Raw genomic sequence first — 55,961 nt, 5'->3', positions numbered from 1 at the left:
CGTGTCCAACCTGCCGGTCGTCGGCGTCGCCGGCGGGTACGCCTCCGAGCGGGAGGGCCTGCGCCGGGCGGCCGCCCGCGCCGCCGACCTGCTGGAGGGCGTGCAGCCGGCCCGGTGACGGCTCAGCGGACGGCGGGCACCCGGCCGGCCAGGTTGGCGAACACCTCGCGGGTCGCCGTCGAGCGGTTCATGGTGATGAAGTGGATGCCCGGCACCCCCTCGTCGAGCAGCCGGCGGCACAGGTCGGTGGCCACCTCGACACCCAGGGCGCGGACCGCCGCCTTGTCCTCGGGCGCGTCGCCGTCGAGCGCCTCGAACCGCTGGGCCAGCTCCGGCGGGAACGCCTGGCCCGACAGCTGCACGATCCGGGTGATCTGCCGGACGTTGGTGACCGGCATGACGCCGGCGACGACCGGCACCTCGCAGCCACGCGCGACGACCCGGTCGCGCATCCGCAGGTAGTCCTCCGCACGGAAGAACATCTGCGTGATGGCGAAGTCCGCCCCGGCCCGGCACTTGGCCACGAACATCTCGACGTCGGTGTCGAAGTCCGGCGAGCGGGGGTGCCGCTCGGGGAAGGCGGCGACGCCGACGGAGAAGTCGCCGACCGAGCGGATCAGCTCGACGAGCTCGGAGGCGTACCGCAGCCCTTCGGGGTGGGCGACCCAGTCCGCCTGCGGATCGGCGCCCGGCGGGTCGCCGCGCAGCGCCATGATGTTGCGGACCCCCGCCGCGGCCAGCCGGCTGATCACGTGCCGCAGCTCCGCGACGCTGTGGTCGACCGCGGTCAGGTGCGCCAGCGGCGTCATGGTGGTGTCCGCCGCGATCCGCTCGGTCATCGCCACGGTGCCCTCGCGGGTGGAGCCGCCGGCCCCGTAGGTCACCGAGACGAACGAGGGGTGCAGCCGCTCCAGCTCGCGCAGCGCCGTCCAGAGCTGCTCCTCCCCCGCCGGGGTCTTGGGCGGGAAGAACTCGAACGACCACGTCGGGTGCTCGGTGGCCAGGAGCTCGCGGACGGTGGGTGTCACGGCACCCGAGGGTACGGGCGGCACCCCTGCGGCCCGGGGGCCGTCTCCCCGGACGGCGCACCGGTGCATCCGGGACCGGCCCCCGCGCGGAAGAGGGCGTGTCGCGGACGACGGAAGCACGGATCGACGGAGGAACGATGCAGCCGACCCCCTCGGCCCGGCCGCTGGTGGGGCGGCACCCCACCGGGTTGGGCGATACTGACCGCATGACCGCCGGGGCGCAGCAGCGCGAGTCCGCCCGCCTCGCCCCCCCGCTGTCGGTCGCGGAGCTCGACCGGGTGCGGACCGCGGTCGCCGACGCGCTCACCGGCTTCCTCGACCAGCAACGCGCCACGCTCGCCGCGATGGACGCCAGCCTCGTCCCCGTGGTGGAGGAGGTGTGCGCCGTCGCCGAGGGGGGGAAGAAGCTGCGCCCCTCCTTCGCCTACTGGGGCTGGCGCGGGGCGCGCGGCCAGGGCCCGGGCGCCGGGGAGGACGAGGACGCCGTGCTCCGCGCCGTCGCCGCCCTCGAGTTCGTGCACGCCAGCGCGCTGGTGCACGACGACGTGATGGATGCCGCCGGCACCCGGCGCGGCCGCCCGAGCACGCACGTCGGGTTCGCCGGCCGGCACGCCGACTCCGGGTTCTCCGGGGACGAGGAGCTGTTCGGCGTCGGCGCGGCGATCCTCGTCGGCGACCTGGCGCTGGTGTGGTCCGACGAGCTGCTGCGCTGCTCGGGCATCTCCGAGGCGGCGCTCGGCCGGGCCCGCGCCGTCTGGGACACGATGCGCACGGAGGTCACCGCCGGCCAGTACCTGGACCTCCTGCGGGCCGCCGGCGGGCTGCCGGGCCCGGACGGCGCGCTCACCGTCGCCCGCTACAAGAGCGCGGGGTACACCGTCCAGCGCCCCCTCCAGCTCGGCGTGGCGATCGCCGGGGCCGGGCCACGGGTGGTCGAGGCGTGCACCGCCATCGGGCTCCCCCTGGGCGAGGCGTTCCAGCTGCGCGACGACCTCCTCGGCGTCTTCGGCGACCCGGAGGTCACCGGCAAGTCGGCCGACGACGACCTGCGGGAAGGCAAGCAGACCCTGCTGGTGGCGCTGGCCGCGGAGGCCGCCGACGACGCCGGGCGCGCACTGCTCGACGAGCTCCTGGGCAACCCCGAGGCCGGGCACGAGGAGTTCGAGGCGCTGCGCGACCTGCTGGTCGGCACCGGCGCCCGCGACCGGGTCGAGGAGCGGATCGCACTGAGCACCGCCCGCGCCCGCGAGGCGATCGCCGAGGCGCCGCTGGCCGACGACGCCCGCCGGGCGCTGGACGCGCTCGCGGTCGCCGCGACGTCGCGCACCGCCTGATGGTCCGCACCGTCCCGGGCCGCACCGACCGCGTCGTCGTCGTCGGGGCCGGGCTCGCGGGGCTGGCCACCGCGCTGCGGCTGCGCGGCGCCGGCCGCGAGGTCACCGTCGTCGAGCGCGCCGGCGGCCCCGGCGGGCGGGCCGGGCGCATCGAGCGCGACGGGTACGCGCTGGACACCGGCCCGTCGGTCTTCACCGCGCCGGAGGTCGTCGAGGAGACCCTGGCGGCCGTCGGCGACCGGCTCGAGGACCGGCTGGAGCTGCGCCGGCTGGAGACGAGCTACCGGGCGCAGTACGCCGACGGCACGCACCTGGACGTGCACGCCGACCCGGAGGCCTTCGCCGCCGAGGTCGCCGCGCTCTGCGGGCCGGGCGAGGCCGACGCGCTGCGCCGCTACCTCGCCGACCTCGCCGAGCTCTACCGCCTGCAGCTGGCCACCTTCATCGACCGCAACCTGGACTCGCCGCTGGACCTGCTGGGGCCCGAGCTGCTCGCCCTCGTCCGGCGCGGCGGCTTCGGCCGGCTGTCGAACCACGTGGGCCGGTACTTCACCGACGACCGGCTGCGCCGGCTCTTCAGCTTCCAGGCCCTCTACGCCGGGGTCTCCCCCTTCCGCGCCATCGCCGCCTACGCGGTCATCGCCCAGCTCGACATCGGCGCCGGCGTCTGGCACCCGGTCGGTGGCATCGGAGCGGTGCCGCGGGCGCTCGCCGCCGCCGCGGCCGACGCGGGCGTCACCTTCCGGTACGGCACCGCCGTCGACGAGCTGGAGCTCCACGGCGAGCGCGTCACCGGCGTGCTGCTCGACGGCGGCGACCGGCTGCCCGCCGACGCCGTCGTCGTCACCACCGACGCCCCGCACGCCCTCGTGCCAGGGCTGCGCGGACCCCGCCGCCCGGTCTACTCGCCGTCCTGCGTGGCCCTCCACCTCGGGGTGCGGGCCGAGCTGCCGGAGCAGGCGCACCACACGATCAGCTTCGGCCACTCGTGGCGCCAGGTCTTCGACGAGCTGACCCGGGACGGCCGCCCCATGAGCGACCCCAGCCTGCTGATCAGCATGCCCTCGCGCACCGACCGGTCGCTGGCCCCGGACGGCGGGCAGGTGCTCAGCGTCGTCGCCCCCACCCCCAACCTGGACCCGCGCAGCGGCGGCAACCCGCGCCTGGACTGGGATGCCCTCGGGCCGCGCTACCGGGAGGAGCTGCTGGCCGCGCTGGAGGCCCGCGGCGTGACCGGCCTCTCCGGCGCGATCGAGGTGGAGCACATGGACACCCCGGCCACCTGGGCGGCGCAGGGCATGGCCGCCGGCACCCCGTTCGCGCTGGCGCACACCTTCGGGCAGACCGGCCCGTTCCGCCCGTCCACGCTGCCGCGCCGCGGCCCCGAGAACGTGGTGCTGGCCGGGTCGTCGGTGCAGCCGGGCGTCGGCGTGCCCATGGTGCTGATCAGCGGCCGGCTGGCCGCCGAGCGGATCACCGGGCCGGTGGCGCGGTGATGCTGCAGCCCCCCGGCACCCAGGCCGCCCGGCAGGCGCAGCTGACCGCGGCCTACCGCCACTGCGCCGCCATCGCCGCCGAGCACGGCAAGAGCTACCACCTGGCCACCCGGCTGCTCACGCCCGAGCGGCGGCCGGCGGTGCACGCCCTCTACGCCGCCGCCCGGGTCGCCGACGACTTCGTCGACCACCCCGGCGCCGACCCGGCCGGCGACCTGATGACCTGGTCCAAGGCGCTGCTCGCCGAGCTCGAGTCCGGGTGGTCGGACGACCCCGTGCGGCTGGCGCTGGTGCACACCTACCGCCGCTACGCGATCCCCGTCGAGCACCTCGTCGACTTCCTGGCCGCCATGACCAGCGACCTCGACGTCACCGGCTATCCCACGATGGATGCCCTGGACCGCTACATGTGGGGTTCGGCGTCGGTGATCGGGCTGCAGGTGCTGCCGGTGCTCGGGACCGCGTCCGGGGTGACCCGCGAGGAGGCGGCGCCGCACGCCATCGCCCTCGGCGAGGCGTTCCAGCTGACCAACTTCCTGCGCGACGTCGGCGAGGACGTCGACCGCGGCCGGGTCTACCTGCCCGCCGACCTGATGGCCGCCCACGGGGTCACCCGCGAGCAGCTGGCCGAGAAGCGCTTCGACGACGGCTTCCGGGAGCTGATGCGGGAGATGGTCGCGATCGTGCGCCGCCGCTACGACGACGCCGCGCCCGGCACCCCGATGCTCGCGCCGGAGTCCCGGGACTGCGTCCGAGCGGCCACCGACCTCTACGGCGGCATCCTCACCGAGATCGAGCGCGCGGGCTACCGGGTGCTCGACCGGCGGGTGTCGGTGTCCAGGCCGCGCCGCCTGGCGGTGTTCGCCCGCCGGTTGACCGCCGCCCAGCTGGCCAGGGTGAGGGTGACCATGGCGAACCCGAAGAGCAGGTCCTCCACCGGCGCGTAGGCGACGCGCGGCCCCCAGATGGTGGCCGGGTCGTAGGTGACCACGTCCAGCCCGGTGAGCACGCCGTTCATCAGCAGCTGGAAGCCCACGATGATCGCGTAGGCCACCCAGAACACCGGCCGGGTCACCATGCGGGTGCGGTAGACGGCGAGGTCCACCACCAGGACCGCGACCACCGCGGTGACCGCCAGGGCGCTGTAGCTCACCGGCGCGCCTCCGCTTCCTCGGCGGGGTAGCCGGCGTCCCAGCGGGTCACCTTCCGCACCGCCTCCAGCGCCAGCACCGAGCACAGCGGGACGACGAGGAAGAACAGGATCTCCTCCAGCGGGATCCCGCCCGGCAGCCGGACGCCGACGGTGCGCTCGGCCGAGTAGCCCCAGTGCCCCTGCGCGATGGCGTACAGCACCCAGCTCACGAACACGACGAACTCCGGGACGACGGCGAGCAGCAGCCGGCGCCAGCGCGCGTACACCCGGACACCCAGGACCAGCTCCAGCGGCGCGGTCACCACCAGGCAGCCGGCCAGCAGGCCGAGGTACGTCAGCTGCTCCACGGGTCGGGCTTCCGTTCCCGCACCGGCTCCGGATGCACCCGGCTCAGAACGCCAGGGCCTGGGCCCGGCGGGTGACCTCGGTGTGCCGGTCGTCGCGGAGCGCCTGCACCGGGGTGCCGGGCAGCGACTCGTCCTCGCGGAAGAGCCAGTCGAAGGCCTCCTCGTCGCTGAAGCCGCCGTCGCGCAGGACCGTCAGCAGCCCGGGCAGGTGCTTGAGCACCGCGCCGTCCTGCAGGAACGCGGCGGGGATCCTGCCGTTCCCGCTCCCGGGGACGGCCATCAGCTTCCGGTCGCGCAGCAGCTGCCGGACCCGGTTGGGCGAGGTGCCCAGCAGCTGGGCGACCTCCGCGGGCGTGAGCGTGTCCATAGAGTGTCAGCCTATGGCGAGCGGTGGACCAGCGAGCAGCCCGGTACCGGGGACCAGCGGGTGGGACGGGGCGGCCGAGGCCGCGGAGGAGCCGGGCGCCGAACCGCCCTTCGTCGACTTCGAGGAGCTGGAGTCCCGGTCCCGGCAGCTGCTGTCCGCGCCGGTGTACGACTACTACGCCGGCGGCGCCGAGACCGAGACGACGGTGCGGGAGGCCACGGCCGCCTGGCGGGCCTGGCGGCTGCGGCCGCGGGTGCTGCGCGGCACCACCACCGCCGCGCTCGGCACCGAGCTGCTCGGCAGCCCGGTGCGCACCCCGATCGGCATCGCCCCGTGGGCCTACCAGGCCATGGCGCACCCCGACGGCGAGCTCGCCACCGCCCGGGCCGCCGCCGCGACCGGCGCGCTGATGACCGTGTCCACCAGCGCCAACCACAGCCTGGAGGAGGTCGCCGCCGTCGCGCCCGCGAGCCCGAAGTGGTTCCAGCTCTACCGGCTGCACTCCGAGCGGCACACCGACGACCTCGCCCGCCGCGCCGGGGACGCCGGCTACCGGGCGCTGGTGCTCACCGTCGACGTGCCGCTGCTGGGCAGGCGCCGCCGCGACCTGCGGCACGACTTCGTGCACCGCGCCGGCGTCCGGATGGCCAACCGGCCGCCGGAGGGCGAGGAGCCGACGCTGGACGGCCTGGCCACCGGCACCTGGACCTTCGACGAGATCGCCCGGTTCGGCGAGCTGTCCGGGCTGCCGGTGGTGGTCAAGGGGGTGCTCCGGGGCGACGACGCCATCCGCTGCGTGCAGGCCGGCGCCGCCGCCGTGTGGGTCACCACCCACGGGGGCCGGCAGGTGGACCCGGCGATCAGCAGCGCGCAGGCGCTCCCGGAGATCGTCGAGGCGGTGGGCGACGACGTGGAGGTGTACGCCGACGGCGGTGTCCGCTCCGGCTCCGACGTGCTGACCGCGCTCGCCCTCGGGGCCTCGGCGGTCTTCCTCGGCCGGCCGATCGTCTGGGGGCTGGCCACCGGCGGCCAGGCGGGCGTGGCCCGGGTGCTCTCCGGGCTGGCCGACGAGCTCGAGCACACGATGGTGCTCTGCGGTCTCGACGACGTCCGGTCGGTGCCCGCCGACACCGTGGTGGCGGCGCGCTAACCTCTCCGAGGGCCGTGACTGGCGCGTCGAGGTGGGCCACCACCGGGGAGCGGTCCGCACCACCGTCGCCGTGCGCCTGGGCACCTCACCGTCGTTCAGCGCAGGAGGCACCCGTGACCGCAGCCCGCACCACCCACACCTTCGACGGCGTCGCCGCCTCGGCCGCCTACCGCAGCGCCCTGGAGGTCATCGGGGCCGTCGAGCCCCGCGTCGCCGACGCGATCAGCCAGGAGCTCACCGACCAGCGCGGCTCGCTGAAGCTGATCGCGAGCGAGAACTACGCCAGTCCCGCCGTGCTGCTGACCATGGGCAACTGGTTCAGCGACAAGTACGCCGAGGGCACGGCCGGGCACCGCTTCTACGCCGGGTGCCAGAACGTCGACACCGTCGAGGCGCTCGCCGCGGAGCACGCCCGGGAGCTGTTCGGGGCCCCGTACGCCTACGTCCAGCCGCACTCGGGCATCGACGCGAACCTGGTCGCCTTCTGGGCGGTGCTCGCCCAGCGGGTGGAGCTGCCCGCGCTCCAGCAGGCCGGCGCCCGCCACGTCAACGACCTCACCGACGCCGACTGGGCGACGCTGCGCCGCGCCCTGGGCGACCAGCGGATGCTCGGCATGTCGCTGGACGCCGGCGGCCACCTCACGCACGGCTTCCGCCCGAACATCAGCGGCAAGATGTTCGAGCAGTCCTCCTACGGCACCGACCCCGCCACCGGGCTGCTCGACTACGCCGCCGTCCGCGCCCGGGCCCGCGAGTTCCGGCCGCTGATCATCGTGGCGGGCTACTCGGCCTACCCGCGGCGGGTGGACTTCGCGGCGATGCGCGAGATCGCCGACGAGGTCGGCGCCACGCTGGTGGTCGACATGGCCCACTTCGCCGGGCTGGTGGCCGGCAAGGTGCTCACCGGCGACTTCGACCCGGTGCCGCACGCGCACATCGTCACCAGCACCAGCCACAAGTCCCTGCGCGGCCCGCGCGGCGGGTTCGTGCTGGCCCAGCCGGAGTTCGCCGACGCAGTCGACCGCGGGTGCCCGATGGTGCTCGGCGGCCCGCTCCCCCACGTCATGGCCGCCAAGGCGGTGGCGTTCGCCGAGGCCCGCCGTCCCGAGTTCGCCGGCTACGCCCGGGCGGTGGCCGACAACGCGCAGGTCCTGGCCGAGGGGCTGACGAAGCGCGGCGCCCGGCTGGTCACCGGCGGCACCGACAACCACCTGGTGCTCGTCGACGTCACCGGGTTCGGGCTCACCGGCCGCCAGGCGGAGTCCGCGCTGCTCGACGCCGGCATCGTCACCAACCGCAACGCGGTCCCGGCCGACCCCAACGGCGCCTGGTACACCTCCGGCATCCGGCTGGGCACCCCGGCGCTCACCAGCCGCGGCTTCGGCCCCGGGGAGTTCGACCGGACGGCGGAGCTGATCGTCGACGTGCTCTCCGCCACCACCCCGACCGCCACGCGCGACGGGCGCGCGTCGCAGGCGAAGTACGTGGTCGCCGACGGCGTCGCCGACCGCACCCGCGCGGCGGCCGCCGAACTGCTGGCGGCGCACCCGCTGTACCCGGGCCTCGACCTGGCCTGACGCCCGGATGACCCCGTCCCTCCTCGCCGCCCCCGCGTGCGGTGAGCGGGACGGGCTCCTCGACGTGGGGGACTGCATGCGTCACAGGCGCCCCGGTGACCCCCGTCGCCGCGTCGCGGAGCGACCAGCGCCCCCGTCACTCATACACTCGGCCGTGTGGACACCGCCGTGACCGACCCCGTGGTCGGCCTCGTTCTCGAGGGGCGCTACCGCCTCGAGGAGCGGGTGGCGCGGGGCGGCATGTCCACGGTCTACGCGGCCACCGACCTCCGCCTGCACAAGACCGTCGCCGTCAAGGTGATGGCCGAGCACCTGGCGCACGACCCCACCTTCGTCGACCGGTTCACCCGCGAGGCGCGGGCGGCCGCGATGCTCAGCCACCCCAACGTCGTGGGCGTGAGCGACCAGGGCAGCGACCAGGGCCTGGTCTTCCTCGTCATGGAGCTGGTGCGCGGCCGCACGCTGCGCGACCTGCTCAGCGCCCGCGGCCGGCTCACCGTCGGCGAGGCGTTCGCCGTCCTGGAGCCGGTGCTCGCCGGCCTCACCGCCGCGCACCGCGCCGGCATCGTGCACCGCGACATCAAGCCGGAGAACGTGCTGATCGGCGTCGACGGCGTGGTCAAGGTCGCCGACTTCGGCCTGGCCCGCGCCGTCGTCGGCACCGGGCAGACCAGCCAGACCGGCGGGGTGCTCATCGGCACCGTCGCCTACCTCTCCCCCGAGCAGCTCGAGCGCGGCCGCGCCGACGCCCGCAGCGACATCTACGCCGCCGGGATCGTGCTCTACGAGATGCTCACCGGGCACCCGCCGTTCGGTGGCGACACCCCGCTGGCGGTCGCCTACCAGCACGTGCACCACGACGTGCCCGCGCCGTCGGCCGAGGTGCCCGGCCTGCCGTGGCAGGTCGACGAGCTGGTCGCCCGCACCACGCGGCGCGACCCCGCCGGCCGGCCCCTGGACGCCGGGGCGTTCCTCGCCGAGCTGACCGACGTGCGCACCGACCTCGGCATCGAGCCGGTGCCCGTGCCGACCGGGCAGAGCACCGGTGGCCCCGGCACGCTGCGGCCCACCAACCGGCCGACCCGGCCCCGCCCCGGCCACCCGAGCAACCCCGGTACCGCGGTGCTCGGCGACCGCACCGACCGCGCCGGGCGCACCAGCATGCTGCCGGGGATGGGGGCCGGGCCCACCACCGACGTGCACGGACGCCGGCCCGCCCCCGGCCGGCCACGCCCCGGCGTCCCCGACCACGTCCGCCGCCGCCGCGCCCGGCTGCTCATCGCGATCGTCCTGCTGATGGCCGTGACGGTGGGCGCCGTCGGCTGGTGGCTGGGCTCGGGTAGGTGGACCGACGTCCCCGAGCTGACCGGCAAGCAGGAGGCCGCGGCCATCGACCTGCTGCAGGACGCCGGTCTGGATCCCGACCCGGTCGTCCGGGAGTGGAGCGAGGAGGTGCCCGAGGGCGTCGTCATCTCCACGGACCCGGCCTCGGGCGAGGTCATCCGCGGCACCGACGTGCGCGTCGTCGTCTCCAAGGGGCTGGAGCGCTACACCGTGCCGCCGGAGCTCGTCGGCCTGCCGGTCGACGACGTCGAGGCGCGCCTGCAGGCCGACCTGCCGATCCAGATCACCCGGGGCCAGGACTACGACGACGCCGTGCCCCCGGGCCACGTCGTCCGCTTCGACCCGCCCGCCGGGACCGCGCTCAAGCGCGACCAGGTCGTGACCGTGGTGATCAGCCAGGGCCGGGCGCCGGTCTCCGTCCCGGACGTGACCGGGCAGACCCCGGAGCAGGCGACGTCGAACCTGGAGGCGCTGGGCTTCGTCGTCGAGCGCATCGAGGACGGCCGCAGCGACCAGGTCGACCAGGGCGAGGTCATGGCCGTCGAGCCCGGCCCCGCGGCCGGGCCGGTCCCCTACGGCAGCACCGTGCGCATCCAGGTCTCCGCCGGCGTCCCGCTGGTCACCGTGCCCGACGTCGTCGGCCGCAGCGGCGACGAGGCCGCGTCGATCCTCGAGCAGGCGGGCCTCGAGGTGGAGGCCACCCGCTTCTTCGGCAACCGGGTGCTGCGGCAGAGCCCCGCGGCCGGGGAGACCGTCGAGCGCGGCACCTCCGTCACCATCCTGCTCAGCTTCGGATAGGCCCGTGCCCGACCCCTCCCCCGTGCCGCCGATCGGCGCGCACATCCAGATCAAGGGCGGCCTGGCCAAGGGCGGCCTGCCCTACACCGACGCCGTCGGCGCCCGTGCGGTGCAGGTGTTCGTCGGCAACCCGCGCGGCTGGCGGCTCACCGACGGGGACCCGCAGCAGGACGCGCTGTTCACCGCCGGGTGCGCCGAGCGCGGGGTGCCGTCGTTCATCCACACCCCGTTCCTGGTCAACGTCGGCTCCCCCACCGAGGCGACCGTGGCGCAGTCGATCGCCTCGATCGCGCACAACCTGCGGCGCGGCGCGCAGCTGGGCTGCCAGGGCGTGGTCGTGCACGCCGGCTCCGCGGTGGGCGAGGACCGCTACGAGCCCGCGCTGCGCCAGCTGCACGAGCAGCTGCTGCCGGTGCTGGAGGCCGCCGACCCGGACGGGCCGCGGCTGCTGGTCGAGCCCACCGCCGGCGGCGGCAAGGCGCTGGCGGCCACGGTCGAGGACCTGGGGCCGTACTTCGCCGCGCTGGAGCACCACCCGCTGCTCGGCGTCTGCTTCGACACCTGCCACGCCTGGGCCGCCGGGCACGACCTCGCCGTCCCCGGTGGGATGTCGGCGACCCTCGACGCGCTCGAGGCCACCGTCGGCCCCGGCCGGCTGGGCCTGGTGCACGTGAACGACTCGCTGGACGAGTGCGGCTCCAAGCGCGACCGGCACACCACGATCGGCGAGGGGCTGATCGGCTCCGGCGCGTACGGCACCGGCCCGTTCGCCGAGCTGGTGCGGCACCGCACGACCGCCGGGGTGCCGATGGTCGTCGAGACACCGAGCGTGCGCGACGGCGACCCCTGCGGCGGGCACGCGGCCGACATCAAGCTGCTCAACTCCCTCATCGGCGACTGACCGCCGCCTCCCGCGGCGCCTCCTGACCGCCGCCTCCCGCGGCGGGTCGAGCCGGGGGTGGTCGCGTCGAGCCGCGTGCGCACGCGGCTCACCCCTTCCCCGAGCGGGTCGGCCCGGGCGGGGCGGCGGCGACGTCAGCGGTCGAGGAGCTCCGTGAGGACGTCAGCGGCGCGCTCGACGGCAGCCCGGTCGACGTCGAGGTGCGTGACCAGCCGGATCCGGGAGGCGCTGACCTGGCTGACCAGCACGCCCCGCGCCTTCGCGGCCTCGGCCACCATCGGCGCCTCGACGCCGTCGAGCACCACCATGTTGGTCTCGACCGCCGCCGGGTCCACCCCCAGCCGCTTGGCCAGCAGGCGGGCGTGCTCGTGGTCCTCGCCCAGACGCGGGAGGTGGTGGTCGAGGGCGTACAGGCAGGCGGCCGCCAGCACGCCGACCTGGCGCATGCCGCCACCGAGCCGCTTGCGCCAGAGCCGGGCGGCCGCGATCCGCTCCGCCGACGCCACCAGCACCGAGCCGACGGGCGCGCCGAGCCCCTTGGAGAAGCAGACCGACGCGGTGTCGGCGAGCCGGCCGTAGGTGGACAGCGGCACACCCGAGGCGGCGTGCGCGTTCCAGATCCGGGCGCCGTCGAGGTGCACGGCGACGTCGGCGCCCCGCGACCAGTCCCACAGCGCCTGGAGCTCCTCCAGCGGCTGCACCAGGCCACCGCCGCGGTTGTGCGAGTTCTCCACCGCGACCGCGGCGGTCGCCGTCAGGTGCCAGTTGTCCCTGGGCCGCACTTGCTCGATCAGCTGCGCGGCGTCCAGCCGGCCGCCGGCGGACACCACGGTGCGCGTGGAGATGCCGAAGACCGCCGCCGCGGCGCCCATCTCGTAGGTGACGACGTGCGCATCGGCGTCGCAGAGCACCTCCTGCCCCGGCTCGCAGACCAGGCGCATGCCGATCTGGTTGCCCATGGTCCCGCTCGGCACGAACATCGCCGCCTCGTGGCCGAACAGCTCCGCGGTCCGCTCCTCGAGGGCGGTGACGGTGGGGTCCTCGACGTAGACGTCGTCGCCCACCTCCGCCTCGGCCATGGCCCGGCGCATGCCGGCGGTGGGCCGGGTGACGGTGTCCGACCGCAGGTCGACGAGCTCGGCAGCGTCGGTCATCCCCGCAGCATCTCCGCGACCAGGAACGCCAGCTCCAGCGACTGGCCGGTGTTCAGCCGGGGGTCGCAGGCGGTCTCGTACCGGCTGTTGAGGTCCTCGTCGCTGATCTCCATCGCGCCGCCGAGGCACTCGGTGACGTCCTCACCGGTCAGCTCCACGTGGATGCCGCCCGGCCAGGTGCCCAGCGCCCGGTGCACGTCGAAGAAGCCGAGCACCTCGTCGACGACCCGGTCGAAGTGGCGGGTCTTGTAGCCGGTCGGGGACTCGTGGGTGTTGCCGTGCATCGGGTCGCACTGCCACACGACCTGGTGGCCGCTGGCGGTGACCTTCTCCACGATGCCGGGCAGGACGTCCCGGATCTTCCCGTTGCCCATGCGGCTGATCAGCGTCAGCTTGCCGGGGACGCCGTCCGGGTCGAGGCGCTCGACGAGCTCGGTGGCCTGCTCCGGCGTCGTCGTCGGGCCGATCTTCACGCCGACCGGGTTGGCCAGCTTCGAGGCGAACTCGATGTGCGCGCCGTCCATCTGGCGGGTGCGCTCCCCCACCCACACGAAGTGGGCGGAGAGCGCGTACGGGCGGCCCTCGTGCATGCGCAGCAGCGCCCGCTCGTAGTCGAGGATCAGCGCCTCGTGCGAGTTGTACAGCTCCACCCCGCGGAGGGCGTCGGAGTCGATGCCGCAGGCGCGCATGAACGCCAGCGCGCGGTCGATCTCCCGGGCGATGACCTCGTACCGCACCCCGGCCGGGGAGTTGGCGACGAAGTCGCGGTTCCAGTCGTGGACGGCGTGCAGGTCGGCCAGGCCCCCGCGGGCGTAGGCACGGATCATGTTCATGGCGGCCGCGGAGTTCGCGTACGCCCGCACCAGCCGGTTGGGGTCGGGGATCCGCGACTCCCGCACCGGCTCCAGGGAGTTGACCATGTCGCCGCGGTAGGACGGCAGGCCCAGGGCGTCGGTGTCCGAGGAGCGCGGCTTGGCGTACTGGCCGGCGACGCGGCCGACCTTCACCACGGGCACGCTCGCGCCGTAGGTGAGGACGACGGCCATCTGCAGCAGCGTGCGGGTGGTCGCCTGCAGGTGCGGCTCGGTGTTCAGGTCGAACGTCTCGGCGCAGTCACCGCCCTGCAGCAGGAAGGCCTTGCCCTGGGCGACGTCGGCCAGCTGCGCGCGCAGCGTGTCGACTTCGCTGGGGGCGACGATGGGTGGCACGGTGGACAGGGTCTCCAGCACCGCGTCCAGGGCGACCCGGTCGGGCCACCTCGGCTGCTGGGCGGCGGGCAGCTCCCGCCACCGGTCCAGACCGGGGACCAGCTCGGCAGGTTCGGGGAGGCTCACGGGGGCCAGCGTACGGCGCGCTCCCACCGGCCCAGGGGCGGCGGCCTGCCTCAGCCGAAGAAGACCTCTGCCTCGGCGTAGCGCTCGGCCGGCACGAGCTTGAGCCGGGCGGTGGCGGTGGCCAGCGGGACCCGCACGATGTCGGTGCCGCGCAGGGCGACCATCACGCCGGTCTCCCCGTCGTGCACCGCCTCCACCGCGGCCAGCCCGAACCGGGTGGCCAGCACCCGGTCGAAGGGCGAGGGCGTGCCCCCGCGCTGCAGGTGGCCCAGGACGACGGCCCGCGACTCCCGGCCGGTCCGCTCCTCGATCAGCGCGGCCAGCGCCGGGCCGATGCCGCCGAGCCGGACGTGCCCGAAGGCGTCCGCCTGCCCGGCCGCCACGGGGAGCGCGCCGTCCCTCGCCTGGGCGCCCTCCGAGACGACGACGATCGGCGAGAAGCCGGTGTCGAAGCGGTGCTGCACGTGCGCGACGACGGCGTCGACGTCGAACGGGTGCTCGGGGATGAGGATGACGTTCGCCCCGCCGGCCATGCCCGCGTGCAGCGCGATCCACCCGGCGTGGCGGCCCATGACCTCGACGACCAGCGTGCGGTGGTGGCTGTCCCCGGTGGTGTGCAGCCGGTCGATCGCCTCCATCGCCACGCCCACCGCGGTGTCGAACCCGAAGGTGTAGTCGGTGGCGTCCAGGTCGTTGTCGATGGTCTTGGGCACCCCGACCACGCGCACCCCGCGGTCGGCCAGCCGGGTGGCGACGCCGAGGGTGTCCTCCCCGCCGATGGGCACCAGCGCGTCGATGCCCCACCGGTCGAGGCAGGCCAGCACCCGGTCGGGGCCGTCCTCGCGCGCGTAGGGGTTGGTGCGCGAGGTGCCGAGCACGGTGCCCCCGCGGGGCAGGATGCCGCGCACCGCCGCCAGGTCCAGCGGCACGGCGTCGCCGTCCAGCACCCCCCGCCAGCCGTCGCGGAAGCCGATCACCTCGTCGCCGTCGTGCCCGACGCCCTTGCGCACGACCGCGCGGATGACCGCGTTGAGGCCGGGGCAGTCGCCGCCCCCCGTGAGGATGCCGATGCGCATGGACGCCTCCAGCTCCAGCTCTGTTCCTGGCCGCGCCATGATGCCGCAGGCCGGGGCTCCGGGAGGGGTTCTGCGACGCCGCTCGCACGCCTGCCCGGATCGGTACCGGATCGACCGCGGACTGCCGATGGGGACCGGGACGGCGGACGGAGTGCCGCCCCCGACCCGGAAGGCCGAACATGCGCTGGACGAACCTGCTCTCCTGGGCGGTTCCCTCGAACACGGGCATCCGCACGAAGGTGGTGGCGCTGGCCGTCGCCAGCATCGCCGTGACCGGCGTGGCCATGGGCGGTGTCAGCGCGTGGCAGAGCAGCCGGTTCGCCGATGACGCCGCCCGGGACATGGACGCCCTCGTCGAGGAGAACATCAGCCGCGCCGCCCGGGGCGCCTACGACCTGGTCGCCACCCAGGGCGCGTCGACGGCCGTGAAGGTCGACCACGACCTCAACGCGGCGCGGTACGTGCTGCAGCAGTCCGGGGGCTTCGCCATCGACGCCTCCGGCCGCAACCTCGTGACCTGGGACGCCAGGAACCAGATGGACGGCGAGGTCACGCGGCTCACCCTGCCGCGCGTCCTGGTCGGGGGCGAGTGGCTGGGCCAGAACACCGACATGGCGGTCCGGACGCCGGTCGTCGACGACGTCATGGCGATGGTCGGCGCCACCGTGACGCTGTTCCAGAAGACGCCCGAGGGCGACTTCCTGCGGGTCGCGACGAACGTGCAGGCCGCGTCCGGCTCGCGCGCGATCGGCACCTACATCCCCGCCGTCAACCCCGACGGCACGCCCAACCCGGTCGCCGCCGCCGTCAGCAGCGGGCAGACCTACCGCGGCAACGCGTTCGTCGTCGACTCGTGGCTGGTGTCGGCCTACGAGCCGATCCTGGGCCCCACCGGCGACGTCGTCGGCGTCCTCTACGTCGGGGTGAAGCAGACCAACCTGCCCTCCCTCCGCCAGGGCCTGGAGTCGACCACCATCGGCGAGCACGGTCACATCGAGGTCTTCGGCGGCACCGGGGACCGGGCCGGCAGCGTCCTGGTCAGCCCCGGCGGTGCGCGGGACGGCGAGCAGCTGATCGACGCGGCCGACGCCGAGGGCGCGCCCTACGTGCGGCAGATCGTCGACGCCGCCCTGCCGCTCGAGGAGGGCGAGCAGGCGACGGTGCGCTACGTCGACCCCGAGGAGGGCCCCATGACGGCCCGCGTCTCCTACTACGCGCCGTGGGACTGGGTGATCACCGCCGTCACCCGCGACGCCGACTTCGCCGGTGCCACGGACGCGCTGGCCGAGGGCCGCACCTCGATGGTCTGGGCGATGGTGCTCGCGGCGCTGCTCATCGCCGTCGTGGGCGGGCTGATCGCGCTGTGGGTCGGCCGCCGGCTCACCCGTCCGCTGACCCGCCTGCGCGACCGCATGGCCGAGATCGCCGACGGCGAGGGCGACCTGACCCAGCGGATGGACGACTCCCGCGACGACGAGGTGGGGCAGCTCTCCGGCGCCTTCAACCGCTTCGTCGAAAAGGTCGCCGGCACCGTGCGGGACATCCACCGCTGCGCCCGGGAGGTCGCCTCCTCCGCGGCCGGGGTCTCCGCCGTGGCCGACGGGCTCGCGCAGCGGGCCTCCCGCAGCCGCGACCAGGCGCAGGGGGCGCACGGCGCGGCGTCGGAGATCAGCAGCAGCGTCTCGTCGGCCGCCGCCGGCGCGGAGGAGATGGGCGCCTCGATCACCGAGATCGCCCGCAGCGCCGCCGAGGCCGCGGAGGTCGGGCGCCAGGCCGCCTCGCTCGCCGAGCAGACCGAGACCACGATCGCCGCGCTCGGGGCCAGCTCCGCGGAGATCGGCGACGTCGTCAAGGTCATCTCGGGGGTCGCCGAGCAGACGAACCTGCTGGCGCTCAACGCCACCATCGAGGCGGCCCGCGCCGGCGACGCGGGCAAGGGCTTCGCCGTCGTCGCCAACGAGGTCAAGGAGCTCGCCCAGGAGGCGGCCAAGGCCAGCGAGGAGATCGCCCAGCGGGTCCAGGGCATCCAGTCCGAGACCACCGACGCGGTGCGGTCGATCGCCCGCATCGCCGAGGTGGTCCGGGCGATCAACGACCACCAGACGACGATCGCCAGCGCCGTCGAGGAGCAGACGGCGACCACCCGCGAGCTCAGCCGCAGCGTCGCCAGCGCCGCGGAGGGTGCCGGGGCCGTCACCACGACGCTGACCTCGGTGCGCCAGGACGCCGACGACAGCGCGTCCGACGTCGACCGGGCCCGCACGTCGGCGCAGGAGCTCGACGCGCTGTCCAAGGAGCTCAACCGGCTGCTCTCGGTGTTCACCGTCTGAGGCTGCAGGGATCGACGGCCGGGGCCGTCCGCGGGATCACCCGCGGGCGGCCTCGATCGCGTTCCAGCGGGCCAGGTTGTAGCGGGCGTCGACCAGCGCGTCGTGCGTGCCCTGCGGCTTGGGCGGCAGCGGCGGCTGCCCGGAGTCGTCCCAGCGCTGGCGCAGCTCGCGGGTGAACCGCGGGATCGGCCGCGGGAGCGCCGGCATCGCACCCCACAGCTGGCAGAGCGCCACGTGGTCGTAGGCGGCGAACCACGCCCAGAGCTCGATCTCCTCCCCCGGCGCGGTCAGGAAGGAGAGCAGGTCATCCCGGATCCGCTCCCGGCTCCGCCACGCCCGGTCCGCCGGCGGGGGCAGCTGGTCGAGGACGTTGCGGCGCACCCACGGGATGGCCCGGTCGGGGTCGAACTCCGTGCTCACCGCGTAGAACTCCCGCCCGGTCTCGTCCACGACGCCGATGGAGACGAGGTCGATGGTGGTGCCGTCCTCGATGAACTCGGTGTCGTAGAAGAAGCGCCGCACGGCACCCACCGTAGGCGGCCCGGTCAGGCCGCCGGACCGCTACTGGGCTGCGCCCCGAGCGAGTGGGTGCCGAACTCGCGGCCCCCCAGCGCCGCGATGTCCCGCTCGAGCTGGGGCACCCGCTTCGCCGCGACCGCCGTCGCCACCTTCTCGGCGAGGACGCCGGTGACCAGCTGGCGCAGGGCGGCGACGGTGCCCACCGAGCGCGGGACGAACACCCGCCGGCGGCGCGTCTCCAGGTTCTGCACCAGCGCCTCGGCGCAGGCCTCGACCGACGTGTACGCACCCAGCGGCCCCGGCAGCTGCCGGCGGGTCTCGGCGAAGGTGGGCAGCGCGGCCTCGGTGTCGCGCACCAGGTCGGTGTCGATCCACGTGGGGTGGGCGCTGGCCACCGTGACGCCGCGGTGCGCGACCTCCAGCCGCAGCGCGTCGCCGAAGCGCTCGACGCCGGCCTTGGACGCGCAGTAGGCGCTCATGCCGGGGAGGACGGTGAACGCCGCCGCGGAGCTGACGAGCAGCACGTGCCCCCTGCGCTTCGCGACCTCGGGCAGGGCGGCGTGCGCGGTCAGCATCGTGCCGATCAGGTTCACCTCGATGGTGCGGGCCAGCGCGTGGGCCGAGCTCGTCATCACCGTGGTGAGCGGCGCGATGCCGGCGTTGGCGACGACGACGTCCAGCCCGCCGAACGTGTCCACCGTGCGCCGCACCGCCGCGGCCAGCGCGTCGGCGTCGGTCACGTCGGCCTCCACCCACAGGTGCTCGGGGCCGAGCTCGCCGGCGACCCGCGCCAGCTCGTCGGGCTCCAGTCCGACGAGGGTGACCCGCGCCCCGCGCGCGGCCGCCTTCCGGGCCAGCGCGGCGCCGATGCCCCGGGCGGCGCCGGTGATCAGGACCGATCTCCCGGCCAGCGGGGTGCGGTGTCGGGACGCCATCGGGTTGCTCCTCGGCTCGTCGCGCTCCCATCGAGCACTGCTCAACAGATGTTGTAGCTTGTTGATCGTTGCTCAGCAAGCCGAGGGAAGGAGCCGACCGAGGTGACCAGCACGACGCGGACGCACGCCACCACCTCCGCCGCCCCGCGCGAGGTGCGGGTGGCCGTCATCGGGTCCGGCTTCGCCGGCCTGGCCATGGGGATCACGCTGCGGCAGCGCGGGGAGACCGACTTCGTCCTCCTGGAGCGGGCCGGGGACGTCGGCGGCACCTGGCGCGACAACACCTATCCGGGCGCGGCGTGCGACGTGCAGTCGCACCTGTACTCCTACTCCTTCGCCCCCAACCCGGACTGGCCCCGCGCCTACTCCGAGCAGCCGGAGATCCAGGCCTACCTGCAGGCGACCGCCGACCGGTTCGACGTGCGCCGGCACTGCGTCTTCGGGGCGGAGGTGACCGATGCCCGGTGGGACGACGCGGCGCGCCGCTGGCAGGTGCGGACGACGGCCGGCGAGTTCCGGGCCCAGGTGCTGGTCTCCGCCGCGGGGGCGCTCGCCGATCCGACCTACCCGGACATCCCGGGCCTGGAGACCTTCGAGGGCACCGTCATGCACTCGGCGCGCTGGGACCCCTCGCACGACGTGGGCGGTGAGCACGTAGCCGTCATCGGCACCGGCGCCTCGGCCGTCCAGATCGTGCCGGCCATCCAGCCGCAGGTGGAGAGCATCGCGGTCTACCAGCGCACCCCGCCCTGGGTGGTCCCCCGCACCGACCACCCGGTGAAGCCGTGGGCCCGCCGGCTGTACCGCCTGGTGCCGGGGGTGCAGCGCGCCGTCCGCGGGGCGCTCTACGCGCTGCGCGAGTTCCTCGTGATCGGCATGGCCAAGCGGCGGGCGTTCCTCCGGCCCGTCGGCCGGCTGGCGAGGGCCCACCTCCACCGCCAGGTACGCGACCCCCGGCTCCGGGCGGCGCTGACGCCGGACTACACGATCGGCTGCAAGCGGATCCTGATCAGCAACGACTACTACCCCGCCCTCTGCGCCCCCAACGCCGAACTGGTGACCGCGGGCATCGCCGAGGTCCGGCCGCGCTCGATCGTCACCCGGGACGGCGTCGAGCGGCCCACCGACACCCTCGTGCTCGCCACCGGCTTCCACGTCACCGACCTGCCGATCGCGGAGCGCATCCACGGCCGTGACGGCCGGTCCCTGGCCGAGGTGTGGGCCGGTGGCATGGTGAGCAACCGCAGCACCACCGTCGCCGGCTTCCCCAACCTGTTCCTGCTGGTCGGGCCGAACGTCGGCGTCGGGCACACCTCGATGGTCTACATGATCGAGTCGCAGGTGGCCTACGTCGACGACGCGCTGCGCACCATGGCGGCCGAGGGCCTCGCCGTCCTGGAGACCACCCCGCAGGCGCAGGCGGCCTACCGCGACCTCATCGCCCGGAAGTCGCAGGGCACCGTCTGGCTCGGTGGCGGGTGCGCGAGCTGGTACCTCGACGAGCACGGCCACAACACCACGCTCTGGCCGGACTTCACCTTCCGGTTCCGCAGGCTCACCCGGCGCCTGGACCGCGAGAACTACGTCGGCGTCCCCGCCGGGGCGCCCGTCCGCACGGAGGAGGCGGCGTGACCGGCACGCTCACCCGGACGGTCCGCCGGCGCACCGCGGCGGTCGCCACCTCCGACGGCGCGCGGCTGCACGCCACCGCCGAGGGCGGCGAGGAGGCCCCGGTGACCGTCGTCCTCGCCCACGGCTGGACGCTGTCGCAGGCCGCCTGGGACGACGTCGCCGGCCTGCTGGCCGGTCCGGTCGCCGACGGCGCCCTGCGCCTGGTCCGCTACGACCAGCGCGGCCACGGCCGCTCGGCCTGGCCCGCTCCCCGGCCGGAGGCCCCGGTCTCCATCGACCGGCTCGGCGAGGACCTGGCCGACGTCCTCGACCGGCTGGCGCCCACCGGGCCCGTCGTCCTCGGCGGTCACTCCATGGGCGGCATGACCATCATGTGCCTGGCCGCGGCCCGGCCCGAGCTCTTCGGGGACCGGGTGCGTGGCGCGGCGCTGGTGTCGACGTCGGCCGGCGACCTCGCCTCCGACCCCCGGTCGGCCGGCGGCCGCATGGCCCGGATCCGCCCCGGCGTGCTGACCGCGGCGCTGGCCGGCGCGGCCCTGGTGGAGCGGCTGCGCGCGCTCGTGCCGCCGGACCACCCGCGGCACCGGAAGATGGTGCGTGACCTGCTCTACGGCGCCGATGCCACCGACGAGATGGTCCGGGAGGGGGCGGAGATCATGCACGCGTCGACCGTGCGGTCCTTCGTCGAGTTCCTGCCCGCCCTCGGCGACCACGACAAGCGGGCGCAGCTCGACGCGCTCACCCGCGTCCCGGTCGAGATCTTCGTGGGCGACAGCGACAAGCTGACCCCCGAGCGGCACAGCGCGCAGCTCGCCGAGGCGCTGCCCGGGGCCCGGCTGCACCGGGTGGAGCGGACCGGCCACATGCTGCCCCAGGAGCGCCCCCGGCTCGTCGCCGACGGCCTGCTGCGCCTCGTGGCCGCCGCCGGCGGGCAGGGCCCCGCGTGACCGGACGCGCCCGCCGGTCGGCGGACGACCGCCGGGCGCAGCTCGTGCAGATCGGCCTCGAGCTGCTGCCCACCACCCCGGTGCAGGAGCTCACCATCGACGAGGTGGCCCGCCGGGCCGGCATCAGCCGCAGCCTGCTGTTCCACTACTTCCCGAGCAAGCGGGACTACTACGCGGCCGTGACCCGCGCGGCGGCGGAGCTGCTGTGGGCCCACCTGCTGCCCCGGCCGGGCACCCCCGGGGACGGCTCGGGCGTCGACGGCATGCTGGACCGCTACGTCGGCTGGGTGGAGACCTTCCGGGAGACCCACCTGGCCTTCGTCCGCGGCGCCGCGGGCGGTGACCCCTGGGTCGCCGAGGTCTACGCGGAGACCCGCGACCGGCTCGTCGAGGTGGGGCTGCGCACCCTGGGGCTGCCGGACGACGCCCGCCGCCGCCAGCTCGTCCTCGCGTTCTTCGCCTTCACCGAGGATCTCGTGGCGCAGTGGGTGCTGGAGCCGACGATGCCCCGCGAGGAGCTGCTCGCGCTGCTCCGCGACGTCCTGGACCGGCTGCTGCCGCGCTAGCTAGCCGGCGAGCGTCGACGGCGCGCGCTCGACCGCCTCGGCGACCGGCGGCTGGAGGGTCGCGACGACGTCGTCGGCGCTGGCGCCGGTCGCGTCCATCGACTTCTTCACGGTGGCGCCGTAGACGTCGACGTACTCCTGGCCGGAGAGGGTCATGATCTCGTACATGATCTCGTCGGTGATCGAGCGCTCCACGAAGCGGTCACCGGCCAGGCCCTCGTAGCGGCTGAAGTCCAGCGGCTCGCCGACGCGGACGCACACCTTCATCAGGCTGCGCCCGAAGGGCAGGCGGCGGGAGGTGTAGACCATGGCGACCGGGATCACCGGGACGCCGGTCTCCAGCGCCATCCGGGCGACGCCGATCTTGCCGCGGAACAACCGGCCGTCCGGGGAGCGGGTGCCCTCCGGGTAGATCCCGAGGAGCTGGCCGTCCCGCAGGATGCGGATCCCGGTCCGGATCGCGTCCTCGGCCGCCGAGGCGCTGGAGCGGTCGATCGGCACCTGCCCGGCCCCGGCGAAGAACGCCCGCTGGAGGAAGCCCTTGACGCCCGTCCCGGTGAAGTACTCCGCCTTGGCCAGGAAGGTCACCCGGCGCTTGAGCTGGAGCGGCATGAAGATCCAGTCGGCCGCCGACAGGTGGTTGCTCGCCAGGATGGCCGCGCCCGACGCGGGCACGTTCTCGATGCCCTCGACCTTCGGGCGGAAGACCAGCCGCGCCACCGGGCCGATGGCGACGAACTTGAGGAACCAGTAGAACAACACGCCTCCCTCGGGGACTGCCAGACTAGGGAGCCTGGGGCACCCCTCACAATCCGGGGCCCCGCCGTGAGCCAGCCGACACCGGTGCGACGCCGGAGGCCCAGGAGGAGCCCGTGCCCGGACCGACCCCCGTCCCCGAGGTGATGCCCGGCGCCGAACCCTTCGAGTTCCCCGGGGGCGAGGGGCCCGAGGGGCGCACCGGGGTGCTCCTGGTGCACGGGTTCACCGGGACGCCGATGAGCATGCGGCCCTGGGGCGAGCACCTCGCGGCCGAGGGGTTCGCCGTCCGGTGCCCGCTGCTGCCCGGCCACGGCACCCGCTGGCAGGACTGCAACGCCAGCACCCACGACCAGTGGACGACGGCGGTCGGGCAGGCCTTCGACGAGCTGGCGGCCCGCTGCGACCGGGTCTTCGTCGCCGGCCTCTCGATGGGCGGGACGCTGGCGACGCGGCTGGCCGAGGTGCGCCCCGACGACGTCGCCGGGCTGCTGCTGGTGAACCCGGCCCTGCTCACCCAGCGGCTGGACGCCAAGCTGCTCCCGCTGCTGGCCCGGGTCACCGCGAGCTGGGCGCCGATCGCCAGCGACATCAAGAAGCCCGGCGTCACCGAGCTGGCCTACCCGCGGCTGCCGCTCCGGGCCATGCTCCAGCTGCGCGGCCTCTGGGCCGCGACCCGCGCCGACCTGGGCCGGGTCACGGCGCCGGTCATCGTCTTCCGCAGCACCGAGGACCACGTCGTGGAACCGGTGAACAGCACCGTCCTGCTCGCCGGCGTGGCGAGCCCCGACACCACCGAGGTCGCCCTGGAGGACAGCTACCACGTGGCCACCCTGGACAACGACGCCCCGCTGATCTTCCGCCGCTCGGCGGAGTGGATCCGCGCCCGCGTGCCCGCCGGCGAGCCCGGCGCCCCCTCGGGCGGGCGCCGGTGACCGACCGCCGCGGCCGCGGCCGCCGTGACAACGGCCTGGACGCCGTGCTCTGGAGCCCCGTCCGCGACGTCGACCCGCGGGTGGGCGAGCACCTCCTCGACGTGCTCGAGGCCGCGGGCATCGCCGCCTACCTGGAGCCGGCCGCCGACGTCGGCCCCTACACCCGGTCGGTGTCCCTGCCCAGCCCGCCGTCGGACCGGTTGTTCGTCGACCGGGCGCGCCGGGCCGAGGCGCGGGGGCTGGTGGATCAGCACGCCGACGACCACCCCGTCGAGCGGCCGGTCCTGCGCCGGCCCGCCGGGCGGGACCTGGACGAGGACGCCGAGTGGCGGCGCATCGTGGCCGCCTTCGAGGCCGAGCACGGCCGCCCGGTGGTCGAGGAGGCCCCCGCGGACCCGCCGCCCCCGGCGCCCTCCGAGGTGCCGGTGCTCGACCGGCCCGAGGAGCACTACGAGCCGCCCGCGCCCCCGCCGCTACCGGTCCCGGCCCCCGCGGTGCTCTACGCGTTGCTCCTGGTGCTCACCGGCATCCTGCTCATCGGCGTCCCGTCGGTGATCGGGCTGTCGGCGGACGCCGGTCTCGTGCTCGGCGTGGCGGTGGTGGCCGGCGGCGCGGCCCTGCTGGTCTCCCGCATGCGCGACCGCTCCGACGACGGCGACGACGGCGCGGTGGTCTGAGGTGGCCACCGTCACCGGGACCGTCACCGTGACCGGCCACCTCGTGGACACCGGCATCCTCGCCCGCATCCTCGACGACGTCCTCGAGTACGGGGGCGACTACCGGATCGAGAGCCTGGACCTCGGGCGGCAGCACGAGGACGAGTCGACGGCGCTGATCCAGATCACCGCCGACGAGGCCGAGCGGCTCGAGCGGATCCTCATGCGGGTGCAGGTCCACGGCGCCAACGCCGTCGACCCGGGGACGGCGGCGACCCGGCCCGCCCCCGCCGACGGCGTCTTCCCCGACGACTTCTACTCCACCACCAACCTGGAGACCCTCGTCCGGCTGGACGGCGAGTGGCTGCGGGTGCGCAACCCCGAGATGGACTGCGGCCTGGTGGTGACCAGGGAGGGGGGCGGCACGGTGGTGCGCACCGTCCCGGTGAGTGACGTCCGGGCCGGCGACGCCGTCGTCTGCGGGGCGCACGGGGTGCGGGTCGAGCTCCCCGTGCAGGCGCCGCGCGGCGAGGAGGACGACTTCGGGTTCATGTCGTCGGCGGTGTCCAGCGAGAAGCCGCAGGCGCTGCTGGTCCGCCAGATCGCCGAGCGCATGCGCGAGGTCAAGGCGGCCGGGCAGCGGGTGCTGTGGGTGGGCGGCCCGGCCGTGGTGCACACGGGCGCCGCCCCGGCGATGGTGCGGCTGGTCCGCGCCGGCTTCGTCGACGTCCTCTTCGCCGGCAACGCGCTGGCCACGCACGACATCGAGTCGGCGCTGTTCGGCACCTCGCTGGGGGTCGACCTGGCCAAGGGCTCGGGCGTGCCGCACGGCCACGAGCACCACATCCGCGCGATCAACACGATCCGGGCGGCCGGCTCGATCCGGGCGGCGGTCGAGGACGGCGTCCTCACCGGCGGGGTCATGCACGCGATGGTGGCGGCCGGCAAGCCGTTCGTGCTGGTCGGCTCGGTGCGCGACGACGGGCCGCTGCCCGACGTCTTCACCGACGTGATCGAGGGTCAGCGGGCCATGCGCGCCGAGCTGCACGACGTCGGCTTCGCGATCATGGTGGCGACGATGCTGCACTCCATCGCGACCGGGAACATCCTCCCGGCGTCCGTCCCGCTGGTGTGCGTCGACATCAACCCCGCGACGGTGACCAAGCTGGCCGACCGGGGCAGCGCCCAGGCGATGGGCATCGTCACCGACATCGGCCTGTTCCTCGAGCAGCTGGCCCGCGAGCTCTGCTGATCAGGCGTCGCCCTCGGCGACGGCCCTCCTGACCAGGTCGGCGGCGCCGACGAGGCCGGCCTGGGGGCCGAGCTCGGCGACGACGACGCGCGGGCCGGGCCGGAACCCGCGGCCCGGCAGGGCGCGCTCGAGCCGCTCCCGGGCCGGGCCCAGCACCATCTCGCCGAGCACGCTGACCCCGCCCCCGATCACCACCACCTCGGGGTCGAGCACGGCGGCGAGGTCGGCGATCCCCTGCCCCAGCCAGTAGCCGACCTCGGTGACGAGCTCGAGGGCGAGCGGGTCGCCGTCGTGGGCGGCGCGGGCGACGTGCTCGCCGGTCAGCCGGTCGGGCTCGCAGTCGACGCGCTCCAGCAGCAGCGCCGCGGCGGCCGGTGAGGTGCGGGCCACCTCGCGGGCGGTCTGGCCCAGCGCCGTCCCGCTGGCGTACTGCTCCCAGCAGCCGCGGTTGCCGCAGGCGCACAACCGCCCGTCGGGGACGACGCGCATGTGCCCCCACTCCCCCGCGACGCCGTGCGACCCGCGGCGCAGCCGGCCGTCGAGGACGATCCCGCCACCGATGCCGGTGCCCAGGGTGATCATCAGCGCCAGGTCGGCGCCGCGGGCGGCGCCGTAGCGGTACTCGGCCCAGGCCGCGGCGTCGGCGTCGTTGCCCACCCACAGCGGGCGCTGCAGGCGCGCCACGAGCTCCTTGCGCAGCGTCGAGTTCCGCCACGCCAGGTGCGGGCTGAACAGCACGGTGTCGCCGGTGCGGTCGAACCACCCGGCGGCGCCGACGCCGACCCCGACGATCTCGCCCCCGTACCCGCCGGCGAGCTCGTCGACGACGGCGGCGATCGCGTCCTCGGTGTCGCTCACCGAGGCCCCCGGCGTCGCCCGCCGGGCGGTGGCCAGGAGTTCGCCGTCGGGGGCCACCAGGCCCCCGGCGACCTTGGTCCCGCCGATGTCGATGCCGAGCGCCGGCAGGGCCGTCACCTCCGGCCCGGTCACGCGATGTCGATCCGCTGGACGGCCGGGCCGTCGCCGGGCTGCTCCCCGGGACGCGGCCCGGGCGCCTCGCCGGCGCCGTCCTCCGGCTGCTCGGCGAACGACCGCAGGGCGGTCGCCGCGGCGGTGAGGACGTCGGCCAGGGCGGCGGTCACCTCGGGGCGCTCGCCGCGCACGACGGCCGCCACCTGGCACACCGGGCACCAGCGGCAGTCGTCCCCGCCGTGCTCGCCCGCACCGGTGGCAGGCAGCTGCCCGGCCCCTGCGCGGACGGCGTCGAACAGGCGGCGGGCCTGCTCGGCCCACTCGGCACCGCTGGTCATCTGGTCCTCTCCTCGGCCGCCAGGAGGTCGGCCGGCCACTGCTGCGGATCCGGGCGGAAGCTGATCTCGAGGTGCGCGGCGGCGGCGCCGGGGTCGAGCAGCCGGCCCCCGGTCACCTGGCACCGGCGCAGCAACGGGTCCAGGCGCACCGAACGACGATCCTCCCCCACGGACACCACGAGGTCATCGCCCCACCGGGTCAGCCCGACCTCCGCGCGGTCGGCGAAGGGCAGCGGCACGGCCAGCCGCCACCCGCCCTCCCCGCGCTCGGGGGCCGGTGGCACCGGCCCCCCGGACGCCGGGAGGTCGAGCCCGTCGAGCAGCGCGCCGGCGCCGGCCAGGTCCGCCGGCGGCGCCGCGAGCTCGGGCAGCTCGTGCACCGGCGCCACGTCGGCGAGGCCGCTCCGGGCGGCGTCCTGCTCGGCGGCGCGGGCGCGCCACCACTCCCCGGGACCGCCGGCGGGCAGCACCCGGGCGAGCACGGCGGCGATCCGGAGCCCGTGCAGGCCGAGGACGGTCGCCGCGCGGCGCGCCGGTGGGACGGCGGCCCGCTGCGCCCCCGTGGTCAGCCAGACCGCCGTCGTGGTGGCGTCGGCGAGCCGGTCCCGGGCGAGCAGCTGCTCGATGCCGGGCAGGACGTCGAGCACGGCGTCCAGGGGTCCCCGGCGGGCGGCACCGGCCGCCACGGAGGCCGTCCGGACGGCGGCCAGCGCGCGGGCCGTCGGCGGCAGCGCCTGGTCCAACCACCAGCGCAGCGCTCCGGGCAGTGCCGCCAGCGCCAGCCCGTCCGCCAGCGGCCCGGCGTCCACGACCACCAGGTCGGCGTCGGCCGAGCCGAGCGCCGCCAGGAACGCGAGCTCACCGGCGCCCGGCAGGGGCACCACCGAGGTCGCCGGCGGCAGGTCCAGGTGCGGCAGCAGCCCGGCCAGGGCATCGGCGTGACCGCCCCACAGCTCCTCGACCGCCCGGCGGCCGTCCACCCGCCGGACGCGCAGGCCGGGCACCTCGTCGAGGCCGGGCAGGGTGGCCGGCCGGCGGGACAGCAGCACCGTGCTCCGCCCCTCCCGGGCGGCGCGCGCGGCCGCGGCCGCGGCCACCGTCGACGACCCGGCCCCGCCGGAGCCGGTGACCACGAGCGTGCGCACGGCTCAGCCCTCGACGCGCTTCTTGAGCTCCTTGAGCGCGGTGTCGAGGATGACCTTCTCCGCCTTGCGCTTGATCATGCCCAGCATCGGGATGGAGAGGTCGATGGTGATGGAGTAGGTGACCTCGGTGCGACCGCCGGTCTCGACCAGGGTGTAGGAGCCCTCCTGCCGCTTCTGCATCTGCCCCTTGACCAGGGACCAGGAGACGCGGCGGTCGTCGTCCCAGGTGTACTCCAGGACGTAGTCGTCCTTCACCGCGCCGGCGTCGAGGACGAAGTGCACGCGGCGGGCCCGCCCGTCCGCACCGGTCTCGAGCACCTCGACCTTCTTGGCGGCGGCGACCCACTGGGGGTAGGACGGGAAGTCGGCGATCACCGCCATGACCTCGGCCGCAGGCGCCTCGACGACGATCGACTGGGTGGACTGGTCGGCCATGGGCAGCAGGCTAGCCGCTCGGGCCACGGCCGGCCCCGGCACCACGGCACTGCGCTACTGCCCGGTAGCCCGAGCCGCTAGATTGGCCCGGACGTCCCCGCACCGGGGCCCCGGGCGACGGAGCCCGGCGGGCGGTCGGGGAGGAGAGGACCGGGCGTGCGCGAGTTCAGCGTTCCTGCAACCCACGAGGTGGGCCCCGACGAGGCGCTCACCGACATGCTGGCGGCCAACGTGGCCGGCCACGGTGACGAGGTCGGCCTGCGGCGCCGGGTGGACGGCCGCTGGACCGACGTGACCTGGCGGCAGTTCGGCGAGGAGGTCCGCGGCGTCGCCAAGGGCCTGATCGCCGCAGGTGTGGCCGCCGGGGACCGCGTCGCGCTGCAGGCGAAGACCCGCTACGAGTGGACCGTCCTCGACTACGCCATCTGGACCGCCGGCGCCGTCGTGGTGCCGGTCTACGAGACCTCCAGCGCCGACCAGGTGGCCTGGATCCTCTCCGACTCCGGCGCCACCGCCACCGTCGTCGAGCGCGACGAGCACGCCGCCGCCATCGAGTCCGTCCGCGACCAGGCCCCCGAGCTCAAGGCCGTCTTCGTCATCGAGGACGGCGCGGTGGAGCAGCTGACCGCCACGGGGGCGGAGGTGCCCGACAGCGAGCTGGACGCGCGTCGCGCCACGCTGCGCGCCGACAGCCTCGCCACGCTGATCTACACCAGCGGCACGACCGGCCGGCCCAAGGGCTGCGAGCTGACGCACGGCAACTTCCTGTTCGAGATCGGCAACGGCATCACGCTGCTGGACCGGTTCATGAACGTGCAGGGCTCGCTGCTGCTGTTCATCCCGCTGGCCCACGTGCTGGCCCGGGTCCTGCAGGTCGGCGCCGTCAAGAACCGCACGGTCATCGGCCACACGCCGGACGTGAAGAACCTCGTCGAGGACCTCGGCGAGTTCAAGCCGACGTTCGTCCTCGCCGTCCCGCGGGTCTTCGAGAAGGTGTTCAACTCGGCCAAGGCGAAGGCCGAGGGCGACGGCAAGGGCAAGATCTTCGACAAGGCCGCCCAGGTGGCGATCGACTGGTCGCGCGCCCAGGACACCGGCGGCCCCGGGCTGGGGCTCCGCCTGCAGCACGCGCTGTTCGACAAGCTCGTCTACGGCAAGCTGCGCGCCGCCCTCGGTGGGCGCTGCCTGGGTGCCATCTCCGGCGGCGCGCCCCTCGGTGAGCGGCTGGGTCACTTCTTCCGCGGCATCGGGGTCACCGTCTTCGAGGGCTACGGCCTCACCGAGACCACCGCCGCCGCCTCGGTCAACCACGACGACGCGATCCGCATCGGCACCGTCGGCCGCCCGCTGCCGGGGGTGACGTTCCGGATCGCCGAGGACGGCGAGGTGCTCATCAAGGGCGGCATCGTCATGCGCGGCTACTGGAACAACCCGACCGCCACCGAGGAGGCGATCGACGCCGAGGGCTTCTTCCGCTCGGGCGACCTCGGCGAGCTCGACGCGGACGGCTTCCTGCGGATCACCGGCCGCAAGAAGGAGATCCTGGTGACCGCGGGCGGCAAGAACGTCGCCCCCGCGGTGCTCGAGGACCGGCTCCGCGCGCACCGGCTGGTCAGCCAGTGCATCGTCGTCGGTGACCAGCGGCCCTACATCGCCGCGCTGGTCACCCTCGACGAGGAGGCCCTCCCGCTCTGGCTGGAGTCCAAGGGCAAGGACACCGGGCTCACCGCCGCGCAGCTGCGCGAGGACCCCGACGTGCTCGCCGAGCTCGGCGCCGCGGTCGAGGACGCGAACAAGGCCGTGTCGCAGGCCGAGGCGATCAAGAAGTTCACGGTGCTGGCGACCGACTTCACCGAGGACAACGGGATGCTGACGCCGAGCCTCAAGCTCAAGCGGAACGTGGTCATGAAGGAGTTCGGCTCCGACGTCGAGGCCCTCTACTCCCGCTGACGGAGGACCCCCTCGCCCCCACGGCTCGCACGCTCGCCGCGGGCCCCTGCGAGGGGGCCGGCACCGAGGCCCGCCCTGCGTCGCAGGGCGGGCCTCAGTGCGTCGTGAGGAGCTCGTCGAACGTCGCCGCGATCGACGTCCACGACCAGCGCTGCTCGACCCAGGCACGCCCGGCCGCACCCATGGCCCGGGCGCGCGCGGGGTCGTCGAGCAGGCGGTCGATCGCGGCCGCCACCGCGGCCGGCGAGCGCGGGTCCACCACGTGCCCGGTGACGCCGTCCCGCACCGCCTCGGGGGCGCCGCCGGAGGTGCCGGCCACGACCGGCCGGCCGCAGGCGGCAGCCTCGAGGAAGACCATGCCGAGCCCCTCGACGTCCAGCCCGCCACGGCGGGTGCGGCACGGCATGGCGAACACGTCGCCGGCGGCGTAGTGGGCGGGCAGCTCCGCGTGGTCCACCGGCCCGGTGAGGACGACGGAGCCCGTCAGCCCCCGGGCGGCGACGGCGCGGCGCAGCTTGGCCTCGTCCGGCCCGCCGCCGACCAGCAGCAGCCGCGCGGACGGGTGGCGGGCGAGCACCTGCGGCCACCCCGCGACCAGCACGTCCTGCCCCTTGCGGGCGACCAGCCGGGACACGCAGACCACGACCGGCGCGCCGCCCAGCCCGTGCCGCTCGCGCACCGCCGTCCCGTCGACGTGCGGGGTGAAGCGGTCGACGTCGACCCCGGGGGAGAGCTGGGCCAGCCGGGTGCGCCCGCCGAGCGGCGGCTCGAGGAGGCTGCGCGTGTACTCGCTGATGTAGGTCAGGACGTCCAGGCCGGAGGCGATGCGCTGCATCACCTGGCGGCTCCCCGGCAGGGCCACCCAACCGGTCTCGTGGCCGTGCGTGGCGCCGACCAGGTGCCGCACCCCGGCCGCGCGCAGCGCGGGGGCGAGCAGGCCCAGGGGGGCCGCCGCACCGAAGAAGGCGGTGTCGCAGCCGTACCGCCCCGCGAGCTCCACGGCCGCGCGCGCCGTGGCGCGGGTCGGGAGGAGCATGCCGGTCGGCCGGCGGACCACCGGGTACGGCAGGGCGGCGTCGTGCTCGGCCGATCCCGGGGAGTCCGATGCCAGCACGACCAGGGAGTCCGGGGGCCGCCGGTCCAGCAGCGCGGCGACGAAGGTCTGGATGCCGCCCTGCCGCGGTGGGAAGTCGTTGGTCACGACGAGGGTGCGTGTCACGGACCCTCCAGCCGGGCCCAGTCCGCGGCCATCGCGAGACGCTGCGCGGTCGTCGGGTGGCTGCCGAAGAACCAGTGCCAGGCCGCCGGCGGGTCCGGGTCGCCGAGGTTGGTGCGGGCCAGCCGCTGCTGCATGTCGACGAACGCCTCCGGGTCACGGGTGAGCTCGAGGGCGTGCAGGTCGGCGCGCTGCTCGATCTGCCGCGACACCAGGTTCTGGACCGGCGTGGCGAGCAGCCCGCCGGCGGACACGAGGAAGAGCAGCAGCGGCACGACCCGGGGGTCGCCGGGGGCCGCGGCACCGGCCCGGCGGAGCAGCGGCGTCCAGCTCAGCAGCCAGCCGAGCAGCGCGGTGGCCGCCCCTGCGCCCAGCGCACCCATGAGCGTGCCGGTGAGCACGTCGTCGGCGGCGACGTGACCCAGCTCGTGCGCGACGATCGACTCGATCTCGCCGTCGGGCAGCTCTCCGAGGAGGGTGTCGTAGACGACGATCCGCCGCGTGGAGCCGAAGCCCGAGACGTAGGCGTTCAGCGCCGTCGTCCGCCGGGAGGCGTCGGAGACCAGCACGTCCTGCACCGGGGTGCCGTTCTCCTCGGCGAGGGCGAGCAGGTCGCTGCGGAGCTCCCCCGCCGGCAACGGCTCGAAGCTGTTGAAGGCCGGCTCGATGACCACCGGGTAGAGGAACGACCCCACGACCACCAGGCCGGCCGCGGCCGCCCCGGCCCACGCCCACCAGCTGCGCGGAGCCCGGCGGACGAGCCAGAGGAGGGCCAGCACCACCACGACGGTCAGCGCCGCGCTGATGGCGAGGGAGACCGCGACGTCGCGCAGCCACAACAGCCAGCTGCGGGTGGACAGGCCGTAGCTCCTGCGCACCGACTCGGCGTAGGCGGACACGGGCAGGGTGACCAGGCGCCCCAGCAGCAGGAGGACCGGCACCGCGACCAGCACCTGCACCGGCCACCGGCCGCCGACCCGCGCACCCACGGCGCGCACGAGGCGGGCGCCCAGCGGGGTCAGCCCGAGCACCGCCGACACCGCCAGGCCCAGCACGAGGGAGAGCAGCGAGGCCGGCCGCAGGGCGTCCGCGAACGCCTCGGCGCGCGCGATCCGGTCGGGCTCCAGCCCGGCGGTCGGATCCGGTTCGGTGTACCCGCCCGGGGGTTCGGGCAGGACGGTCCACGGGGTCCGCACGGCGATGACGACGACGACGGCGATCCCCAGGAGGGCCGCGGTCACCAGGGCGACCCGGCGAGCGCTCACCCGGGCGATCCTAGTGAGCCGGACGAGGAGGGCCGGTGACCCCGGGTGGGGTCACCGGCCCTCCTCGCGGCCGCCGAGGCGCTCGGCCCACGATGGCGCGGGCCGGCTTCCGCGCCTCGGTCCGCTCCTCGCTCGCGCCTCGCTGCGGTGCTCCCGCGGCTGTCACCCGGCGATGCGCCGAGCGCTGTTGTAGCTCCCCATCGAGTCCAGGCTCGCCACCTTCACCGGCTGACCGGACGTCGACGCGTGCACCATCTGGCCGTTGCCGATGTACATGCCGACGTGGCTGACCGGGCTGTAGAAGAACACCAGGTCACCCGGCTGCAGCTGGCTGCGCGAGACGGGCGTGCCCATCTGGCTCTGCGACCGGCTGGAGTGCGGCAGCGTCACACCCGCCGCGGCGTAGGCGTAGGAGGTCAGGCCCGAGCAGTCGAAGGCGTTCGGCCCACCGGCGCCCCAGACGTACGGGTCGCCGATCTGGGCGAGCGCGGTGTTCACCGCGACCTGGGCGGCCGAGCTCGGCGCGGTGACGGCGCTCGGCGCGGGCAGCGCGGCGCCGCCGTGCGCCCGGGCCACCTGCTCCTGCTGCGGCGCGGTGAGCGCCTCGTAGCGGCGCTGGTAGTCGGCGATCTTCGCCTCGAGCTCCTCCTGCTGGGCGGCGATCCGCGCCACCGTGCGCTCGGCGTCGGCGGCGGCCTCCGCTGCGGCGTCGCGGGACCGCTCCGCGTCCTCGGCGGCCTGCGACACCTCGCCGAGCACCGCGTTGGTGTGCCCGGCGATGGCGTCGAGGGTGCCGAGCTGGTCGACGAGGTCCTCGGCCGAGTCGCTGGTCAGCAGGGCGTCGAGCTGCGTCATGCCGCTGCCGGTGTAGGCGCTGCGGGCCAGTCTGCGGATGTGCCCGTCGAGGGAGCCGATCCGGGCCTCCGCCTCGGCAGCGGCCTCGCCGGCCGCCTCCGCCTCGTCCTGGTGGCGGGCGAGGACGACGCGCGCCTCGTTGAGCTGCTCGGAGACCACCTCGAGCTCGTGGCTGGCCTCGGCCACCTGTGCGGCGACGTCGTCGGCACCGGGGACGGCCGATGCCGTGCCCGGGAGGGCGGTGACGGTCACGGCGGCGACGGCGGTGACCAGGAAGCCCGTGCGCACCGGGCCGAGGCGACGGGTGCGGGGGGTGCACCGGCCGGCGGTCCGGAGCTGTTCGGGGGCGTGCGTCAGCAGTGCGTGAGGGGTCGCCACGAGCGGCGGCTCTCCGTTTCTTCCTCTGCGACCGCCGACCGAGTTAGCTGACGGGTTCGGGCTGGGAAGACTGGCCCTATCCCCCGCGCACCGGCGGACCGGCTGCGGGAGAACTCACCCCAGGAGTGCGGTGGGTCCCCGGTACACCGTGGGCGCCAGTGGTGCGCGCCCGGCGGTGATTAGGCGGTGTCCGGTCGAGGCCATCCATCGACGGATGACGACCACCCGGCCGGACGGCGAGAACCCTAACGACCGTGATGCGGCCGTGACAAATGGTGGTCGGAGAAACCTGTGGGACGAGAGTCCCCAGGTCAGGGGCACGCCTCGCCGCGGAGCCCCCTGACGCTGTGTGAGGGAGGCGGTCGGCGCAGGCCGGAGCTCAGCCCGTGCGCCGGCCATCGGACCGGCCGCCGCCGTGACCGCCGGCGCCGTCCGGGTGCCGCAGCGGGGGCACCAGCCCGCCCTCGGCGAGCGCCCGGACGGCCCGCCGCTCCACCTCGTCGAACTCCACCACCACACCCGGCGGTGGGACGACGACGTCTTCCGCGGCCGGGGCCGGGCCGCCGCGGGCGCGCCCGGCCATCGGGACGACGACCGGGTCGACCCCCTGCCACCCCGGTGGGGCCCCGAGCAGCACGGTCACCACGCAGTCGGCGCAGCCGGTCCCGCGGGCGGTGCAGGTGTCGCAGTCGATGAGCATGGCGTTCTCTCCTCCGTGAGTCGCTGCGCACGCTAGGAGGAGGCACCGACATTTCCGGCCACGGCGCCGGGCGGGGTCAGCTGCCCGCGTACTCCCAGTGCCACGGCTCCTCGCGCCCGTTGCCGGGATCGGCCCAGGTCGGGTGGAGGAAGCCGAAGCGGCCGGCGTTGGCCACCATCCAGGCGTACTGCGGCGTCCCGAAGGACTGGATGCCGCCGCACAGGTCCACCGCGAGCCCCCAGCCGTGGTTGCTCGTACCCGGGATCGCCGCCAGCGCCGGCTTCTCCCCGTAGAGCTTCACCTGGCCGGCGTAGGTGCGGTAGGAGTCGGTGATGCACAGCGGGCGCCCGAAGTCCGCGGCGTAGGCCGCCGCCATGGCCCGGTAGGCCGCGGCCGCGTCGCACCGCAGCGTGTGCCCGCCGACGCCCAGCGGGCACATCGCGCTGGGCGGGATCAGGCCGTTCGGGTAGCCGCCCCAGGCCCGGCCGCCGTCGTAGCTGGGTGGGTAGACGGTGTTGCCGCACTCGGTCCGCAGCGCGCCACCGGACGGCTCCGGCACGGCGACGGGCGGTCGCTGGCCCAGGACCGGGCGGCCCACGCCGAGCACCTGGTCGCCCGGCAGCGTCCGCACCACCACCGCGCCGGCCCGGGCGTCGGCGGCGAGCATCGTCCGCTGGTCCAGCGCCAGGCCCACGTGCCCCAGCCCGGCCTCCGGCGAGCCGAGGAAGACCAGGTCCCCGGGGAGCACGTCGGCAGGGGCGACGGGGACCGTGCGCGCGAACAGCTCGCCCTGCGTCGCCGGCAGGGGGACCCCGCTCCGGCCGTAGACGGCCTGCACCAGGGCGCCGCAGTCCCAGGAGTCCGGCCCCGTCGTCCCGGGGGCGTAGGGCTGGCCGAGCGCCTCCATGGCGCTCCCGACCGCCGCCAGCGTCTCCGCGGGCAGCACGAGCAGCGAGGTGGGGCGGCCGGGCAGCTGGGCCACGCCGCGCTGGGCGCCACCCCCGCCCGCGCCCACCGGCACCAGGCTGCCGGGCAGGCCGCGCTCGGGGTCGCGCAGCGCGGACGCCGGCACCTCGGCCAGGCCCGCGGCGCGCAGCTGCTCGACGTAGGCCCGCCAGCTGGCCGCCGTCTGCTCGTTGACCGAGAGCTGCTCCCGCTGCAGCTGGGCCAGCTGGCCGTCGACGACGGCGAGCGCGTCACCGAGCTCGGCCGTGACCGCCTCGGCCGCCGCCTCCAGCTCGGCCACCCGTGCGCCCACCTCGTCGGCCCGCGCCCGGGCCTGGTCGAGCGCGGCCTGGGCCCGCGCCTGCTCGTCCAGCGCGCCGCGCCGGTGGCCCTCGGCCACACCGATCACCCGGGCGGCGTGCGCGTCCACCACGTCGAGGAACCCCAGCCCGGAGAGCACCTCCCCCGGGTCGCCGCCGTTCAGCAGCAGGGTCAGCGGCGTGAGGGCGCCACCGTCCCGGTAGACGGCGGCCGCGTAGTCGGCCACCTCCCGCTGGTGCCCGGCCAGCACGCCCTGCGCCTCGTCGAGGAGCGCCTGCGCCTCGTCGACCTCCTGCTGCGCAGCGGCGAGCGCGTCGCGGGCGGCGACCACCTCGGCCTGGCGGGCCCGGAGCTCGTCCTGGACCTCCGCGGCGCGCTGCTGCAGCCGGTCGAGGTCGCGGCTCTCCAGCACCCCGGAGGTGCCGCCGGGCTGGTCGCTGGGCGCGGCGAGGGCAGGACCGGCCGGGAGCACCACCGCGCACGCCGCGAGGACCGCGAGGGCCACGACCCCCGCCCGCCACCGGGACCGGCCGGACGGGTGCGCCCAGGAGCGCGCGGGCATCGCCGACCACCTCCAGGAACGGGCCGTGTCGCGCGGGCGGCGACGGGCGCTGGCAGTGCATGGTGTCCCGTCCGGGGGTGGAAAGCCAGGCGGTGGCCCCGCCGGGCTGCTCTGCTCCCCCCGGTCGGGCGGCGCCGGACCCCCTGCCCGGGGGGTGCGGCGAGCGGGTCGGGGCGGTCGGCTGCCCGGCGCGCGTCCCCCGGACTGTCAGCACCCCGACCTAGCGTCCGCGCCGTGGCACCTCCCCCCGCACCACCGCGCTACCAGCAGGTCTCGATCGACGAGGTCGGGACGCCGCTGGCGCAGGTGACGTTCGTCGTCGTCGACCTGGAGACCACCGGCGGCTCGCCGAAGGACAGCGCCATCACCGAGATCGGCGCGGTACGCGTCCGCGGCGGCCAGGTGCTCGGGGAGTTCCAGACGCTCGTGGACCCGGGCCACGAGATCCCGCCCTACATCAGCGTCCTCACCGGCATCACCTCGACGATGGTCGCCACGGCCCCCCGGATCGGTGCCGTGCTCCCGGCCTTCCTGGAGTTCGCCCGCGGCGCGGTCCTCGTCGCGCACAACGCCCCCTTCGACCTCGGCTTCCTCAAGGCTGCGTGCGCCGAGAACGCGATGGCGTGGCCGGCGGCCGCCTCCGTCGACACCGCCGTCCTCGCCCGGCGGCTGCTCAGCCGGGACGAGGTGCCCAACTGCAAGCTGGCCACCCTGGCCCCGTACTTCTCGGCCACCACCTCGCCCACGCACCGGGCCCTGGACGACGCACGGGCCACCGTCGACGTGCTGCACGGCCTCTTCGAGCGGCTGGGGCCGCTGGGGGTCACCACCCTGGAGGAGCTGACCGGGCTCACCCGGCAGGTCGACCCCGAGCGCCGGCGGAAGCGGCACCTGGCCGACGAGGTGCCGCACGGCCCCGGCGTCTACCTGTTCCGCGGCCCGAAGGACGAGCCGCTGTACGTGGGCACCTCCGGTGACCTGCGCAGCCGGGTCCGCAGCTACTTCACCTCCGGCGAGCAGCGCAGCCGGATCACCGAGATGGTCGGCCTCGCCCAGCGGGTGGAGGCGATCCCCTGCGCCCACGCGCTCGAGGCGGCGGTCCGCGAGCTGCGCCTGATCGCGCGGCACAAGCCGCGCTACAACCGCCGGTCCCGCTTCCCCGAGCGGGCGCTGTGGGTCCGGCTCACCGAGGAGCCCTTCCCCCGGCTGTCGGTGGTGCGGCGGGTGCGCCCCGAGGCCGGCGTGTTCCTCGGGCCGTTCCCCGACCGCCGCGCCGCGGACGCTGCGGTGGCCGCCGTCCACGAGGTGCTGCCGCTGCGGCAGTGCACCGCCCGGCTGTCCCCCCGCACCCCGGTGAGCGCCTGCGTCCTGGCCGAGATGGGGCGCTGCGGCGCGCCCTGCACCGGCGCGCAGTCGGTACCCGAGTACGCCGGGGTGGCGGCCGTCTTCGCCGCGGCCGTCGGCCACGACCCCCGCCCCCTGCTCGGCCCGCTGCTGGACCGGGTGGATCGCCTGGCGGCCGAGGAGCGCTACGAGGACGCCGCCGTGCTGCGCGACCGGGTGGCGGTGCTGGTCCGGGCCGTCCGGCGGCGGCAACGGCTGGCATCCCTGGCGACCGTCCCCGAGCTGGTGCTGGCCCGCCCCGACGGCCAGGGCGGCTGGGAGCTCTCCGTCGTCCGGTACGGGCGCCTCGCCGCCGCCGGCAACGCGCCGCGGGGCAGCACCGTCCGCAGCGTGCTGCCGGGCCTCCTGGCGACGGCGGAGACCGTGCCCGGCGCCGACGCCGAGCAGCCGACGTCGGTCGACGAGACCGAGCTCGTCCTGCGCTGGCTGGAGAAGCCCGGCACCCGGCTGGTGCAGGTGACCGGCACCCTCGCCTGCGCGGCGCCCGGCACCGGCGCCTACAGCGGTTTCCTCGCACGCGTCGAGGCCGGTCGCGACGCGACCGACCCGTTCGCCGACGGGCGGTCGCTGGGCACCCGGGCCCGCCCGGAGCGGATAGCATCCCCGGCGTGATCACCGCCATCGTGATGATCGACGCCGCCACCGACTCGATCGCCGAGGTCGCGCAGGCCGTCGCCGAGCTCGACGGGGTCAGCGAGGTCTACTCCGTCGCCGGTGAGGCCGATCTGATCGCCGTCGTCCGCGTCCGCGAGTTCGAGCAGGTCGCCGAGGTCATCGCCGGCCGGATCAACAAGGTCCCCGGGGTGGAGGACACCGACACCCACATCGCCTTCCGCGCGTACTCCCGGCACGACCTGGAGGCGGCGTTCTCCATCGGGTTCGACACCGACGTCTGACGAGGGGTCCTCCTCCTCCCCCGCGAGCTCGGGGCGAGCCTCTGGAAGCGCCTAACCGCGGGCCGCGCGGCTGACCTCGACCCAGCGGTCGAGCAGCGCCGCCGCGCGTCCGTCGTCGACCGCCGCGGCCGCCCGCTCCAGGCCGGCGGCGAGGCCGTCGTGCAACCTCGCGGGCCGCTCGTCGAAGGCGACCAGCGCAGCGGCCGCGTTGAGCAGCACGGCGTCCCGCACCGGCCCGCGCTGGCCGTCGACGACGCGGCGGAAGACCTCCGCGTTCGCCCGGGCGTCACCGCCGCGCAGGGCGTCCGGCGCCGGCGCCTCGATGCCGAGCGCGCTCGGGTCGACGCGGTCGGGTACCACCTCGCCGTCGCGGACCACCCAGACCGACGAGGTCGTGGCGGTCGTCAGCTCGTCCAGCCCGTCGTCGCCGCGGAACACCAGCGCCCGCGTCCCCCGGGCGGCGAGCACCTCCGCGAGGACCGGGGCCATCCGCGCGTTGGCGCAGCCGATCGCCGCGGCCACCGGGCGTGCGGGGTTGGTGAGCGGCCCCAGGAAGTTGAACACCGTGCCGATGCCCATCTCCCGGCGCGGGGCAGCGGCGTGCCGCATCCCGGGGTGGAACACCGGGGCGAAGAAGAACCCGATCCCGGCCTCGCGGACGCAGGTGGCGACGGCGTCGGCCGGCAGGTCGATGACCACCCCGAGCGCCTCGAGGACGTCGGCCGCGCCCGACGACGACGACGCCGCCCGGTTGCCGTGCTTGGCCACGGGAGCGCCCGCGGCGGCGGTGACCACCGCGGCCATCGTGGAGATGTTGACCGTGTGGGCGCCGTCGCCGCCGGTCCCGACGATGTCGACGCAGTCCATGGGCAGCTGGACCGGCGTGGCCTGGGCCAGCATCTCGGCGGCGAGCCCGGCGACCTCCCGCGGGGCCTCCCCCTTGGCGCGCAGCGCGACGGTGAAGCCGGCCACCTGGGCGGGGGTCGCCTCACCGGTCATCACCTCCCGCATGGCCCAGCGGGTGTCGTCCGCGGTGAGGTCCTCCCCGGCCAGCAGGCGGTTGAGCAGCCCGGGCCAGGTGGGCGCGGTGGGCGCCGGCGTCCCCCGGGGCGTCACCGGCGCGCCGCGGGCCGCCCCGCGCGGGCGCGCACGAGGTCGGCGACCACGCCGGGCGCGACCAGCGGGTCGACCGGCAGGGCCAGGGTCGCCTCCGCGCGCGACCAGTGCGCCAGCCAGCGGTCGGGCTGGCGCGCCACGAGCAGGCAGACGGCCGGCCGGTCGGCGACCTCCATCTCCAACTGGCGGGCCAGCGCCATCCCGCCGGTGGGCTGCGCCTCGCCGTCGAGCACGCAGACGTCGATCCCTCCCGCGTCGACCGCGGCGACGACCTCGTCGCCGGTCGAGCACTCCAGCCAGGTCAACGGCCCCACGTCGGGGGCCGGCTGCCGCCCGACCGCGGCCCGCACCGCGTCGCGGACCTCGGGACGGTGGCTGTAGAGCAGCACGGTGGCCGGTGCGGCGGGCTTCTCGGCGGCACTCACGCCGGCGAGCCTAGTGCCCGGACGCATCCGCGCAGGCCCGGCCGGTGCATCGGTATCGAGCTGATCACAAGGTCGCCACGCCGTCACCACCCGCGGTCGTGACGGCGCCCTGCCGATGCCATGATGAGCCCCGTGACAACGGCCCCCGTCGCGAGCAGCACCTTCGACACCTCGCGGGTGCACTCCCTGACCCGACCGAACATGGTCAGCGTCGGCACGATCATCTGGCTCGCCAGCGAGCTGATGTTCTTCGCCGGTCTGTTCGCCATGTACTTCACCGCGCGAGCCCGGGCCACCGAGGGGTGGCCGCCGGAGCCGACCGAGCTGAACGTCCCCTACGCGCTCGTGATCACGCTGATCCTGGTCAGCTCCTCGGTCACCTGCCAGTTCGGCGTCTTCGCGGCCGAAGCGGGCAACGTCTACGGCCTCCGCCGCTGGTTCACGATCACCTTCGCCATGGGCCTCATCTTCGTGCTGGGCCAGGGCTACGAGTACTACGAGCTGGTGCACGACGGCACGACGATCTCGTCGTCCACCTACGGCTCGGTCTTCTACCTCACGACGGGCTTCCACGGCCTGCACGTCATCGGTGGCCTCGTCGCCTTCGTCTACGTGCTGATCAGGTCCACCATGGGCCGCTTCACGCCGGCCCAGGCGACCTCGGCCATCGTGGTCTCGTACTACTGGCACTTCGTCGACGTCGTGTGGATCGCCCTGTTCGCCACGATCTACTTCATCCGATAGGGGAACGGTGTCCACCACGAACCCGCAGCCCGACGCGCCGCTCGCCGACGCCGGCACGCCCGTCGACCGGGCCCGCGCCCGCCGCCGCTCCAAGCACCGCCGGCGTCTGGCCAACGTCGCGGGCCTCATGGCCTCGCTCATCCTCACCGGCTCCCTGTACGCGGTGCTGGCCCCCGCCCAGGCGGCCGACGACGTCACCAGCGAGTCGGCGGCCGAGGCGGCCGGGCGCGAGCTGTACGAGCGCAGCTGCATCTCCTGCCACGGCGAGAACCTCGAGGGCGTGCCCAACCGGGGCCCGTCGCTGATCGGTGTCGGGGCGGCCTCGGTCTACTTCCAGGTGCACACCGGCCGCATGCCGCTGGTCCGCCAGGAGGCCGACGCCCCCGACAAGCCGGCCGTGTTCTCCGACGAGGAGATCGACCAGCTCATGGCCTACGTCCAGGCCAACGGCGGCGGCCCGACGCTCCCGTCGGGCGACCTGCGCGAGGGCGACCTCGCCCTCGGCGGTGAGCTGTTCCGGCTCAACTGCGCGTCCTGCCACAACTTCGTCGGGCAGGGCGGCGCGCTCTCCTCCGGCAAGGCGGCGCCCAGCCTGGAGGGCTCCTCCGACCTCGAGATCTACACCGCGATGCTGACCGGTCCCGAGAACATGCCCGTCTTCGGCGACAACCAGCTCACCCCGGAGGAGAAGCGCTCGATCATCCTCTACGTGCAGACGATCCAGAACATGGCCGACCCGGGCGGTGCCGGCGTCGGTCGAATCGGCCCGGTCGGTGAGGGCCTGGTCATCTGGGTCGTGGGCATGAGCGCGCTCCTGTTCGGCATCTTCTGGATGGGGAGCAAGGCGTGAACACGCCCGCCGGCCCATCGACCACCACGGCTGCCGCGCGATCGCTGACCACGACCGCCGGCGAGGAGGAAGCGTGAGCACCCGCGACACCCGCCCGGGATCCACGGGCGGCGACGAGACGCCCGGCCCGCTGCACGGCGGCCCGGACGACGACTACACCCCCGAGCAGCTCGCGGCCATGCGCCGCGAGGAGCTGGACCTGCTCGGCGCCCGGTACGACGGCGTGGAGATCCTTCACGTCGACCCGGGCCCGGAGCCGGGCTCCGCCATGGAGCGGCGGGCCGTCCGCCAGGTCGGCCTGACGTTCACCCTCGCCGGGGTCTCCGCCTTCCTGTTCCTGGTCGTCTACGTCGGCTCGGGCTGGTTCCTCCCCCAGTGGTCGTGGACCGAGGAGGGCACGGTCTGGAGCGCCCTGTTCACGCCGATGCTCGGCCTGTTCATGGGGCTGTCCCTCGTCCTCGTCGGCGCGGGCCTGGTGCTGTACACGAAGAAGCTCCTGCCCCACGAGACCGCGGTGCAGGACAAGCACGACGGCTCCCACTTCGACCGGGTCACCACCGGCGCGACCCTGGTCGGCGGGTACCACAACAGCGGGCTGCCCCGCCGCAAGCTGATCACCCGCTCCCTGGGATTCATGGGCGCCGGCGTCGGCGTCATGCTGCTGGCGCCGCTCGGCGGGCTGATCAACAACCCGAGCCGCGGGAACACGCTCGGCCAGACCGCCTGGGCCGAGGGTGTCCGGCTGCTCCGCGACGACGGCAGCCCGGTCCGGCCGGGCGACCAGGAGCCCGGCTCGCTGGAGACCGTCTTCCCGGCGGTCCCGGGCGGCAACCGGATGACGGACGCGCCCACCATGCTCATCCGCCTCCGCCCCGAGCAGATCGAGTCGCTCCGCCCCCGCGAGGGCAGCGAGGACTACGGCTACGGCGACTACGTCGCCTACTCGAAGATCTGCACGCACGCCGGCTGCCCGGTGTCGCTGTACGAGCAGGAGACCAGCCGCATCCTGTGCCCCTGCCACCAGTCGATGTTCGACGTCACCCAGGGCGCGAAGCCGGTCTTCGGCCCCGCCACCCGATCACTGCCGCAGCTGCCCATCACGGTTGACGACGAGGGATTCTTCGTCGCCCGCAGCGACTACCCTGAGGCGGTCGGCCCCACCTACTGGAACCGGGAGCGCATCTGATGGCAGCTCGCACCGCCACGGCGCCGGGGGCCCCGACCACGAGGCTCGGCAAGGCCGGCCTCGAGATCGACGACCGCCTCGTCGTCGCCGGACCTCTCCGGCGGACCCTCAACAAGGTCTTCCCCGACCACTGGTCGTTCCTGCTCGGGGAGATCGCGCTCTACTGCTTCATCATCCTGCTGCTGTCGGGCACCTACCTGACGTTCTTCTACCAGGCCTCGATGACCGAGGTGACGTACGACGGGTCCTACGACCCGCTGCGCGGCATCGACATGTCGATCGCCTACGCCTCCACCCTGGACCTGTCGTTCGACGTCCGCGGTGGTCTCTTCATGCGCCAGCTGCACCACTGGGCGGCGCTGATGTTCGTGGCGGCGATCGTCGTGCACCTGCTGCGCATCTTCTTCACGGGCGCGTTCCGCCGCCCGCGGGAGAGCAACTGGCTGATCGGCGTCGTGATCCTGATCCTGGCGCTGCTCGAGGGCTTCTCCGGCTACTCCCTCCCCGACGACCTGCTCTCCGGCACGGGTCTCCGGATCATGTCGGCGATCATCCTGGCCATCCCGGTCGTGGGCACCTGGGTGCACTGGGCCGTCTTCGGCGGGGACTACATCGGTGAGCTGATCATCGGCCGGCTCTACATCGCCCACGTGCTGCTCATCCCGGCGATCCTGCTGGCGCTGATCGCGGTCCACCTGCTGATCCTGGTCAAGCAGAAGCACACCCAGTTCCCCGGCCCGGGCCGCACCGAGCACAACGTGGTCGGCAACCGCCTCTTCCCGACCTTCGCGGGCAAGGCGACCGGTCTGCTGTTCGTGGTGTTCGGGGCGTGCGCCGCGCTGGGCGGCCTGGTGCAGATCAACCCGGTCTGGCTGTGGGGCCCGTACAACCCGGCCCAGGTCTCGGCCGCCTCCCAGCCCGACTGGTACATCATGTGGCTGGACGGTTCCTCGCGGCTCTTCCCGGCGTGGGACATCAACCTGCCGGGCGACTACACGATCCCCGCGCTGTTCTGGCCGACCGCGGTCCTGCCGGGCATCGTCTTCACGCTGCTGCTCTTCTACCCGATGATCGAGCGGAAGCTGACCGGCGACACCGCGTCGCACCACCTGCTCCAGCGTCCCCGCGACGTCCCCGTCCGCACCTCGCTGGGCATGATGTCGATCGCCTTCTACGTGGTGCTGCTGATCTCCGGTGGCAACGACGTGGTCGCCGACAAGTTCGACATCAGCCTGAACGCGATGACCTGGGCCGGCCGCATCGGGATGGTCCTCCTCCCGCCGATCGTCTACGTGATCACCTACCGCATCTGCCTCGGTCTGCAGCAGCACGACCGGGAGGTGCTCGAGCACGGCATCGAGACCGGCGTCATCCGCCGTCTGCCCCACGGTGAGTTCATCGAGGTCCACCAGCCGATCGGTCCGGTGGACGCCCACGGTCACGGCCAGCTCGCCTACGGCGGTGCTCCGGTGCCCAAGAAGATGAACCAGGTGGGTGCCGCGCGGCGCGCTGTCCGCGGCTTCTTCTCCCCCGTGGAGGAGCCGACCGCGGTCGAGATCGAGCAACGTGCCGAGGGCCGCGGACTCTCCGCCGGCGAATCGGAGCGGGAGCTGACGAGCTCGGGTCGCCCCTCCGAGGGTGGCCGTCCCTCCGACGGTGGTCGCCCGCAGGATCCGCGCGACTGATCGACACCCGCGAGAAGGGCCCCGGTGGAGTTTCCACCGGGGCCCTTCTGCTGGTCCGGGTCCCGTACGCCCGCAGCCGGGCCGGCGAGCGGGCCCGGCGTCCGGGCCGGCTCCACCCCGTCTGGGCGCGGCCGCGGCACCAGCGGCTGCGGAGCGCGGACGGCAGGCGCAGCCGCTCGGGAACGCCTCCGGGCGCTCCCTGTGCTCGGCTCTGCGGCGCCACGGCCGCTCGCGGGGCGTAGGGACCCCTGGCGCGCCCGTGCCGGCTGGACCGGGTCAGCGGCTCGACCGGGTCAGCGGCTCGACCGGGTCAGCGGCTCCACCCGGTCGGCGACTCGACCGGGGCACCGACTACGACGGATGCCGTGCCGGCCGGCTCGCCGGCGCCTGGACGCTCCACCGCCTCGGCCGGGTGACGCCACCGAACCCCGGCGCACGCCCATCGAGGGCGCCCGTCCCCTCGCCCGGCCCCTCCGTGCCGTGGCGAGGGCGAGGCGATGCACCGCACACCCGCCGGTGGAGCGCCGCGCACGGCCAGGTGCGCTCCACGGCCCGCTGCTCGCCTGCGGTCCCCCTGCCCCAGGGCGGTTGCCCCGCACCGGTGCGCCCACCCCGCCCGGCAGGACCACCGGCCGCGGCCCCGGTCCGCCCCAGCAGTGCTGGCAACCCGGCGGGAGGTCGCGGCCGCGCCGGCGGCCGGCTTCGAGACGACGAGAGGCCCCCTCCACCCGCGGGTGGAGGGGGCCTCTCGTCGATCCGGAGCCGTGGTGCGGGGCGCTCAGCTCTGCTGCGCGTTCTGCCCCACGTAGTACTCGAACAGCAGACCGCCGACAGCGACCAGGATGGCGACCGCCGCCATGAGCATGAGCCAGTAGTACCAGAAGGCCACGCCCAGACCCATCAGCCCGGCGGACAGCGCCAGGGTGAACGGCCAGTAGCTGGCCGGGCTGAAGAAGCCCAGCTCACCGGCGCCGTCGGCGATCTCGGCGTCCTTGCGGTCCTCGGGACGGAGGTCGATCCGGCGGGAGACGAACCAGAAGAAGCCGCCGATCAGGATGGTGAGCCCGCCCGAGAGCGTCAGCGCCGTGGTGCCGATGGGCTCCCGGGCCCAGACGCCGTACACGATCGCGCAGACGAAGCAGAACACCGCGATGAGATTGAAGATCAGTGCCTCGACCTTCACGGCCGTGCCTCCTCGAGCATGTGGGGGAACCGGTTACCGGGAGCGGGGACCTCAGCCACCGGTCTGCTGAAGGTCCTCGACCTTGTCCAGGACGAGGTCCAGCGGCGTCGTGGTGCCGGCCACGCCCTCCTGCCCGATCTCCTCGAGCGCCTCGAACGTGCCCAGCCCGGACTCGCGGGCGGCCAGGTAGTCGTCGTAGTCGTCACCCGAGACCGCTCGGACCTCGAAGTTCATGTACGCGTGGTACGTGCCGCACAGCTCGGCGCAGCGACCGACGTAGGCGCCCTCCTCGCGGACGGTCACGTCGAAGACGTTGTCCCGGCCGTTCTCGTTGCCCGGGATCACGTCGAGCTTGAAGAGGAACTCCGGCACCCAGAACGAGTGGATCACGTCCGCGGACGCCAGGTTGAACCGGACGGTGCGGTCGGTCGGCACGACGAGGATCGGGATCTCGGTGCTCGTGCCCACGGTGTCGACCGGCTCCCCGTCGGGGCCGGCGGTGTCGGTGTACACGAACTGCCAGTTCCACTTGAAGGCGTTGACGGCGATGACCTCGTCCGGGTCGTCGCTGAGGTCCCGCACCTGGTTCTGGGTGTTGACCGTGAAGAAGAAGAGCCCGGCGATGATGATGAACGGCAGGATCGTGTAGACGATCTCCAACGGCAGGTTGTACGCCGTCTGCCGGGGCAGCTCGTCACTCTTCTTCCGGTGGCGGATCACGGTCCAGGCGATGAGCGCCCAGACCGCCGCACCGATGATCAACGCCGCGTAGGTGGAGCCGATCCAGAGGTTCCGCATGGCCTCGGCCTCATCGGTGACGCCCTCCGGCCACCCCCACCGGACGAAGTTCTCCTCCCACCAGCTGGCCTCGCCGAGCTCGCATCCGGTGAGGGTGAGTCCCCCCAGGAGACCGAGCGCGGCCAGCCGCGCGAGCCTGCTGCCTCGAGCCACTGCTCGCTGCCTCCTCGTCCTCCACCCGGCCTCCGGGCGGTCGTTGCATCGGATCCCCACCGGTTCGCGGCACAGCACATCCACGCCGGACCCAGTGTGGGCCGAGACTAGCCGACCCGCCTCAGGGGCCGACCACCGGAGACGTCCGGGCGGGTCGCAGCCGCGGGGGCGCGCTGGTGCCGGACCGGGCGGGCCGGGGTGGCCGACGCCGGCCCGTGACCTGCCCCACCGCCCGACGCGCACGCCCGCCGTACCGGCCGCCGGTACGCGCCGGGCGGTTAGAGTCGGTGCCGTGTTCTCCCGGCTGCTGACCCCGAGGTGGGTGCTGCTGCACCTGCTCGTGGCGGCCTTGTTCGTCGCCACCCTCTTCCTGGGCCACTGGCAGCTGTCGAAGGCGGAGGCCGGCGGCGGCGCGGTGAACTGGAGCTACGCCCTGCAGTGGCCGCTCTACGGCGTCATGGGGCTGTGGTTCTACTCCCGGATGGTGCGGGACGAGCTGCACCGCTCCCCCGACGAGGACCAGCCGGGCAACGCGGTGGTGCTGTACCAGCGGCCGCGCATCGACACGACCGGCGACCCCGAGCTCGCCGCCTACAACGCCTACCTCGCCGAGCTCAACGAGCGGGCCCTGGGACAACGGAGCACCGATGGCCGCTGAACGGACCGCCACCCCCACCGGCCGGGGCGACGACCGCGGGGTGGGCGCCGCCCTGCAGCGGTACCGGGTCATGGCGAACGTGGTCGGCGTCCTGCTGATCCTGCTCATCTTCGTCGCGGTGCCGCTCAACCACCTCGCCGGCATCCCGGGCCCGTCGACGGTGCTGGGCACCGCGCACGGGTGGCTGTACGCGCTCTTCTTCATCGCGACGGTGGACCTCGCCCTGCGCGCGCGGTGGACGCCCAAGGGGACGGTGCTCACGCTCCTCGCCGGGACCGTGCCCGTGCTCTCCTTCTACGCCGAGCGCAAGGCCACCGCGAAGACCCGCGCCGGCGAACGCGTCTGACCTCCCCGGCCACCCCCGACCTCCGGAGTTCTCCCGCCCCATGTGTGGCCTGCTCGCCTACTTCTCGACCGACGCCCCCCGGGTGACCGACGACGTGGTCTCCGACGTCCGTGACGCGCTGCACTGCCTGCGGCACCGCGGCCCCGACGAGAACGAGGTCTGGCACGACGACCGTGTCGTCTACGGCTTCAACCGCCTGGCCTTCATCGACATCGAGCACAGCCACCAGCCGATGCCGTACGCCGACGGCCGCTACCGGATCGTCTTCAACGGCGAGATCTACAACTACGTGGAGCTGCGCGAGGAGCTCGCGGCCGCCGGCGCGACGTTCGCGACCGAGGGCGACACGGAGGCGATCGTCGCCGGCTACCACCTGTGGGGCGAGGAGGTGGTCGACCGGCTCCGGGGCATGTTCGCCTTCGTCATCTGGGACAGCGGGACGCGCACCGTGTTCGGCGCCCGCGACCCCTTCGGGATCAAGCCGCTGTTCACCACCCGCCTGGCCGACGGTGCCATCGCCTTCTCCTCCGAGAAGAAGGCACTGCTGGAGCTGCTGGGCGGGAGCACCGCGGCAGGCGGCGTCGACCCGGCCTCGCTGCAGCACTACCTGACGCTCCAGTACGTGCCGGAGCCGGCCACGCTGCACCGGGGCGTCCGGCGCATCGAGAGCGGCACCCGTTTCCGGGTGGTCGACGGCGAGCTGTCCACCGAGCGCTACTTCCACCCGACCTTCCCGATCCGGCCGGTCGCCAAGGACGAGCAGCAGGAGCTGTACGACCGGATCGCCGAGGTGCTCGACGACTCCGTGCGGGTGCACATGCGGGCCGACGTCACCGTCGGCTCCTTCCTCTCCGGCGGCATCGACTCCACCGCCATCGCGGCCCTCGCCAAGCGCTACAACCCCGATCTCATGACCTTCACCGTCGGCTTCGAGCGGCAGGGCTTCTCCGAGATCGACGTCGCCGCGGAGTCGGCGGCCGCGATCGGCGTCGAGCACATCACCAAGGTGGTGACCCCGGAGGAGTTCGCGGAGTCGATCCCGCTCGTCGTCTGGTACCTCGACGACCCGGTCGCCGACCCTGCGCTCGTGCCGCTGTACTTCGTGGCCCGCGAGGCGCGCAAGCACGTCAAGGTGGTGCTCTCCGGCGAAGGCGCCGACGAGCTGTTCGGCGGCTACAACATCTACCGGGAGCCGCTGTCCCTGGCCGCCTTCGACAAGCTGCCCGGCGGCATCCGCCGCGCCCTCGGCGCGCTGTCGACCAGGCTCCCCGACGGCCTGCGCGGGAAGGACCTGCTGCGACGCGGCTCCATCCCCCTGGAGCAGCGCTACTACGGCAACGCGCGCATCTTCCGGGACGACGAGCTGACCTTCCTCGAGAAGCGCGACCCGGACCTGTCGCACGTCGCCGTCACCCGCGAGCTCTACGAGCGCACCCGCGCGGCCGGCTACGACGACGTGACCGCCATGCAGTACGTCGACCTGTTCACCTGGCTCCGCGGCGACATCCTGGTCAAGGCCGACAAGATGACGATGGCCAACTCCCTGGAGCTGCGCGTCCCCTTCCTCGACCCCGAGGTGTTCCGGGTCGCCTCCACCATCCCGGTCGAGCAGCGGGTGACCAGGGAGACGACGAAGTTCGCCCTGCGGCGCGCCCTCGAGCAGATCGTGCCGCCGCACGTGCTGAACCGCCGCAAGCTCGGCTTCCCGGTGCCCACCCGCCACTGGCTGGCCGAGGACCTCCACGACTGGGCCCGGCAGACCATCGAGGACAGCCGCACCGAGGAGTGGCTGGACAAGCAGCAGGTGCTGGCCATGCTCACCGCGCACCGGCAGAACCAGCGGGCCGGCTCCCCCGTCGACCACTCCCGCAAGCTGTGGACGCTGCTGGTGTTCATGGTGTGGCACGGCATCTTCGTCGAGCAGCGGATCAAGCCGGACATCCCGGAGACGGTCTACCCCGTCCGGTTGTGAGACGACGAGGCCCGGTCCCCCCGCGAGGGAACCGGGCCTCGGTCGTTCGGGCGGCTCAGTTGAAGGAGTCACCGCACGCGCAGGAGCCCTGCGCGTTGGGGTTGTCGATCGTGAAGCCCTGCTTCTCGATGCTGTCGACGAAGTCGATGACCGCGCCGCCGAGGTAGGGGCCGCTCATCCGGTCGACGATGACCTCGACCCCGCCGAAGTCGTAGGTCTGGTCGCCGTCGAGGAACCGCTCGTCGAAGAACAGCTGGTACCGCAGGCCGGAGCAACCACCGGGCTGGACGGCGATGCGCAGCCGCAGGTCGTCACGACCCTCCTGGTCCAGCAGAGCCTTGACCTTGGCGGCCGCGGGGTCGCTGAGCACGACGCCGGTGGCCGCGGTGTCCTGCACCGTCATATTCCTGTCCTCTCCCTCCGAGGTGTCCGCGCACGCGCGTTCCGTGACGGACCAACGCCGCCGGAACGGCTCCTCTTCCCGTGCGTCCACTGTACGGCTCCCCGTGCGAACTCCGGGGCCTCGTTGCTCACACACGTAGACTCACCGGTCGTGAAGCTCCGCCTGCCCGGCCGCCGTGACACCGCCGAGACGACCGCCGCCTCCCCCGAGGACGGCGAGCTGACCGCGCAGCTGGTCAAGAGCGGCGGCAAGGGCCGGCCGACGCCGCGGCGGAGCGAGGCGCAGGGCCGGCGCCCGGGCCCTCCCCCGCCGCCGCCCACCACGCGCAAGGAGGCCTACAAGCGCATGCGCGAGCAGCAGGCGCTGCGCCGCGCGGAGTCGCGCCAGGGCATCGCCCGCGGTGACGGCGACTACCTGCCCGCCCGCGACCGCGGACCCGAGCGCAAGCTCGTGCGCGACATCGTCGACAGCCGCCGCAACGTCGGCAGCTTCTTCCTGGCCATCGCCGGCGTCGCCCTGGTCGGTACCTTCGTGCCCAGCATGGCCGTGAAGAGCTACACGAGCTTCCTGCTGCTGGGCTTCTTCCTGCTGCTGATCATGGACTCGGTCGTGCTGGGCCGGAAGATCAAGAGCGCCGTCCGCACCCGGTTCCCCGACGGGCAGCACAAGATGAAGGGCCTGGTCTGGTACGGCATCAGCCGGTCGACCATGATCCGCCGCTGGCGTTTCCCGAAGCCCGAGGTGCCGCTGGGCGCCGACGTCTGATCCGGCGCCGGTAACCACCGCGGCGCGGCCGTGCGCGTCACCCTCCTCGGCACCGGTGCCGCCGACGGCTGGCCCAACCCGTGGTGCACCTGCGGGTCCTGCGCCGACTCCCGGCGCCGCGGCGAGCTGCGCCGGCCGACGTCCGCCCTGGTCGACGGCACGCTGCTGCTCGACCTGGCCCCGGCGCCACCGCCGGACGGCATCTCCCTCGCCGGCGTGCACACCGTCCTGGTCACCCACGACCACGCCGACCACTGCGCGCCGCTGGCGCTGCTCGCCCGGCAGTGGGTGCGGCGCACCCAGCCGCTCACGGTCGTCGGCCCCTCCCCCGTGCCGACCATGCTGCGCCCGTGGCTCGGCCCCGACGACCCGGTCGACCTCGTCGCCGTCGAGCCCGGCGGGACGCTGCACCGCGCGGGGTACCGCATCCGCGCCCTCGCCGCCGAGCACGAGGTGCCGACGGTCCTCTACGACGTGACCGGGCCCGACGGCGCCCGGCTGCTCTACGCCACCGACACCGGCCCGCTGCCCGCGCGCACCGTCGAGGCGGCCCGCGGCGCCGCCTACGACGTCGTGCTGCTGGAGGAGACCTTCGGCGACGTGACCGACCACGACACCGGCCACCTGGACCTGCACACCTTCCCCGACCAGCTGGCGCGGCTGCGCACCGCCGGAGCGGTCACCGGTGGCACCGATGTCGTCGCCGTCCACCTGGGGCACCACAACCCGCCGGCCGCGGTGCTGGCCGAGCGCCTCGCCGGGCTGGGCGCACGGCTGGTCCCCGACGGCGCGACCGTCGAGGCCCGGCCCGGGCAGGCGACGCTCCGCCCGGGCGCATAACGTCGCCCTCCGTGGAATTCAGACGCCTCGGCCGCTCCGGCCTGACCATCTCCGAGATCGCGTACGGCAACTGGCTGACCCACGGTGGCCAGGTCGAGGAGGAGGCCGCGCACGCCTGCGTCCGCGCCGCCCTCGACGCCGGCATCACCACCTTCGACACCGCCGACGTCTACGCCGGCACCCGCGCCGAGACGGTGCTGGGCGAGGCGCTCGCCGGCCACCGCCGCGAGTCGATCGAGCTCTTCACGAAGGTGTACTGGCCCACGGGGCCGGGCCGCAACGACCGCGGGCTGGGCCGCAAGCACGTCATCGAGAGCTGCCACGCCTCGCTGCGCCGGCTGCGGACCGACTACGTCGACCTGTACCAGGCCCACCGCTACGACCCGACCGTGCCGCTCGAGGAGACGATGACCGCGTTCGCGGACCTCGTCCGCTCGGGCAAGGCCCTCTACATCGGGGTGTCGGAGTGGAACGCCGAGCAGATCGCCGCCGGTGCCGCGCTGGCCCGCGAGCTCGGCATCCACCTGATCAGCAACCAGCCGCAGTACTCGATGCTGTGGCGGGTCATCGAGCCCGAGGTCGTGCCGACCTCGGAGCGCGAAGGGCTGTCCCAGATCGTCTGGTCGCCGCTGGCCCAGGGGGTCCTCACCGGCAAGTACCGGCCGGGTGAGCAGCCGCCGGCCGGCAGCCGCGCCGGCCACGCCGAGGCCGGCCAGTCGATGCAGCGGTTCATGCGCGACGACCTGCTGGCCCGCGTGCAGGACCTCCGCCCGATCGCCGGCGACCTGGGCCTCTCGATGGCCCAGCTGGCGCTCGCCTGGGTGCTGCAGAACCCGAACGTGGCGGCGGCGATCATCGGCGCCACCCGGCCCGAGCAGGTGCACGACAACGTGGCGGCGGCCGGCGTGCGGCTCGACGCGGAGGTCCTGGCCCGGATCGACGAGGTCCTCGGTGACGTCATCGAGCGCAACCCCTCGAAGACGGCCCGCGGCTGACGACCCCCGCCACCTGACCCTCGACCTCCAGTGGAGGGTCAGGTGGCGGCGAGCCCCATGGGGCCGTAGGCCTTCCGGTCGCCGTCGAAGAGGCTCACCGTGGCGACGCCGCGGTCGAGCAGCTCACGCCAGTTCTCGCCGAGCCAGGACTCCGCGTCGCCCTGGTTGTCGTGCGCCGGCACCTCGACCCCCACCGCGGCGGGGTCCAGCGTCGATCCGGACGGGTCCTCGAGGCGCCAGTGCCAGCTCATGCGGGCAGGCTAGCGGCGTGGGGCGCGCCGGGCCCGTCGTCCCCAGCTGTGATCGCCACGTCGGTTACGGCCCGTCCGCAGGGGGCATGGAGGTGCATCGACGCCGTCCACCCGGAGGACCGATGAGCACACCCCGCCCCGACGCCACGGCGGGCGCGACCCGCGCAGCCGTCGGCGCCGAGCCCGAGAACGCATCCACCGGCGAGCTGATCAGCCGGCTCACCGAGCAGATCAGCACGCTGGTCCGGGACGAGGCCCGCCTCGCCCAGGCCGAGGTGACCCAGAAGGCGAAGAAGCTGGGGGTGGGGGCCGGGCTGTTCGGCGCCGCCGGGCTGGTCGCCTTCTTCGGGTTGGCCACCCTGATCACCACCGTCATCCTCGCCCTGGCGCTGGTGATGCCGGCGTGGCTGTCGGCGCTGATCGTCACCGTCGTCCTCTTCGCCGTCGCGGGCGTCCTCGCCCTCGTCGGCAAGAAGGACGTGCAGCAGGGCGCACCGCCGGTGCCGCAGGAGGCGCTGGCCGGTGTCAGGACCGACATCGCGACCGTGAAGGAGAGTGCGCGCCGGTGAGCACGCCGAAGGACGACGGCCAGGCCTCGGGCGGCCCCACCGACCCCGACGCCATCCGGGCCGAGATCGAGGAGACCCGCGACCAGCTCGCGAGCACCGTCGACGAGCTGAGCCAGCGGCTCGACGTCCCCGCCCGGGCCAAGGAGAGCGCCGCCCGCGCCAAGGACACCGCCGTGGAGACCTACCGCGAGAGCCCGCCGGTGTTCGCCGGCGCGGGTGCCGCGCTGGCCGGCCTGGTCGGGCTGCTGCTGTGGCGCCGGCGGCGGGCCCGGCGCCTGGCCAGCACCGAGGAGCTGATCGTCGGGGCGCGGGTCGGCCGCAAGCGCGAGGCCAAGCGGGCGCGCAAGGAGCTCGCCGCCCGGCGGAAGGCGGCGCAGAAGGCGGCGAAGGACGTCCGGACATCCACGATGCGGGCCGAGAAGAAGGCCCGGCGCAGCAGGAGGAGGAAGCGTTGAGCAAGGGAGCCAAGCTCGCCTACCGGCCCATCGGCCTCGCGGCGGGTGTGCTCGCGGGCGCGGTGTCCGGGGCGGTCTTCAAGCAGGTGTGGAAGCGCATCAGCGGCGAGGACGACGCGCCCGATGCGCTCCAGACCGAGTACCCGATGTGGGAGATCGTCGTCTCCGCGGCGCTGCAGGGCGCGATCTTCGCGGCCACCAAGGCGACCATCGACCGCCTCGGCGCGCAGGGCTTCACCAAGCTCACCGGGGCCTGGCCGGGCGACTGACGCCCCCGGTGGCCGGGACCGCCGTCCCGGCCACCGGCCGCCCCACCGACCATGGCCGGACGACGGCCCAGCACCAGGGAGACGCAGTGACCGGCACCCGCCCCCGCGAGAGCGCCGTCGACCGGATCCGGCAGCGCGTCGAGGAGAAGGCGGCCCGGCGCGCGGCCGCGGCCCGGGCCGCGGCCGGGGACGGGGACGGTCCCGAGCGGGACCCCCACCGGCTCCCCCCGGACGCACCCGCCCCCGAGCAGCTGCCGGGCATCCGTGCCGCGAACCCGCTGCAGATCCCGGCCGGTGGCTGGAAGCAGGTGCTCAAGCGGGCGTGGGCGGAGAACAACGCCGACAACATGCCGATCATCGCCGGCGGGGTGGCGTTCTTCGGGTTCCTGGCGATCTTCCCGGCGCTGCTGGCGCTGATCTCGATCTACGGCCTCGTCGCCTCCCCCGAGCAGGCCGCCGCGCAGGTCGAGGAGTTCACCGCCGGCCTGCCCGAGACCGCGCAGGGGCTGATCGAGGACCAGGTCACCGCCATCACCGAGAACGCCGGCGGGGCGCTCACCCTCAGCCTGGTCCTCTCGATCCTCGCTGCGCTCTGGAGCGCGTCCGGGGGCGTGAACAACCTGGTCAAGGCCGTCAACATCGCCTACGACGAGGTCGAGACCCGGAACTTCGTGAAGCTCCGGGCGCTCTCCCTGGCCCTCACCCTCGGCGCCATCGTGTTCGTCGTGCTGACCATCGGCCTGGTCGCCGTGCTGCCGATCGTCATCGACCTGCTGCCGCTGGGCGCGGTGGGCACCGTGCTGCTCGAGATCGCGCGGTGGGTGGCGCTGCTCCTGGTCGTCGCGGGGTCGCTCGCGGTGCTCTACCGGGTCGCCCCGGACCGGGACTCACCGAAGTTCCGCTGGGTCAGCCTCGGCTCGGTCGTCGTCACCGTCGTCTGGGCGCTGGTCAGCCTCGGCTTCACCTTCTACGTCAACAACTTCGGCTCCTACGACGCCACCTACGGGGCGATCGCCGGCGTCATCGTGCTGATGCTGTGGCTGTACCTCACCTGCTACCTGGTGCTCCTCGGCGCCGAGATCAACTCCGAGGCCGAGCACCAGACGGGCCTGGACACCACCGACGGCGAGCCGGTGCCGATGGGTGAGCGCGACGCGGTGAAGGCGGACACGCTGCCGGCCAAGGCAGAGCCGGAGAAGGGCGACAGCGACCCGACGCGGAAGAACGCGCCCTAGCTTTCGCCTCGCCAGTCAAGAGCTGTAGCGGGCAGGGGGCATCGGGCCGGGTGCTTCAGCGTCCGGCCGTGGGGTGCAGCGCGGTGGTCGGGTC

General features: G+C 74.5%; 56 protein-coding genes, 1 pseudogene and 2 riboswitches (1 of these 59 running past the window's edge). Of the genes and pseudogenes, 32 read left to right on the top strand and 25 right to left on the bottom strand.

Annotated features, from left to right (window positions below):
* On the top strand, positions 1-118 hold the final stretch of the coding sequence (locus E9565_RS02330) for a hypothetical protein (RefSeq protein WP_236826676.1). It extends 521 nt beyond the left edge of the window; only the last 118 of its 639 coding nucleotides appear in the window; its start codon lies off the left edge, out of view; its stop codon occupies positions 116-118.
* Positions 119-122: 4 nt separating this feature from the next.
* On the opposite strand, the gene metF is transcribed toward E9565_RS02330, so the two are convergent.
* A complete protein-coding gene (gene metF / locus E9565_RS02325; protein WP_236826677.1) occupies positions 123-1,028 on the bottom strand; it encodes a methylenetetrahydrofolate reductase [NAD(P)H] in 906 nt (301 codons plus the stop codon).
* Positions 1,029-1,234: 206 nt separating this feature from the next.
* On the opposite strand from metF, the gene E9565_RS02320 reads away from it, so the two are divergent.
* From E9565_RS02320 to E9565_RS02310, 3 genes are read left to right on the top strand one after another with little or no spacing between them, the layout of a single operon-like run.
* Complete coding sequence (locus E9565_RS02320; protein ID WP_236826678.1) at positions 1,235-2,362, top strand: polyprenyl synthetase family protein; 1,128 nt, start codon at positions 1,235-1,237, stop codon at positions 2,360-2,362.
* Entirely contained in the window at positions 2,362-3,858 is a 1,497-nt protein-coding gene (crtI, locus tag E9565_RS02315; protein WP_236826679.1) for a phytoene desaturase family protein, read from the top strand. The genes E9565_RS02320 and crtI overlap by 1 nt, the downstream gene beginning before the upstream one ends.
* The gene (locus tag E9565_RS02310; RefSeq protein ID WP_236833987.1) at positions 3,858-4,805 is read left to right on the top strand and encodes a phytoene/squalene synthase family protein; all 948 of its coding nucleotides are present in this window, start codon (positions 3,858-3,860) and stop codon (positions 4,803-4,805) included. The genes crtI and E9565_RS02310 overlap by 1 nt, the downstream gene beginning before the upstream one ends.
* On the opposite strand, the pseudogene E9565_RS02305 reads toward E9565_RS02310, so the two are convergent.
* From E9565_RS02305 to E9565_RS02295, 3 genes and pseudogenes are all read right to left on the bottom strand, one after another.
* A pseudogene (locus E9565_RS02305) lies at positions 4,802-4,963 on the bottom strand (lycopene cyclase domain-containing protein); the annotation flags it as partial. The gene E9565_RS02310 and the pseudogene E9565_RS02305 overlap by 4 nt on opposite strands.
* Before the next feature lie 44 nt (positions 4,964-5,007).
* Entirely contained in the window at positions 5,008-5,358 is a 351-nt protein-coding gene (locus tag E9565_RS02300) for a lycopene cyclase domain-containing protein (protein ID WP_236826681.1), read from the bottom strand.
* A gap of 43 nt (positions 5,359-5,401) precedes the next feature.
* A complete protein-coding gene (locus E9565_RS02295) occupies positions 5,402-5,725 on the bottom strand; it encodes an Rv2175c family DNA-binding protein (protein WP_236826682.1) in 324 nt (107 codons plus the stop codon).
* Between the two features lie 13 nt (positions 5,726-5,738).
* Here E9565_RS02295 and E9565_RS02290 point away from each other — a divergent pair, with 13 nt between their 5' ends.
* The 4 genes from E9565_RS02290 to E9565_RS02275 all read left to right on the top strand — a co-directional run bounded on the left by E9565_RS02290 (position 5,739) and on the right by E9565_RS02275 (position 11,495).
* Positions 5,739-6,875, top strand: a complete 1,137-nt coding sequence (locus E9565_RS02290) for an alpha-hydroxy acid oxidase (protein WP_236826683.1) — start codon at positions 5,739-5,741, stop codon at positions 6,873-6,875.
* Positions 6,876-6,879: 4 nt separating this feature from the next.
* Positions 6,880-6,964: riboswitch (ZMP/ZTP riboswitch) on the top strand.
* Between the two features lie 24 nt (positions 6,965-6,988).
* Positions 6,989-8,452, top strand: coding sequence for a glycine hydroxymethyltransferase (locus tag E9565_RS02285; protein ID WP_236826684.1), 1,464 nt, complete (start codon positions 6,989-6,991; stop codon positions 8,450-8,452).
* A 156-nt stretch (positions 8,453-8,608) separates the two neighbouring features.
* Positions 8,609-10,594, top strand: coding sequence for a Stk1 family PASTA domain-containing Ser/Thr kinase (gene pknB / locus E9565_RS02280; RefSeq protein WP_236826685.1), 1,986 nt, complete (start codon positions 8,609-8,611; stop codon positions 10,592-10,594).
* A gap of 4 nt (positions 10,595-10,598) precedes the next feature.
* Positions 10,599-11,495 carry a deoxyribonuclease IV gene (locus E9565_RS02275; RefSeq protein ID WP_236826686.1) on the top strand — a complete coding sequence of 299 codons (897 nt, stop codon included), beginning with the start codon at positions 10,599-10,601 and terminating at the stop codon, positions 11,493-11,495.
* A 134-nt stretch (positions 11,496-11,629) separates the two neighbouring features.
* Here the strand turns inward: E9565_RS02275 and E9565_RS02270 are convergent, their stop codons facing one another.
* From E9565_RS02270 to E9565_RS02260, 3 genes are read right to left on the bottom strand one after another with little or no spacing between them, the layout of a single operon-like run.
* On the bottom strand, positions 11,630-12,649 hold the full coding sequence (locus tag E9565_RS02270; RefSeq protein WP_236833986.1) for a low specificity L-threonine aldolase: 1,020 nt from the start codon (positions 12,647-12,649) through the stop codon (positions 11,630-11,632).
* Positions 12,646-13,983: a class II 3-deoxy-7-phosphoheptulonate synthase gene (locus tag E9565_RS02265; protein WP_236826688.1), complete on the bottom strand. Its 1,338-nt coding sequence runs from the start codon at positions 13,981-13,983 to the stop codon at positions 12,646-12,648. Before E9565_RS02265 ends, E9565_RS02270 begins: the two co-directional genes overlap by 4 nt.
* A 50-nt stretch (positions 13,984-14,033) precedes the next feature.
* Positions 14,034-15,059, bottom strand: coding sequence for a 6-phosphofructokinase (locus E9565_RS02260; RefSeq protein ID WP_236826689.1), 1,026 nt, complete (start codon positions 15,057-15,059; stop codon positions 14,034-14,036).
* A gap of 179 nt (positions 15,060-15,238) precedes the next feature.
* On the opposite strand from E9565_RS02260, the gene E9565_RS02255 reads away from it, so the two are divergent.
* Positions 15,239-17,389 (top strand): methyl-accepting chemotaxis protein, encoded by a 2,151-nt coding sequence (locus tag E9565_RS02255; RefSeq protein ID WP_236833985.1) that lies wholly within the window; start codon positions 15,239-15,241, stop codon positions 17,387-17,389.
* A 36-nt stretch (positions 17,390-17,425) separates the two neighbouring features.
* On the opposite strand, the gene E9565_RS02250 is transcribed toward E9565_RS02255, so the two are convergent.
* Together E9565_RS02250 and E9565_RS02245 are read right to left on the bottom strand one after the other, a co-directional pair.
* Positions 17,426-17,911, bottom strand: a complete 486-nt coding sequence (locus tag E9565_RS02250; protein WP_236833984.1) for a polyadenylate-specific 3'-exoribonuclease AS — start codon at positions 17,909-17,911, stop codon at positions 17,426-17,428.
* Positions 17,912-17,934: 23 nt separating this feature from the next.
* On the bottom strand, positions 17,935-18,843 hold the full coding sequence (locus tag E9565_RS02245) for an SDR family oxidoreductase (protein ID WP_236833983.1): 909 nt from the start codon (positions 18,841-18,843) through the stop codon (positions 17,935-17,937).
* Between the two features lie 102 nt (positions 18,844-18,945).
* On the opposite strand from E9565_RS02245, the gene E9565_RS02240 reads away from it, so the two are divergent.
* From E9565_RS02240 to E9565_RS02230, 3 genes are read left to right on the top strand one after another with little or no spacing between them, the layout of a single operon-like run.
* Complete coding sequence (locus E9565_RS02240) at positions 18,946-20,475, top strand: NAD(P)/FAD-dependent oxidoreductase (RefSeq protein WP_236833982.1); 1,530 nt, start codon at positions 18,946-18,948, stop codon at positions 20,473-20,475.
* Complete coding sequence (locus tag E9565_RS02235; protein WP_236833981.1) at positions 20,472-21,422, top strand: alpha/beta fold hydrolase; 951 nt, start codon at positions 20,472-20,474, stop codon at positions 21,420-21,422. The genes E9565_RS02240 and E9565_RS02235 overlap by 4 nt, the downstream gene beginning before the upstream one ends.
* A complete protein-coding gene (locus E9565_RS02230; protein ID WP_236833980.1) occupies positions 21,419-21,988 on the top strand; it encodes a TetR/AcrR family transcriptional regulator in 570 nt (189 codons plus the stop codon). Before E9565_RS02235 ends, E9565_RS02230 begins: the two co-directional genes overlap by 4 nt.
* On the opposite strand, the gene E9565_RS02225 is transcribed toward E9565_RS02230, so the two are convergent.
* The gene (locus tag E9565_RS02225; protein WP_236828873.1) at positions 21,989-22,750 is read right to left on the bottom strand and encodes a 1-acyl-sn-glycerol-3-phosphate acyltransferase; all 762 of its coding nucleotides are present in this window, start codon (positions 22,748-22,750) and stop codon (positions 21,989-21,991) included.
* Positions 22,751-22,860: 110 nt separating this feature from the next.
* Here E9565_RS02225 and E9565_RS02220 point away from each other — a divergent pair, with 110 nt between their 5' ends.
* From E9565_RS02220 to E9565_RS02210, 3 genes are read left to right on the top strand one after another with little or no spacing between them, the layout of a single operon-like run.
* A complete protein-coding gene (locus E9565_RS02220) occupies positions 22,861-23,679 on the top strand; it encodes a carboxylesterase (RefSeq protein WP_236828872.1) in 819 nt (272 codons plus the stop codon).
* On the top strand, positions 23,676-24,356 hold the full coding sequence (locus E9565_RS02215; protein ID WP_236833431.1) for a hypothetical protein: 681 nt from the start codon (positions 23,676-23,678) through the stop codon (positions 24,354-24,356). Before E9565_RS02220 ends, E9565_RS02215 begins: the two co-directional genes overlap by 4 nt.
* A 1-nt stretch (position 24,357) precedes the next feature.
* Positions 24,358-25,587 (top strand): TIGR00300 family protein, encoded by a 1,230-nt coding sequence (locus tag E9565_RS02210; protein WP_236827015.1) that lies wholly within the window; start codon positions 24,358-24,360, stop codon positions 25,585-25,587.
* Here E9565_RS02210 and E9565_RS02205 read toward each other — a convergent pair whose 3' ends face one another.
* The 4 genes from E9565_RS02205 to E9565_RS02190 are packed head-to-tail and all read right to left on the bottom strand — an operon-like array spanning position 25,588 to position 28,477.
* Positions 25,588-26,577, bottom strand: coding sequence for an ROK family glucokinase (locus E9565_RS02205; RefSeq protein WP_236833979.1), 990 nt, complete (start codon positions 26,575-26,577; stop codon positions 25,588-25,590).
* Positions 26,574-26,897: a hypothetical protein gene (locus E9565_RS02200; protein ID WP_236827017.1), complete on the bottom strand. Its 324-nt coding sequence runs from the start codon at positions 26,895-26,897 to the stop codon at positions 26,574-26,576. Before E9565_RS02200 ends, E9565_RS02205 begins: the two co-directional genes overlap by 4 nt.
* Positions 26,894-28,042 carry an ArsA family ATPase gene (locus tag E9565_RS02195; RefSeq protein ID WP_236827018.1) on the bottom strand — a complete coding sequence of 383 codons (1,149 nt, stop codon included), beginning with the start codon at positions 28,040-28,042 and terminating at the stop codon, positions 26,894-26,896. The genes E9565_RS02200 and E9565_RS02195 overlap by 4 nt, the downstream gene beginning before the upstream one ends.
* A 3-nt stretch (positions 28,043-28,045) precedes the next feature.
* The gene (locus E9565_RS02190; protein ID WP_236833978.1) at positions 28,046-28,477 is read right to left on the bottom strand and encodes an SRPBCC family protein; all 432 of its coding nucleotides are present in this window, start codon (positions 28,475-28,477) and stop codon (positions 28,046-28,048) included.
* A 156-nt stretch (positions 28,478-28,633) separates the two neighbouring features.
* Between E9565_RS02190 and E9565_RS02185 the strand changes: the two genes are divergently transcribed.
* A complete protein-coding gene (locus E9565_RS02185) occupies positions 28,634-30,427 on the top strand; it encodes a long-chain fatty acid--CoA ligase (protein WP_236833977.1) in 1,794 nt (597 codons plus the stop codon).
* Positions 30,428-30,521: 94 nt separating this feature from the next.
* Here the strand turns inward: E9565_RS02185 and E9565_RS02180 are convergent, their stop codons facing one another.
* From E9565_RS02180 to E9565_RS02160, 5 genes are all read right to left on the bottom strand, one after another.
* Positions 30,522-31,646: a glycosyltransferase family 4 protein gene (locus E9565_RS02180; RefSeq protein ID WP_236833976.1), complete on the bottom strand. Its 1,125-nt coding sequence runs from the start codon at positions 31,644-31,646 to the stop codon at positions 30,522-30,524.
* A complete protein-coding gene (locus tag E9565_RS02175; protein ID WP_236827022.1) occupies positions 31,643-32,908 on the bottom strand; it encodes a M48 family metallopeptidase in 1,266 nt (421 codons plus the stop codon). The genes E9565_RS02180 and E9565_RS02175 overlap by 4 nt, the downstream gene beginning before the upstream one ends.
* Positions 32,909-33,070: 162 nt before the next feature.
* Positions 33,071-34,051, bottom strand: coding sequence for a C40 family peptidase (locus tag E9565_RS02170; RefSeq protein WP_236833975.1), 981 nt, complete (start codon positions 34,049-34,051; stop codon positions 33,071-33,073).
* A 106-nt stretch (positions 34,052-34,157) separates the two neighbouring features.
* A riboswitch (cyclic di-AMP (ydaO/yuaA leader) is annotated at positions 34,158-34,306 on the bottom strand.
* Positions 34,307-34,520: 214 nt separating this feature from the next.
* A complete protein-coding gene (locus tag E9565_RS02165; protein ID WP_255714647.1) occupies positions 34,521-34,841 on the bottom strand; it encodes a hypothetical protein in 321 nt (106 codons plus the stop codon).
* A 76-nt stretch (positions 34,842-34,917) separates the two neighbouring features.
* Complete coding sequence (locus tag E9565_RS02160) at positions 34,918-36,669, bottom strand: M15 family metallopeptidase (protein WP_236833974.1); 1,752 nt, start codon at positions 36,667-36,669, stop codon at positions 34,918-34,920.
* 234 nt (positions 36,670-36,903) lie between these two features.
* Here E9565_RS02160 and E9565_RS02155 point away from each other — a divergent pair, with 234 nt between their 5' ends.
* Positions 36,904-38,685: a DEDD exonuclease domain-containing protein gene (locus tag E9565_RS02155; RefSeq protein ID WP_236833973.1), complete on the top strand. Its 1,782-nt coding sequence runs from the start codon at positions 36,904-36,906 to the stop codon at positions 38,683-38,685.
* On the top strand, positions 38,682-38,969 hold the full coding sequence (locus E9565_RS02150) for an Lrp/AsnC family transcriptional regulator (RefSeq protein ID WP_236827026.1): 288 nt from the start codon (positions 38,682-38,684) through the stop codon (positions 38,967-38,969). Before E9565_RS02155 ends, E9565_RS02150 begins: the two co-directional genes overlap by 4 nt.
* Before the next feature lie 51 nt (positions 38,970-39,020).
* Here the strand turns inward: E9565_RS02150 and trpD are convergent, their stop codons facing one another.
* Together trpD and E9565_RS02140 are read right to left on the bottom strand one after the other, a co-directional pair.
* Positions 39,021-40,085, bottom strand: a complete 1,065-nt coding sequence (gene trpD, locus E9565_RS02145) for an anthranilate phosphoribosyltransferase (protein ID WP_236833972.1) — start codon at positions 40,083-40,085, stop codon at positions 39,021-39,023.
* Positions 40,082-40,510 (bottom strand): hypothetical protein, encoded by a 429-nt coding sequence (locus E9565_RS02140; RefSeq protein ID WP_236833971.1) that lies wholly within the window; start codon positions 40,508-40,510, stop codon positions 40,082-40,084. Before E9565_RS02140 ends, trpD begins: the two co-directional genes overlap by 4 nt.
* Positions 40,511-40,633: 123 nt before the next feature.
* On the opposite strand from E9565_RS02140, the gene E9565_RS02135 reads away from it, so the two are divergent.
* From E9565_RS02135 to E9565_RS02115, 4 genes are all read left to right on the top strand, one after another.
* Entirely contained in the window at positions 40,634-41,254 is a 621-nt protein-coding gene (locus tag E9565_RS02135) for a heme-copper oxidase subunit III (RefSeq protein ID WP_255714590.1), read from the top strand.
* A gap of 7 nt (positions 41,255-41,261) precedes the next feature.
* Entirely contained in the window at positions 41,262-42,104 is an 843-nt protein-coding gene (locus E9565_RS22875) for a cytochrome c (protein WP_308113058.1), read from the top strand.
* Positions 42,105-42,177: 73 nt separating this feature from the next.
* Positions 42,178-43,290 (top strand): ubiquinol-cytochrome c reductase iron-sulfur subunit, encoded by a 1,113-nt coding sequence (locus E9565_RS02120; RefSeq protein WP_236833970.1) that lies wholly within the window; start codon positions 42,178-42,180, stop codon positions 43,288-43,290.
* A complete protein-coding gene (locus E9565_RS02115; RefSeq protein WP_236827030.1) occupies positions 43,290-44,975 on the top strand; it encodes a cytochrome bc complex cytochrome b subunit in 1,686 nt (561 codons plus the stop codon). The genes E9565_RS02120 and E9565_RS02115 overlap by 1 nt, the downstream gene beginning before the upstream one ends.
* A gap of 778 nt (positions 44,976-45,753) precedes the next feature.
* Here the strand turns inward: E9565_RS02115 and E9565_RS02110 are convergent.
* Positions 45,754-46,158 (bottom strand): cytochrome c oxidase subunit 4, encoded by a 405-nt coding sequence (locus E9565_RS02110; RefSeq protein WP_236827031.1) that lies wholly within the window; start codon positions 46,156-46,158, stop codon positions 45,754-45,756.
* 51 nt (positions 46,159-46,209) lie between these two features.
* The gene (coxB, locus tag E9565_RS02105) at positions 46,210-47,109 is read right to left on the bottom strand and encodes a cytochrome c oxidase subunit II (RefSeq protein WP_236827032.1); all 900 of its coding nucleotides are present in this window, start codon (positions 47,107-47,109) and stop codon (positions 46,210-46,212) included.
* Between the two features lie 292 nt (positions 47,110-47,401).
* Between coxB and E9565_RS02100 the strand changes: the two genes are divergently transcribed.
* From E9565_RS02100 to asnB, 3 genes are read left to right on the top strand one after another with little or no spacing between them, the layout of a single operon-like run.
* The gene (locus E9565_RS02100) at positions 47,402-47,767 is read left to right on the top strand and encodes a metalloprotease (RefSeq protein WP_236827033.1); all 366 of its coding nucleotides are present in this window, start codon (positions 47,402-47,404) and stop codon (positions 47,765-47,767) included.
* Complete coding sequence (locus E9565_RS02095; protein WP_236833969.1) at positions 47,757-48,113, top strand: DUF3817 domain-containing protein; 357 nt, start codon at positions 47,757-47,759, stop codon at positions 48,111-48,113. Before E9565_RS02100 ends, E9565_RS02095 begins: the two co-directional genes overlap by 11 nt.
* A 40-nt stretch (positions 48,114-48,153) precedes the next feature.
* Positions 48,154-50,085, top strand: coding sequence for an asparagine synthase (glutamine-hydrolyzing) (gene asnB, locus E9565_RS02090; RefSeq protein ID WP_236827035.1), 1,932 nt, complete (start codon positions 48,154-48,156; stop codon positions 50,083-50,085).
* Between the two features lie 55 nt (positions 50,086-50,140).
* Here asnB and E9565_RS02085 read toward each other — a convergent pair whose 3' ends face one another.
* On the bottom strand, positions 50,141-50,488 hold the full coding sequence (locus tag E9565_RS02085) for an iron-sulfur cluster assembly accessory protein (protein ID WP_091931329.1): 348 nt from the start codon (positions 50,486-50,488) through the stop codon (positions 50,141-50,143).
* 150 nt (positions 50,489-50,638) lie between these two features.
* Between E9565_RS02085 and E9565_RS02080 the strand changes: the two genes are divergently transcribed.
* The 3 genes from E9565_RS02080 to E9565_RS02070 are packed head-to-tail and all read left to right on the top strand — an operon-like array spanning position 50,639 to position 53,088.
* The gene (locus E9565_RS02080) at positions 50,639-51,253 is read left to right on the top strand and encodes a DUF3043 domain-containing protein (RefSeq protein WP_236833968.1); all 615 of its coding nucleotides are present in this window, start codon (positions 50,639-50,641) and stop codon (positions 51,251-51,253) included.
* A 30-nt stretch (positions 51,254-51,283) separates the two neighbouring features.
* The gene (locus E9565_RS02075) at positions 51,284-52,093 is read left to right on the top strand and encodes an MBL fold metallo-hydrolase (RefSeq protein ID WP_236833967.1); all 810 of its coding nucleotides are present in this window, start codon (positions 51,284-51,286) and stop codon (positions 52,091-52,093) included.
* A gap of 11 nt (positions 52,094-52,104) precedes the next feature.
* Positions 52,105-53,088 carry an aldo/keto reductase family protein gene (locus E9565_RS02070; protein WP_236833966.1) on the top strand — a complete coding sequence of 328 codons (984 nt, stop codon included), beginning with the start codon at positions 52,105-52,107 and terminating at the stop codon, positions 53,086-53,088.
* A 38-nt stretch (positions 53,089-53,126) separates the two neighbouring features.
* Here E9565_RS02070 and E9565_RS02065 read toward each other — a convergent pair whose 3' ends face one another.
* Positions 53,127-53,339, bottom strand: coding sequence for a hypothetical protein (locus E9565_RS02065; protein WP_236827039.1), 213 nt, complete (start codon positions 53,337-53,339; stop codon positions 53,127-53,129).
* Between the two features lie 122 nt (positions 53,340-53,461).
* On the opposite strand from E9565_RS02065, the gene E9565_RS02060 reads away from it, so the two are divergent.
* The 4 genes from E9565_RS02060 to E9565_RS02045 all read left to right on the top strand — a co-directional run bounded on the left by E9565_RS02060 (position 53,462) and on the right by E9565_RS02045 (position 55,867).
* Positions 53,462-53,908, top strand: coding sequence for a phage holin family protein (locus E9565_RS02060; protein WP_236827040.1), 447 nt, complete (start codon positions 53,462-53,464; stop codon positions 53,906-53,908).
* Positions 53,905-54,363: a DUF3618 domain-containing protein gene (locus E9565_RS02055; RefSeq protein WP_236833965.1), complete on the top strand. Its 459-nt coding sequence runs from the start codon at positions 53,905-53,907 to the stop codon at positions 54,361-54,363. The genes E9565_RS02060 and E9565_RS02055 overlap by 4 nt, the downstream gene beginning before the upstream one ends.
* A complete protein-coding gene (locus E9565_RS02050) occupies positions 54,360-54,632 on the top strand; it encodes a DUF4235 domain-containing protein (RefSeq protein ID WP_236827042.1) in 273 nt (90 codons plus the stop codon). The genes E9565_RS02055 and E9565_RS02050 overlap by 4 nt, the downstream gene beginning before the upstream one ends.
* 86 nt (positions 54,633-54,718) lie before the next feature.
* Positions 54,719-55,867, top strand: a complete 1,149-nt coding sequence (locus E9565_RS02045; protein WP_236827043.1) for a YihY/virulence factor BrkB family protein — start codon at positions 54,719-54,721, stop codon at positions 55,865-55,867.
* Positions 55,868-55,961: the final 94 nt, after the last annotated feature.

It is taken from the genome of Blastococcus sp. KM273129 (assembly GCF_021698995.1).
In the GTDB taxonomy this organism is placed as follows: Bacteria; Actinomycetota; Actinomycetes; order Mycobacteriales; family Geodermatophilaceae; genus Blastococcus.
The sequence above is the reverse complement of the archived record's forward strand: the minus strand, read 5'-3'. Positions and strand labels throughout refer to the sequence as shown.

Excerpts from the sequence above, each read along its gene's own strand:
- E9565_RS02320 (WP_236826678.1), top strand. The coding sequence starts at position 1,235 with ATGACCGCCGGGGCGCAGCAGCGCGAGTCCGCCCGCCTCGCCCCCCCG.
- crtI (WP_236826679.1), top strand. The coding sequence starts at position 2,362 with ATGGTCCGCACCGTCCCGGGCCGCACCGACCGCGTCGTCGTCGTCGGG.
- E9565_RS02310 (WP_236833987.1), top strand. The coding sequence starts at position 3,858 with ATGCTGCAGCCCCCCGGCACCCAGGCCGCCCGGCAGGCGCAGCTGACC.
- E9565_RS02295 (WP_236826682.1), bottom strand. The coding sequence starts at position 5,725 with ATGGACACGCTCACGCCCGCGGAGGTCGCCCAGCTGCTGGGCACCTCG.
- E9565_RS02290 (WP_236826683.1), top strand. The coding sequence starts at position 5,739 with ATGGCGAGCGGTGGACCAGCGAGCAGCCCGGTACCGGGGACCAGCGGG.
- E9565_RS02270 (WP_236833986.1), bottom strand. The coding sequence starts at position 12,649 with ATGACCGACGCTGCCGAGCTCGTCGACCTGCGGTCGGACACCGTCACC.
- E9565_RS02260 (WP_236826689.1), bottom strand. The coding sequence starts at position 15,059 with ATGCGCATCGGCATCCTCACGGGGGGCGGCGACTGCCCCGGCCTCAAC.
- E9565_RS02255 (WP_236833985.1), top strand. The coding sequence starts at position 15,239 with ATGCGCTGGACGAACCTGCTCTCCTGGGCGGTTCCCTCGAACACGGGC.
- E9565_RS02245 (WP_236833983.1), bottom strand. The coding sequence starts at position 18,843 with ATGGCGTCCCGACACCGCACCCCGCTGGCCGGGAGATCGGTCCTGATC.
- E9565_RS02200 (WP_236827017.1), bottom strand. The coding sequence starts at position 26,897 with ATGACCAGCGGTGCCGAGTGGGCCGAGCAGGCCCGCCGCCTGTTCGAC.
- E9565_RS02190 (WP_236833978.1), bottom strand. The coding sequence starts at position 28,477 with ATGGCCGACCAGTCCACCCAGTCGATCGTCGTCGAGGCGCCTGCGGCC.
- E9565_RS02165 (WP_255714647.1), bottom strand. The coding sequence starts at position 34,841 with ATGCTCATCGACTGCGACACCTGCACCGCCCGCGGGACCGGCTGCGCC.
- E9565_RS02160 (WP_236833974.1), bottom strand. The coding sequence starts at position 36,669 with ATGCCCGCGCGCTCCTGGGCGCACCCGTCCGGCCGGTCCCGGTGGCGG.
- E9565_RS02135 (WP_255714590.1), top strand. The coding sequence starts at position 40,634 with ATGAGCCCCGTGACAACGGCCCCCGTCGCGAGCAGCACCTTCGACACC.
- E9565_RS02115 (WP_236827030.1), top strand. The coding sequence starts at position 43,290 with ATGGCAGCTCGCACCGCCACGGCGCCGGGGGCCCCGACCACGAGGCTC.
- E9565_RS02095 (WP_236833969.1), top strand. The coding sequence starts at position 47,757 with ATGGCCGCTGAACGGACCGCCACCCCCACCGGCCGGGGCGACGACCGC.
- asnB (WP_236827035.1), top strand. The coding sequence starts at position 48,154 with ATGTGTGGCCTGCTCGCCTACTTCTCGACCGACGCCCCCCGGGTGACC.
- E9565_RS02085 (WP_091931329.1), bottom strand. The coding sequence starts at position 50,488 with ATGACGGTGCAGGACACCGCGGCCACCGGCGTCGTGCTCAGCGACCCC.
- E9565_RS02065 (WP_236827039.1), bottom strand. The coding sequence starts at position 53,339 with ATGAGCTGGCACTGGCGCCTCGAGGACCCGTCCGGATCGACGCTGGAC.
- E9565_RS02060 (WP_236827040.1), top strand. The coding sequence starts at position 53,462 with ATGAGCACACCCCGCCCCGACGCCACGGCGGGCGCGACCCGCGCAGCC.